The following is a 52112-nucleotide window of genomic DNA, read 5'->3' as shown; positions in this document are numbered from 1 at the left end:
AAACTTCGTCGCCAGCAGCGCCGCCGCCCTCGTTCAGTGACGCGGCTTATAAGTCCTTCCCTCAGACATAGTCAACACCACCAATCCAACTTTTTTGACATTTTTATAACAGATTGATTCCTATGGGGAATTTTTGGCGATGGTGGAGACTGACCAAATTTCCGGGCAATTTGCGATTCCAGGAGACATCGTTTTGCCGAATGTTCCCTGCTCGCCAGCGTTCATGCCAATTCCCTTATATAGAAACACCGCCGTCACTTTCCAGACCCGCTTGGCTGCGCCGCGCTCAATCGCTAGTTTGGGTTCCCCGATGCTCGGCTATGGAGACTGAAATGCTCGTCCTCGATGAAACACGAACACGTGCAGCGCTGCCCTGGGCGGAACTGATCGAGGCGATCGCCGCGATGTTTAACGACGGGTGCGTCATGCCGGTGCGCCATCATCACGACATGGACGTGCCCGGCGAAGAAAATGCCACGCTGCTTCTGATGCCAGCCTGGGTGCCTGGGCGCTATGCCGGCGTGAAGATGGTTTCGGTCTTTCCAGGGAATGCGATGCGCGCCATGCCTGCGATATTCGGCACCTATCTTCTGTCTTCGGGTAGAACAGGCGAGATGCTTGCCGCGATCGACGGCGGCGAACTGACGGCACGGCGGACGGCCGCGACCTCGGCGCTGGCGGCGCGCTACCTCGCACGGCCCGAAGCGGCCGATCTGCTGGTCTGCGGCACCGGCCGCCTGTCGCTCAATCTGATGCAGGCGCATGCGGCAGTCCGGCCGATCAAGCGCATTCATGTCTGGGGACGCAGTCTCGCAAACGCTGAGAAGATTGCCGCGGAAGCACGCGACCTCGGCCTGCCCGCCGAAGCCGTGACCGGCATCGAAGCGGCCGCCCGCCAGGCGGACATCATCTCCTGCTGCACGCTATCGAGCGAAACGCTGATTTCCGGCGCATGGCTGAAGCCCGGCGCGCATCTCGATCTGGTCGGCGGCTTCAAGCCCGGCATGCGCGAGAGCGACGACGAGGCGATCCGCCGCGCCTCCGTATTTGTCGACACCCGGGCTGGTGCGATGAAGGAAGCGGGCGATATCGTTCAGCCGCTCGAAAGCGGTGTGCTCAAAGCCGACGCGATCAGGGCGGAGCTTGCGGAACTCGTTCGCGGCACGTCAGCCGGGCGCCGGGCGCCAGACGAGATTACGCTCTTCAAGTCCGTGGGCGCCGCACTCGAGGATCTCGCCGGAGCGATCCTCGCCTATGAAACCGTAATCGACGGGAAATAAGCGGAATGCCAGTTCTGCCGGAGCTTCCGGTCTCTCATGTTCTCGCCGATATCGGAACCGCGCTTGCCGAAAGCGGACGGGCGGTGCTTTCGGCACCGCCAGGGGCCGGCAAGACCACGCTTGTGCCGCTCTATCTGCTCGACCAGCCGTGGCGCAACGACGGCAGGATCATCGTTCTCGAGCCGCGCCGGCTGGCTGCCCGGGCGGCGGCAAGCCGCATGGCCTCGTTGCTCGGCGAGCAGGTGGGCGAGACGGTCGGCTACCGCATGCGCCTCGACAACCGGATTTCCGCGAGAACCCGTGTCGAGGTGGTGACCGAAGGCGTCTTTGCGCGCATGATCCTCGACGATCCGGAACTTTCCGGTGTTGCCGCCGTCATCTTCGATGAGTTTCACGAACGGTCGCTCGATGCGGATTTCGGGCTGGCGCTTGCCCTCGACGTGCAATCGGCGCTTCGGGAAGATCTGCGCATTCTGGTGATGTCGGCGACACTCGACGTGGAGCGGGTGGCAGCTCTCCTCAACAATCCGCCGGTGATCGAAAGCATGGGAAGAAGCTTTCCGATCGAGATCCGCTATCAGGATCGGCCGGGGGGCGAGCGCGTGGAGGATGCCGTCACGAGGGCGATCATCGATGCTCATACGCATGAGACGGGATCGATCCTCGCCTTCCTGCCCGGGCAGGCCGAAATCACCCGGACCGTGGAGCGGCTCGATGGCCGGTTCGGACCGGATACCTTGATTGCGCCGCTCTACGGCAATCTCAGCCAGAAGGAGCAGGATGCGGCAATCCGGCCGGCGCCGGTGGGCAAGCGCAAGATCGTGCTTGCCACCTCGATCGCGGAGACGTCGATCACCATCGACGGCGTGCGCATCGTCATCGACAGCGGGCTGCAGCGATTGCCCGTTTTCGAAGCCTCGACCGGCATCACGCGGCTCGAGACCGTGCGCGTGTCGCGCGCTTCCGCCGACCAGCGCGCCGGGCGCGCGGGCAGAACGGAGCCCGGCGTTGCGGTCCGCCTGTGGCATCAGGGGCAGACGGCTGCCCTTCCCGCTTTCACGCCGCCGCAGATTCTTTCGAGCGATCTTTCCGGCCTGGTGCTCGATCTCGCGCATTGGGGCGTCCAGGATCCGGCGTCGCTCGCCTTCGTCGACCAACCGCCCGAAACCGTGCTGAAGGAAGCGCGCACACTGCTTCGCGAGCTCGGCGCCCTGGAGAGCGACGGAGCCTTGACAGAGCGGGGACGAACGATGCGCGACCTTGCGCTGCCGCCGCGGCTCGCCGCCATGGTGGTCTCGGCCGGCGAAAGCGGGCATGCGAAAGAGGCCGCCATGCTTGCCGTTCTCCTGACGGAACAGGGGCTCGGCGGCGCGAGCATCGACATCGAGGAGCGCTTGCGCCGTTTCAAGACCGAGAAGGGCGAAAGAGCGGATGCTTCACGGCGGCTTGCCGCCCGCCTCGCGAACGGGTTGGACAAAATATCCTCCAGCGCGCCGCCGCTTGCCGGTCAGCTCCTGATCCATGCCTTCCCGGACCGGGTGGCCCTGCAGCGCGGCGCACGCGGGCGCTACGTGATGGTAAACGGCCGCGGCGCGGAGCTGCCGGAGACGGAACGGCTGGCGGGCAGCCAGATGCTGGTGATCGCCGACCTGACAGGACGCGCTGCGCAGGGGCGTATCCTGGCCGCGGCGGAGATCTCCCGGAGAGACGTCGAGGCCGAACTGCCGGATGCCATCAGCACCGGCGAGCAGGTCTATTTCGACCTGCCGAGCAGGCAGGTGCGCGCAAGGCGGGCGACGCGCCTCGGCGCGATCGTTTTCGATGAAACGCCGCTGGCCCGGCCGACGGGGGACGCAGTCGTCAAGGCGCTGGCGGATGGCGTGCGCCAATTGGGCCTCGATGTGCTGCCCTTTTCAAAGGAAGCGATCCAGCTGCGCGAGCGGATCGGATTTCTGCATCGGACACTCGGCGAGCCCTGGCCTGACGTCAGCGATTCCGCGCTGCTGGAACGGCTGGATGAATGGTTTACGCCCTACCAGACCGATGCACGCGGCATTGCGGATATTTCCCCCGGATCGCTCTCCAGCGGGTTGATGACGCTCGTTCCGCACGCGCTGCAGCGTGACCTCAGCCGGCTCGCGCCGACGCATTTTGAGGCGCCCACCGGACAGCGGCATCCGATCCAGTATGACGGCGAGGAGCCGCTGCTGACGATCAGGGTGCAGGAACTTTTCGGATTGAAGCAACATCCGGCGATCGGCGGAGGGCGGCTGCCGCTTCTTCTCGAATTGACCTCCCCGGCGCACAGGCCGATCCAGACGACGCGCGACTTGCCGGGGTTCTGGGCCGGTTCCTGGAGAGACGTGCGCGCGGAAATGCGCGGCCGCTATCCGCGCCACCCGTGGCCGGAACGGCCGGAAGAGGCATTGCCGACGACACGCGCAAAACCGCGTGGTACATAAGGCCTTTCCAGGGAGCGATGATGGTCAACGACGCCGACACCAAACCGCGGGACGACCGGCACAGCAGCCGCAGGCTGCGGCTTCAGACGCTGGTGCGCCTGCGGTGGCTTGCGGTCGCCGGTCAGGCGGCTACCGTTTTCATCGTCACCTTCCTGCTGAAATTTCCGCTGCCACTGGTAGCAAGCATCTCTCTGATCGCAGCACTTGCCTGGGTCAACTTCTACCTGATGATCCGCTATCCGCCGACGCATCGGCTGGAACCGCCGGCCGCCTTCGCGCTGCTTGCGCTGGATCTGTTGCAGCTCTCCGCGCTGCTGTTCATCACCGGGGGCCTGGCAAATCCGTTTGCGGTGCTTGTCTGCGTGCCGGTCATCATTTCGTTTGCTTCGCAGCCGATCCGCTACAGCACCGCACTCATCGTCTTTGCGATGGCCTGCATAACCGTCCTCGCGCTCTCTCCCTTTTCGCTTCCATGGTATAACGGCGCCACGATCAATGTGCACACCGTCATGCAGTTCGGCGTCTGGTGCGCGATTGCCTCGACGATGGCCTTTGCGGCGTTTTATGCCTACCGGGTTTCGATGGAGGCGAGCCAGCTGGCAGATGCGCTGGCGGCGACCGAACTGGTTCTACAGAGGGAAAAGCACCTTTCGCAGCTCGACGGCCTGGCGGCCGCGGCGGCGCACGAGCTTGGTACACCGCTTGCTACGATCAGCGTCGTCGCAAAGGAGATGGAGCGCGAACTGAAGAACGACGACAGGTTTCGCGAGGATGTGCAACTGTTGCGCAGCCAGAGCGAGCGCTGCCGCGATATCTTGAAACGGCTGACCAGCCTTTCGGCCGAGGGCGATGCGCATATGCAGCGGCTGCCGCTGTCGTCGATGATCGAGGAGATCATTGCGCCCTATCGCGAGCTTCCGATCGCCCTGGAGTTGATCGAGAAGAGCCCGCGCAAGGGCGAGCCGGTGACCGAACGCAACGCGGGGATCATGTATGGCCTCGGCAATCTGATCGAGAATGCCGTCGACTATGCCCGCAAAAAAGTGACGGTCACGATCGAACATGACCATGACAGGGTGTTGATCCTCATCGAGGATGACGGCAGCGGTTATACGCCTGATATCCTGGCCCAGATCGGCGAGCCCTACGTCACCAAAAGACAGAATCAGGATACGGCTGGCGGGCTCGGGCTAGGGCTTTTCATTGCCAAGACTCTGCTCGAGCGTTCCGGCGCGACCCTCGCTTTCGGGAACCGCGATCCGGAAAGCCGGGGAGCGCGCATTCGTGTCGAATGGCCGCGCATGCTGCTCGATGCGCATTCGACAAAATGACTGTATCGGCATAATGAAGACACGAGCAGTTGACAAAACGACAGCGGCAACGGCCGGGATTGGAAGCATGACTGAACAAACTCACGAAACTCTTGCCGCCAGCGAACACGACATCGGCCCGGATGCGAGCCTGTTGATCGTCGATGACGACGGGCCATTTCTGCGACGCCTGGCACGCGCGATGGAGACCCGCGGTTTCCAGGTGGAAATGGCTGAGTCGGTTGCGGAAGGGATTGCCAAGTCGAAGAGCCACCCGCCGAAATACGCCGTTGTCGACCTGCGGCTCGGCGACGGTAATGGTCTCGACGTCATCGAAGCGATCCGGCAGCGCCGGGACGACACGCGGATCATCGTCCTGACGGGCTATGGCAATATCGCCACCGCGGTAACAGCCGTAAAGCTCGGTGCTGTCGATTATCTCTCCAAGCCTGCTGATGCGGACGACATCTTCGCCGCCTTGACGCAGCGGCCGGGCGAGAAGGCCGACCTGCCGGAAAACCCGATGTCGGCAGACCGTGTCCGCTGGGAACATATCCAGCGCGTCTATGAAATGTGCGAGCGCAATGTCTCGGAGACGGCGCGGCGGCTCAACATGCACCGGCGTACACTGCAGCGTATACTCGCCAAGCGCGCCCCGAAGTAAGCCTAGAGATCATCGAGGGTGAGCTGTTTGCCGTTCGCCCATTCGGCCAGCATCAATCTCTGTGCTGCGGCACGCGAGAAATTCAGCGTCACCGACTTGCGGGTTGCCGGCGGCAGGCGGTGTTCCGGCGCTTCGCGGACAATATGCGCACCGTAGCCATCCGAAAGGAACAGACCGCATTCCTCCGGGAAGATATCAAGCGGCACGTCCTTGTGCGTCGCAAAGAAAAGCCGGTCGCAATGCAGCCTGTATTCCGGCCATTTGCGATCGACACGGAAATCCTCGACAGAAGTCTTGATCTCGACGATCCAGATTTCACCCTTCTCCGAAATCGTGATCAGATCGGCGCGCCGGCCGCTGGCCAGCGACAGCTCGGGCAGGACCGCGTGGCGCATCTCATGAAGTAATATCTGAGTCCCGCGGCGCACGAGCATAGCCCTGTCCGACTGCCGGCCATCTATTAACGGATTGTTATTGTAAACGCTCAAAATCGTCATGGATTACCGTGTAGCAGGACCGCGTTTTGTTGCAAAAAAACCATCCGGTTTTAATTTGCGCAGCAGGTAACTCTTGTCGCGCTGCAGCATCTTGCAAAGACGAAGTTAATCGAAAATAACCCATCGTCAAAGACCGTTCCTCATTGCCCCTTTTCCTAAGAGATATTCATGTCCATCCGCAATGCATTCCCTGTGTTCGGCCTGATGGCGACCCTGGCCCTGGCCGGCTGCTCCACCACCTCCGATAGCGCTTCCCTGGAAAACAAGCCCTCTGGCCCCACGGTCCAGACCGCGCAGATCTTCGATGACGCCTATGGCGTGACGAAGGATGCCGGATATGCCCTGCCGGCGATCCCCATTCAGAGGGTCAAGCCCGAGTTCCGCCGCCAGATCGTGTCATACGAGACCACGGAACGCCCGGGCACGATCATCGTCAACACGCGTGAGCGCCACCTTTACTACATTCTGCCGGACGGCAAGGCGATGCGCTACGGCATCGGCGTTGGCAAGCAGGGCTTCGCATGGGCGGGCACGGCATACGTCGCCTGGAAGCAGGAATGGCCGACCTGGCATCCGCCGAAGGAAATGGCGGTCCGCAAGCCCGATGTAGCGAAATACGTCGAGGATGGCATGGGACCAGGCCTCGATAACCCGCTCGGTGCACGCGCCATGTATCTCTTCAACGAGCAGGGTCAGGACACCCTTTTCCGTCTGCACGGCACGCCCGAATGGGCGTCCATCGGCACTGCCGCTTCGTCGGGCTGTATCCGCCTGATGAACCAGGACGTGATCGACCTCTATAGCCGCGTCCGTCCTGGAAAGACGACCTCCAAGGTCATCGTTATCCAGTAAGCCAGAAGCCTACCGCATAATAAAGGCTGCCGGAGACCTCTCCGGCAGCCTTTTTGCTTGGTGCTAGACCGCCCGGCTTCGTTTCAGTTCAAGCCGGCGGCGGTGAAGAACGGGCTCGGTGTAGCCGTTTGGCTGCTCCCTACCCTTCAGGACGAGCTCGACGGCAGCCCGGAAGGCAATCGAATCGTCGAAATTGCCAGCCATCGGGATATAGGCCGGATCGTCGGCATTCTGCTGATCGACGACAGCGGCCATGCGCTTCATCGTTTCAATGATCTGCGCCTCGCTGACCACCTTGTGGTGCAGCCAATTGGCCATGTGCTGGGCGGAAATGCGAAGCGTCGCACGGTCTTCCATCAGCCCGACGTTGTTGATATCGGGCACCTTTGAGCAGCCGACCCCCTGATCGACCCAGCGGACGACGTAGCCGAGGATGCCCTGGGCATTGTTGTCGAGCTCCCGCTGGATTTCCTCCGGCGTCCAATTCGGCCGCACGGCCACCGGAACGGAGAGGATGTCGGAGAGCTTGGCGCGGGCGCGATCCTTCAACCCGCGCTGAACGTCAGCCACGTTGATCCGGTGATAGTGTGTGGCATGCAGTATCGCTGCCGTTGGCGAGGGAACCCAGGCGGTATTGGCGCCCGCCTTCGGATGCGCGATCTTCTGCTCGAGCATCGCCGCCATCAAGTCGGGCATCGCCCACATGCCCTTGCCGATCTGCGCATGGCCGGACAGCCCGCATTCCAGCCCGATATCGACGTTCCAGTTCTCATAGGCCGAAATCCACGCCGCCTGCTTCATGTCGCCCTTGCGGATCATCGGGCCGGCTTCCATCGAGGTATGGATCTCGTCGCCGGTGCGGTCGAGGAACCCTGTGTTGATGAAGACCACGCGCTCGCGAGCCGCGCGGATGCATTCCTTGAGGTTCACCGTCGTGCGGCGCTCCTCATCCATGATCCCCATCTTCATCGTGTTCTTCGGCATGCCTAGAAGCTCTTCGACGCGTGAGAAAATCTCAACCGCAAAGGCCACTTCTTCGGGCCCATGCATCTTCGGCTTGACGATGTACATCGATCCCGTGCGCGAATTCTTGCGACGGCCGCCGGCGCCGATATCGTAAAGCGCAATCAGCCCCGTGATCGCGGCGTCCATAATCCCTTCCGGAACCTCATTGCCGTCGCGGTCGAGAATTGCCGGATTGGTCATCAGGTGGCCGACATTGCGCACGAGCATGAGTGAACGGCGGTGCAATTCAAGAGCCGAACCATCCGGTGCCTGATAGGTGATGTCGGGATTGAGCTTGCGGGTGAAGCTCGAGCCGCCCTTGCTCACTTCCTCCTCGAGGTCTCCCTTCATGAGGCCGAGCCAATTGCGATAGACGACAACCTTGTCTTCGGCGTCCACGGCGGCGATCGAATCCTCGCAGTCCATGATGGTCGTGAGCGCCGATTCCAGCCAGATATCGGAAATCTGCGCCAGATCGCTTTTGCCGATCGCGGTGGAGGCATCGATGACGATCTCGATGTGAATGCCGTTGTTCTTCAGAAGGACATGCGTCGGCGCCGCCGCATCGCCGCGATAGCCCGCGAAATGCGTCTGATCCGCCAGCGATGCATGTTCGCCATCCGTCGCGGTGATGGCAAGAGCCCCGTCCTTCACCGCGAAGCGCGCCACATCTTTCCAGCTCCAGCCGTCCAGCGGAACCGCGATGTCCAGAAAATCGCGAACCCAGGCGATAACCTTTTCGCCGCGTTTCGGATTGTAGCCCCTGCCCCTTTCCGCGCCGTCGCTTTCGGGGATGGCATCGGTCCCATAGAGGGCGTCGTACAGCGAGCCCCAGCGCGCATTTGCAGCGTTGAGCGCATAGCGCGCGTTCATGACGGGTACGACGAGCTGCGGTCCGGCGATCGAGGCAATCTCGGGATCGACATTGCTGGTCGAGATCTGGAAGTCCGAGCCTTCCGGCAACAGGTAGCCGATCTCGCGGAGGAAGGCCTCATAAGCGTCCATATGTGCCGGGGCGCCGTTCCGGCGGTACCATTCGTCGATGCGCGCCTGCAGTTGATCGCGTTTCAGAAGCAGCTCACGGTTCTTCGGTGCCAAGTCGTGAACGATCGCCGACAAGCCTGCAAAAAACGCGTCCGCATCGATCGGAAGGCCAGCAAGCGCCTCGCTGACGATGAAGTCGTGAAGGACGGTTTCGATGGAAAGACCGTGCTTTTCAATGCGGCTCATGCAATTTTCCTCCTGCGGACGGCAGCATTTCTGATGCTGCTACTTTGCGCGGCTTTTATTCACAGTCAATTCTGCAATAATCCGAAAGATTTATGCCCCGGCGGAAACAGTGCGCGACGTGACCCGCATCGGCAGACCATTCTGCGGCTGGGTTGTCAGCTTTTGTACCGGCCAGGGTTTCGTCTCGGCCGTCACGTCGAAGCGGAATCGGCTCATCAGGACGGCAAGCGCGATGACCGCTTCCTGCAGAGCAAAAGTGGCACCGATGCAGACACGCGGGCCGGCACCAAAGGGCAGAAACTGGAAGCGCCCGATCTTGCCTCGATTCTCTGGCAGGAACCGTCCCGGCATATAGGCCCTGGGTTTCTCCCAGTAGAGTTCGTGGCGATGCAGCGTCCAGGGCATGATCAGAACGGTGACGCCGGGATCGATTTCGACCGTCTCGCCCGTTGCAGTTGTCCACCGGTCCGCCGCTATCGCGGCGCGGTTGATCGAAGGTGCGGGGGGATAGAGCCTGAGCGCCTCCTCCAAGGCGGCACGCGTGTACGGCATTACGTCAAGCCACCGGACGGGCTCCGCATCGCTGGCGAGAACGCGATCGATCTCTTCCTCCATGGCAGCACGAATATGCGGGCTGTTTGCGACGCAATAGAGCGTCCAGGCGAGCGCCCTCGCCGTCGTTTCGTGGCCGGCGCCGATGAAGGTCAGGATATTGTCTTCGATTTCTTCGTCGCTAAGGCTCCCGCTTGCCGCCTGGTCGAGAAGCAGGGTGAGGAAATCCTCCGGCGTTGTCGCTCGATCGGCCTTCATGCGCCGCAGGCGGGCATCCATCGTGTCGCGCACGATGTTGCGGAACTTGTCGAGGACTTTCCGGCCGCCGATGCGCGTCACGCGCGGAACCCAGGAAGGCGCCCGCAGCAAATCCATCGGATCGACGCGACCCATGCGGTGCAGAAGCGCGTTCACATCGTCGGCGAAGCTGTCGGAGGTGACGATCTCACCCGAAAAGAGCGTGTCGGCGAGAATGGCGAACGTCAGCTCGGTCATGTCGCTGGCGATCTCGAAGACCTTCTCCCCGCTGACTGCCGTGGCGTATTTCCGAGCATAGTCCTCCGCCTGCCGGAGCATCTGGCCGGCAAATCCGTTGGCATGGCGTGGCGTGAAGACCGGCGCGACAGCCTTGCGCGATCGCCTCCACACCTCCCCTTCAGCGGTCAGCAGGCCATCGCGCAGGATCGGGCGCAGGATGAGCTGGCGGACGTCCGACATGCGATAGTTTGCGGCGTTGTCGACCAGCACGTGCTTGATCAGCCCGGGTTCATTGACGATCAACGTGCGTTCCCCGAAGAACCGCGTCTCGACCCACGGCAGCGTGTAGGAGGGCTCGCCCCAGAGCTCCAGGGGATTGCGAAAGATCGTGCGGATGAGCTCAAGCCGGCCCGGCGGCGCGGTGCGCGGCAGCGGTGCGGGTGGAACGAAAGGCTCCGGTCGCATATCCATGGAAATGGCCCTTCGCGGGAAGATCGTCTCCCGCGTAGGCGAAAGTTAGAGCAGGCCCCTGAGCTCGTCCAGCTTGTCGTTGATCAGCCAGCCGTAATAGTTCTCCTCCGGCCAGACCGGGACGCTCGCATCGCGGTTCTTGGCCGCGAGGGCTGCCGCGCGCTGCCTGGAATTGCCGACATTGTAGAGCGTGGCGGTCAGGCCGGGATTTCCCGAAATATCCATGCCGGCGATCTGCTTGTAGTCGTCGATCGATTTCCGAATGGAGGCTGCAACGAAGGCGAGCGAAACATCCGGCTCCATGATGGCGCGGTAGACGGCGCCTGCATCCTTTTCGTTCAGCTTCGGATAGCCGGACACGCGGCTGACCAGATCCGAAAGCATCAACGCTGTCAGCGGGTTCACCTGGCCGAGACCAAAGGTCTGGCCGGCATAGAACGGCTGGAAGAACACGGCGCTGAAGCGGTTGTTCGGAAAACTCTTGCCGCCCACGGACTTGCCGCGGAAATCGCTTTCCCAGACATCTTCGCGGCAGGACCAGAGCGTATAGGAATCGCTTTTGCCGTTGCACGCGGCAAATTGCGGGCGCCCGACAAAGGTATCGACATCCTCGCCATCATAGGCAAAGCGGAAGCTCTCGCCGGCATAGGAGGCAGCCTTCACGTAGTAAGCCTGAAGGCGGTCGTAGGCATCGACATTATAGGTATGTTCGCCGACGATGGCGCCGATGACGTGGATCGGTTCGATGCCGTATGCCGCCGCAGTCTTCCTGATCTTGCCCATCAGCTCGTGATCGGTGGAGAGAAGTTCGTAAACCTTCTCGTATTTACGATCGAATGTCGTCTTGGTCCCTTTGGTACGCCGGACGGATGCGCCGGGGACCGCCGGCTGCTCGACATTGCGGTTACCGGGCGGCACGACCTGCATGGCGTAGGCGGGCACGGATATCAGCGCCGCAACGGCGATCAGGAGGCATGTCAAAAGGCGTCGCACGATCAGCTATTCCGTCTGGTTACATCGTCTTTAGGCGAAGCGCGCTGACTGGACCACAATCTTGGCCGAAAAAAGCCGCAGCCATAAACAAAGCGGGCCTTTCACTAAGAAGTAAAAGGCCCGCTGTCGAGAGTTTAGAATGTCACATCCGCTGCGAGATCCGCAAAGGCTCCAGCCGGTGCGGCTATGTCACAGGATAAAGCGCGAGAGGTCCGTGTTCTGCGCCAGATCGCCGACGTGCTCACGCACGTAGGCCGCGTCGATTGTTACCGCCGAACCGCCGCGATCCGGCGCATTGAAGGAGATCTCGTCCAAGACCCGTTCCATGACGGTCTGCAGGCGGCGTGCACCGATGTTTTCTACCGACGAGTTCAAATGGACAGCGACGTCGGCCAAGGCGTCAATCGCATCGTCGGTGAATTCGAGATGCAGTTCTTCCGTTTCCATGAGCGCGCGATATTGGCGGATCAGGCTCGCCTCCGTTTCGGTCAGGATGCGGCGGAAGTCTTCCTTGTTGAGTGGCCGAAGCTCGACGCGAATCGGCAGGCGGCCCTGCAGCTCCGGCAGCAGATCGGACGGCTTCGAAACGTGGAAGGCACCGGATGCGATAAAGAGAATATGGTCAGTTTTTACCGGCCCGTACTTCGTCGAAACCGTCGTGCCTTCGACGAGCGGCAGCAGATCGCGCTGCACGCCCTCGCGGGAGACGCCCGCTCCCATGCCACCGTCTCGCGCCGCGATCTTGTCGATCTCGTCGAGGAAGACGATGCCGTCGTTCTCGACCGCCCGCACGGCCTCACGCTGAATGATCTCATTGTCGATCAGCTTGTCGGATTCGTCGCGGATCAGATCGGTATAGGAGGCCTTGACCGTCGTGCGGACCTTCTTGGTCCGTCCGCCCAGCGCCTTGCCGAACATCTCGGAGATATTGAGCACCCCGATGTTGGCACCCGGCATACCCGGAATTTCAAACCCGCCCATGCCCGCGCCCGTGTCAGCGACTTCGATATCGATTTCCTTGTCGTCCAGCTCGCCGTTGCGCAGCTTCCGGCGGAAGCTGTCGCGCGTTGCCGGAGAGGCGGTCGCGCCGACGAGTGCGTCAAGGACGCGTTCCTCGGCGCTCATATGGGCCTTCGCCTCGACCTCGGCGCGCTTCTTGTCGCGCGCGAGACCGATGCCGATTTCGACGAGGTCGCGGACGATCTGTTCGACGTCGCGGCCGACATAGCCGACCTCAGTGAACTTGGTGGCCTCGACCTTGATGAAGGGCGCACCTGCAAGCTTGGCGAGACGGCGGGAAATCTCCGTTTTGCCGACGCCGGTCGGGCCGATCATCAAGATGTTCTTGGGCATGACTTCGTCACGCAGATCCGGATCGAGCTGCTGGCGCCGCCAGCGGTTGCGCAAGGCGATCGCCACCGCCCGCTTGGCTTCGTGCTGGCCGATGATGTAACGGTCGAGTTCGGAGACGATCTCCCGGGGAGAAAAAGTGGTCATATCAAGTCCGTTTCTTCGGGTGCGTCCAACGCCATGAAATGGGCCGGACCATAAATGGAAGTTCTTGTGTCGATGTAGCGGAAGCCCGCCTTTTCATAAGCCCTGATCGCTTGCACATTTTCGGGATCAGGGTCGATGACGATGCGCGTGGCCCCGCTGGCGAAAAGTTCGCCGGAAAGCTGCCGGATGATGGCGCTGCCGTGCCCCTTGCCTATCAACTCCGGGATGCCGATCGAAATATCGATGCCCAACGTACCCTTCGGCTGATCCTGATAGGGATGTCCCCCTTCAAGATGCGGATCGTAGCTCTGCAGATAGCCGATCGGCTCTCCGTCCAACTCCACGATCATTGGCCGCGTTTGCGCGCAGGTCATCGCCTCTTCTATCGATGCAAGCTCCGTCGACGGATCGCCCCACCATTTCGCGACGTGCGGCTCCGCGAGCCAGGTTGCCAGCCGGGGAAAATCCTCGCGCTGGACATCGCGAAAGCGGTATCGGGGCGTGGGCTCAGCTCTCGGCATCCAGCGTTTCCACTACCACGTTGTGGTTCGTATAGACGCAGATGTCGGCCGCGATATCGAGCGCACGGCGCGCGACCTCTTCAGCGGATTTGTCGGAATCGACCATGGCACGGGCCGCCGCCAGCGCAAAATTGCCACCGGAACCGATCGCCATGACTCCATGCTCAGGCTCCAGAACATCGCCATTGCCTGTGACCGCCAAGGTGACCGTCTTGTCTGCGACGAGCATCATAGCCTCGAGATTGCGGAGATATTTATCGGTGCGCCAGTCCTTGGCGAGTTCGACGGCAGCGCGCATCAGCTGACCGGGATATTGTTCGAGCTTCTTCTCGAGACGCTCAAGCAGCGTGAAGGCGTCTGCGGTCGCGCCTGCGAAGCCGGCAATGACCTCGCCCTTGCCGATGCGGCGCACCTTGCGCGCATTGCCCTTCATGACGGTCTGGCCGAGGCTCACCTGGCCATCGCCCGCGATTACGACCTTGCCGCCTTTTCGTACCGTAATAATCGTAGTCATCAAAACACCCTTGCCCGCATCACCGGGCGTTACGCCGAGCCGCTCACAGGCTCTGTTTGGACCCTATGTAAGTTGGCGGGCGCCGATTGCAAATGGCGGTCTTTTTCTGCCCAAGCGGTTCTGGATATTTTAGGGAACGCCTGATAAGGAACGGCCGTCATTCCTATGGAGCAGCCATATGGCCGAGACTGCAGCAAGCCGCACGGGTACCGTTTCCCGTAAGACCAACGAGACTTCGGTTTCCGTTTCCGTCAATCTCGACGGTACGGGCAAAGCCAAGATTTCGACGGGCGTCGGCTTCTTCGACCATATGCTCGACCAGCTTTCGCGACATTCCCTGATCGACATGGAGATCGAAACGAAGGGCGACCTGCATGTCGACGATCACCACACGGTCGAAGACACCGGAATTGCCATAGGGCAAGCGATTGCAAAAGCACTCGGTGACCGCCGCGGCATCACCCGCTACGCTTCGATCGACCTTGCCATGGACGAGACGATGACGAAGGCCGCCGTCGATCTTTCCGGCCGTCCATTCCTGGTCTGGAACGTTGCCTTCAGTGCGCCGAAGATCGGTACCTTTGACACCGAGCTTGTGCGCGAATTCTTCCAGGCGCTCGCGCAGAACGCCGGCATCACATTGCATATCTTGAATCACTATGGTGCCAACAATCACCATATTGCAGAGACCTGCTTCAAGGCCGTTGCCCGTGCGCTGCGCACGGCGACGGAAATCGATCCGAGACAGGCGGGCCGTGTTCCCTCGACGAAGGGCACGCTCGTCTAAGCCCCTTGAGGGAGCTTGAACGATATGACTTCCAGCTATGTAGTTCTGACGGCTCCGGGCGGAGCGGATGTGACCCATGAAAAGACGCGGATCATCCGCGACGGATTTACGCTGCTCGGTTTTCTCTTTCCGTGGCTGTGGTTTCTTGTACACCGGCTTTGGCTCTTTGCGATCGCAGCGTTCCTGCTTCAGGCAATCGGCGGCTATCTGATGGATCGACCCGGTTTTTGGCCCGCAGGCTTTGCGATCACAGCAGGCACCTGCATTCTCACCGGCATAGAGGGCATGAACATTTGGATCCGAAATCTGGCCTCCAAGGGCTGGAAAGAAGAGGCCTTGATTGCAGCGGATTCGCTTGAGACCGCAGAAGACATCTACTTTTCGAATATAGAAACCCCTACAAGTGGCGACGCCCTGCCGGCCCCTGATTGGAAGAGAAACCCCTCTTCCAACAAGCCTGGCGATACGACGTCGCTCGGCCTCTTTGGTTTTGACGGAGGACGCTGATGCGCGTCGCAATTATAGACTACGGTTCGGGCAACCTGCGTTCGGCAACGAAGGCATTTGAACGCGCCGCGCGCGAGGCAGGTATCGATGCGCATATCGATCTGACGGACAGGGCCGAGAATGTCGCGGCGGCCGATCGCATCGTCCTTCCGGGGGTCGGCGCCTATGCCGATTGTCGCCGTGGGCTCGATGCCGTTCCGGGGATGACGGAGGCCTTGATTGAAGCCGTCGAGAAAAAGGCTCGCCCCTTCCTCGGCATTTGCGTCGGCATGCAGCTGATGTCGTCCCGCGGCCTTGAAAAAACAGTGACAGAAGGCTTCGGCTGGATCCCCGGCGATGTCGTTGAAATGACGCCGGACGATCCGGAGCTGAAGATCCCGCAGATCGGTTGGAACACGCTCGACCTTAAGCATCCGCACCCGCTTTTCGATGGCATTCCGACCGGGCCGGATGGTCTGCATGCCTATTTCGTGCATTCCTACCATCTAGCTACCAGAGACAACACTGACGTCATTGCGACCACCAGCTATGGCGGGCCGATGACGGCATTCGTCGGACGCGACAACATGGCAGGATCACAATTCCATCCGGAAAAGAGCCAGAAGCTCGGTCTCGCCCTGATCACCAATTTCCTGCGCTGGAAGCCGTAAGCTCGCGCGGATAGCAAGGACTGAATGAACATGATCCTATTTCCCGCCATCGACCTCAAGGACGGTCAATGCGTTCGCCTTAAACTCGGCGATATGGAGCAGGCAACCGTCTATAACCCCGATCCCGCCGCGCAGGCGAAAGCCTTTGAGGACCAGGGCTTCGAATGGCTGCACGTTGTTGATCTCAACGGCGCTTTCGCCGGCGAGAGCGTCAATGGCGCCGCGGTCGACGCGATCCTCAAGGCAACGAAAAACCCCGTGCAGCTCGGCGGCGGCATCCGCACATTGTCACACATCGAAAACTGGCTCTCGCGAGGCCTCGCCCGCGTGATCCTCGGCACGGTCGCCGTTCGGGATCCTGCGCTGGTCATCGAAGCCTGCAAGCAGTTTCCCGGCCGGGTTGCCGTCGGCATTGACGCCAAGGGTGGCAAGGTCGCGGTCGAGGGTTGGGCGGAAGCGTCCGAGCTCGGCGTCATCGAACTTGCCAGAAAATTCGAAGGCGCCGGCGTTGCGGCGATCATCTACACGGACATCGACCGGGACGGGATCTTGGCCGGCATCAACTGGGCCTCGACGCTGGAGCTTGCCGAGGCAGTTTCGATCCCGGTGATCGCCTCGGGCGGGCTGGCCTCGATCGAGGATGTGAAGCGCATGTTGCAGCCCGACGCCCGCAAGCTAGAAGGTGCCATCTCCGGCCGTGCGCTGTATGATGGGCGTATCGATCCCAAGGAAGCCTTGGCGCTGATCAACGCGGCACCGACGAAAGAGAGCGTGTGATGACCCTGAAAGCCCGCGTTATTCCCTGCCTCGACGTAAAAGACGGCCGTGTGGTCAAGGGTGTCAACTTCGTCAATCTGATCGATGCCGGCGATCCGGTCGAGGCCGCGAAGGCCTATGACGCGGCTGGCGCCGACGAACTCTGCTTTCTCGATATCACCGCCTCATCCGACAATCGCGAAACGATCTTCGATGTCGTTTCCCGAACGGCCGACCAATGCTTCATGCCGCTGACGGTCGGTGGCGGCGTGCGCAGCATCGCCGACATCCGCAAGCTACTGCTTTGCGGCGCCGACAAGGTCTCGATCAATTCGGCGGCGGTGAACAATCCGGATTTCGTCGCCGAAGCGGCCGACAAGTTCGGTGACCAGTGCATCGTCGTTTCGATCGATGCCAAGCGCCGCCGTACACAGGCGGTCGGCCAGGACAATCTCAGTGCCTGGGAGATTTATACGCATGGCGGCCGCAACGCGACCGGCATCGACGCGGTCGAATTCGCGCAGAAGATGGTCGCCCGCGGCGCAGGCGAACTCCTCGTCACCTCCATGGATCGCGATGGGACGAAGATCGGCTACGATCTTGAGTTGACCCGGGCAATCGCCGACGCCGTTCGGGTGCCCGTCATCGCGTCGGGCGGCGTGGGCGATCTCAATGATCTGGTTGCCGGCGTGACGGAAGGCCACGCCAATGCCGTGCTTGCCGCTTCGATCTTCCACTTCGGCACATATTCCGTCGGCGAAGCGAAGCATTATATGTCGTCACACGGCATCGCGATGCGACTTGATTGATTGAAAGCGACAGATGAGCGGATTTTCCCTTTCCGATCTTGAGAGGATCGTCGACGAGCGATCGAAGGCCTCGCCAGACGAATCCTGGACGGCAAAGCTCGTCGCCGGCGGCCAGCCGAAGGCGGCAAAGAAACTTGGCGAGGAAGCCATCGAGGCCGTTATGGCCGCCGTAACGGCTGACCGCGATAATCTTACCTACGAGGCGGCCGATGTTCTCTATCACCTATTGGTCGTATTGAAGATAGCAGGCATTCCGTTGCAAGATGTGATGGCTGAGCTTGAGCGGCGTACCACTCAATCCGGTCTCAAAGAGAAGGCCAGCCGGCAGAGTTCATGAGTATCGCGACACAAATCCTTGGTGCGCCAGAAGCACTCGATCACTTCCAGGCGAATTCCTATTCGCCCTATAACTTCTTTTCTTCCGAGGAATGGGCGAAGTTCCGCGCCGATACGCCGCTGACGCTCACGGGCGAAGAGGTTGCGAGGCTGCGTTCGATGGGGGATCCGATCGATCTCGACGAAGTGCGGCGAATCTATCTGTCGCTGTCGCGCCTTCTCTCCTCGCATGTCGAATCATCGCAATTGCTCTTCGAGCAGCGCAACCGGTTCCTGAGCCTGTCCGACGTGACGAAAACGCCGTTCGTCATCGGCATTGCCGGTTCTGTCGCCGTCGGCAAATCGACGACCGCGCGTGTCCTAAAGGAGCTTCTGCGGCGCTGGCCATCGAGCCCGAAGGTCGATCTCATCACGACCGACGGCTTTCTGCATCCGAATGCGGTGCTCGAACGCGAAAACCTCATGCAGCGCAAGGGCTTTCCGGAAAGCTACGACACAGGCGCAATCCTGAAGTTCCTCTCCGCGATCAAGGCCGGGCAACCGAATGTGAAGGCGCCCGTCTATTCGCACCTCGTCTATGACGTCGTTCCGAACGAATATACGGTCATCGACCGGCCGGACATCCTGGTCTTCGAAGGCATCAACGTTCTGCAGTCGCGCGACCTTCCCGCCGACGGCAAGATCGTGCCGATGGTTTCCGACTTCTTCGATTTCTCGATCTACATCGATGCCGAAGAAAAGCTGATCAACAACTGGTACGTCGCCCGCTTCATGCGCCTGCGTGAAACCGCCTTCCGCGACCCGAACTCCTATTTCCATCGCTATGCTTCGATCAGCGACGAAGAAGCGCTTTCGACCGCCGAAGGGCTGTGGGCGAACATCAACCTGAAGAACCTCCGGCAGAACATCCTGCCGACGCGCCCGCGCGCGGACCTGATTCTGCGCAAGGGTCCGAACCACCTCATCGAGCAGGTGGCGCTGAGGAAGCTTTAGCCGAACTCACGGACTGACACGCCTTAACGTCAGATTGATCCGGCCTCCACTCTTCAGCAGCGTCGACGTGGCCGGGTAGATGCGGTCGACGCCGTGAAAAGATAGACGACCCTCTCCTCCAAGCACGACGATATCGCCGCTGCCGAGCTTGATCGATTGCGTCCGCTCGTTGCGAGAAAGCCCGCCGATACGGAAGAGGCATGTGTTACCGAGCGAAATCGAGACGACAGGTGCTTTCAGGTCCTGCTCGTCCTTGTCTTGATGCAGGCCCATCTTCGCGTCGTCGGAATAGAAGTTGATCAGGCAAGCCTGCGGCGCTTTTTCGTAGCCGGAAACCTCATTCCAGATATCGAGCAGCACTGCCGGTATCGCTGGCCAAGGCTTGCCAGTGAACGGATGGGTCGTCTGATAGCGGTAGCCGCGTTCCTTGTCCGTGACCCAGCCAAGCGGACCGCAGTTGCTCATCCGCACGGACATCGGTTTGCCCGTGCCTGGCATAACCGGCACGAAAAGCGGCGCTTCGGCGACAACGGCGCGGATCGTTTCGACAAGCGCTTCCTGACGGGCACGGTCGAGATATTCGGGGAAATGACGGACGCCGCTTGATAGCTCCAGCATATCACTCCCCACCGGGACGGCCACGCATCCTCTTCACCTCGGCGCGGCCGGATTTTTCCTTGAGTCGGCGTTCGATCGAGCCTTTGGTCGGCTTCGTCTTCTTGCGCGGCGGCGGTGGCGGCTTGGCGGCTTCGAGGATCAGTTCCTTCAGCCGTTCGCGCGCATCCTCCCGATTTCGGTCCTGGCTGCGAAAGCGGCTCGCCTCGATCATCAGCACACCCTCTTTCGACATGCGCCTACCGGCGAGCTTCACGGCATTCGTCTTGACGCGATCGGGAAGCGAAGGTGAATCGGGGATGTTGAAGAAGAGCTGGACGGCCGTCGATACCTTGTTGACGTTCTGGCCACCGGGACCGCCCGCCAGAACGAATTGTTCCGCCAGTTCCCATCCAGCGATGGTGATCCTGTCATTGATATAGAGCGCGTCGCTGGCCATGCCGCTTCTATCTCATATCGACGGCGATTTTGAAACACGCAAAGAAAAACCCGGCGGAGGTCGCCGGGTTTCACGTGAATCATCAGTCTCTTGCTGTTATTCGGCAGCGACCTTGATTCCAGGTGCCGCGTCCCGCACGCCGCCGTCCACATGTGCCTCGAACTTCGCGAAGTTCGAAATGAACATCGATACGAGCTTTTCTGCCTGGACGTCATATGCCGCACCGTCCGCCCAGGTCGAGCGCGGGTCGAGGATGCTGGTCTCGACGCCCGCGACAGCCACGGGAACCGCGAAGCCAAAGTTCGCATCAGTACGGAAATCTACCTTTGCCAGCTTTCCGGAGAGCGCTGCCGATAGCAGAGCGCGCGTTGCCTTGATCGGCATACGCTTGCCAGTACCATATGCGCCGCCGGTCCAGCCGGTATTGACAAGCCAGCATTCAACACCGTGCCGGCCGATCAGCTCCTTCAGCAGATTGCCATATTCCGCCGGATGACGCGGCATGAACGGCGCACCGAAGCAGGTCGAGAACGTCGCCTCCGGTTCGGTGACCCCCTTTTCCGTGCCGGCGACCTTTGCCGTGTAGCCCGAAAGGAAGTGGTACATTGCTTGATCCGGCGTCAGACGCGCGATCGGCGGCATCACACCGAATGCATCGGCAGTCAGCATGATGATCGCCTTCGGGTGGGCGGCGAGGCCCGTTTCCGAAGCATTCGGAATGAAGTCCAACGGATAAGCGCAACGCGTGTTTTCCGTCAGCGAATCGTCGTCGAAGTCCGGCTCGCGCTGTTCATCGAGCACGACATTTTCCAGTACGGTGCCAAAGCGTTGCGTCGTCGCATAGATTTCCGGCTCGGCTTCAGCCGAAAGACGGATCGTCTTCGCGTAGCAGCCGCCTTCGAAGTTGAAGATGCCGCTTTCGCCCCAGCCATGCTCGTCGTCCCCGATCAACGTGCGCGACGGATCAGCAGACAGCGTTGTCTTGCCGGTGCCGGACAGGCCGAAGAAAACTGCCGAGTCGCCATCCGGGCCGGCATTCGCCGAGCAATGCATCGGCATCACGCCCTTTGCCGGGAGCAGGTAATTGAGCACTGTGAAAACCGATTTCTTCATTTCGCCGGCATAGGATGTGCCGCCGATCAAGACGAGACCGTTAGTCAAATCACATGCGATCACCGTCTCGGAGCGGCAACCATAACGCTCCGGATCGGCCTTGAAGCTCGGCAGATCGATGATCGTCAGCTTCGGCACGAAGGCCGCCAGAGCAGAAAGCTCAGGGCGAATCAGCAAATTGCGGATGAAAAGCGAATGCCAGGCAAACTCTGTTACCACGCGCGTCGGCAGCGAGTAATTGACGTCAGCCCCGCCGATCAGATCCTGTACGAACAGTTCCTTGCCGGCGGCATGTTGCAGCATGTCCTGACGCAGAAGCGCGAACTGCTCGGGCGACATCGGCTTGTTGTTGTCCCACCAGATCTCGCCGTCCGTATTGGCATCGCGCACGACGAATTTGTCGCGCGGGGAGCGGCCAGTATGCTGTCCGGTCAGAGCGCGAAGAGCGCCTTGAGCGGTAAGTTCGGCTTCGCCGCGGCGAATCGCTTCCTCATAGAGAGAGGCGGCGGTCAGGTTATAGCGAACGCTTTTTGCGTCTCCCAAACCAATCGTCGCTAGCGCTATTGCCGGGTTGTGAATTCCGAACGTTTCCATGGCTCTTCCTTTCGCTCAAGGCTCCCGCCGTTAAATACTGAAGCGAAACTAAGATCGAGAATTTTAAAAAGCAAGACCGAGAAATGAAGAAAATATAACGATATCAAATAATTAATCGATTTAAATTTCTGAGGCATATTTTAAATCGTTTGAAGCGGGCGCGGGAGTACGGTTTTTATCGCGCCACCGGTGAGCACCGCTTCGACGCTGTGATGGCCCGTGCCCTTTATCTTTGCCACAATTTGTTCCACCTTTATCCTCCATAAGCGCTATCGGTCGAAAGGGCCGGCCTGGGGACATCGAACAATTCCGGGAGCTGCGCATAGATGGAGACGAACACCATGCCGACAATCGCGCTCGTTGACGACGACCGCAATATCCTAACTTCGGTGTCGATCGCACTTGAAGCGGAAGGATACAAGGTTGAGACCTATACAGATGGTGCCTCGGCCTTGGACGGTCTGATCGCCCGCCCGCCGCAACTCGCCATCTTCGATATCAAGATGCCGCGGATGGACGGAATGGAACTTTTGCGCCGCCTGCGCCAGAAGTCCGACATGCCAGTGATTTTTCTGACATCCAAGGACGAGGAGATCGATGAGCTCTTCGGCTTGAAGATGGGAGCCGATGACTTCATCACGAAGCCATTCTCCCAGCGGCTGCTCGTGGAACGCGTCCGCGCCGTGCTCCGCCGCGCTTCGACCCGGGAGATCGCAGCGGTTGCGGGTGCCGGGGCTGCACCGAAGCCTGGCGCCGCTCAACTCGCGCGTTCGCTTGAGCGCGGCCAGCTTGTCATGGACCAGGAACGCCACACCTGCACATGGAAGAGCGAACCGGTGACACTGACAGTGACCGAATTCCTGATCCTTCATTCGCTCGCACAGCGTCCAGGCGTGGTGAAAAGCCGCGACGCGCTCATGGATGCGGCTTATGACGAGCAGGTCTATGTTGACGACCGCACGATCGATAGCCACATCAAGCGCCTGCGCAAGAAATTCAAGATGGTCGATACTGACTTTGATATGATTGAAACACTTTACGGAGTGGGGTACCGCTTCCGCGAAGCAGCCTAACGCCTGAGGGCGCGGGCCGCATGATTGTTGTCGAGGGACGCCTGCCGAAGAGCCAGCAGCGCCCTCCGAAAGGGCCTGTCATTGGCACAGTTGGTGCAGGAAAGGGATCTGGATGACGCGGAAGGCTTGAGCGCCCGCCGCGTCAGGGGAAGGCGCTGGTCGCACCCCTTTACCATCATCCGCCGCATTTTTGGTAATGCGGTCTTTTCCAGCCTGACGCGCCGCATCCTCTTCTTCAATCTTGCGGCACTGCTGGTGCTCGTCGGCGGCATCCTCTATCTCAACCAGTTTCGCGAAGGCCTGATCGACGCGCGTGTCGAAAGCCTGCTGACGCAGGGCGAAATCATCGCCGGCGCCATCTCCGCATCGGCCTCGGTCGACACCAACTCGATCACCATCGATCCGCAGAAGTTGCTGGAGCTGCAGGCCGGGCAAAGCATTACACCCGTCCCGAACGATGAGGACCTGGATTTCCCCATCGATCCGGAAAAGGTGGCACCGGTTCTGCGGCGGTTGATTTCGCCGACGCGAACACGCGCCCGCATCTTCGATGCCGACGCCAACCTGCTTCTCGATTCACGCCACCTCTATTCGCGCGGCCAGGTTCTGCGCTTCGATCTGCCGCCGGTGGAAGAGGAGAAGCAGACGTGGGGCGAATGGTTCACGACACTGTTTAACAAGGCGCTGCAGCCTGGAAACCTGCCCGTTTATAAGGAAGCGCCGGGCGGCGACGGGTCGATCTATCCGGAAGTGATGAATGCGCTGACCGGTGTCCGCGGCGCCGTTGTGCGGACCACCGAAAAGGGCGAGCTGATCGTTTCGGTCGCCGTCCCGATCCAGCGTTTTCGCGCCGTTCTCGGGGTTCTGCTCCTTTCGACGCAAGCCGGCGACATCGACAATATCGTTCATGCCGAGCGGCTGGCGATCATGCGGGTTTTCGGCGTTGCGACGCTCGTCAACGTTTTGTTGTCGCTGGTTCTTTCCTCGACGATCGCCAATCCGCTCCGTCGTCTCTCGGCCGCGGCGATCCGTGTCCGGCGCGGCGCAAAGGAACGCGAGGAGATCCCTGACTTCTCGGCGCGCCAGGATGAGATCGGCAATCTTTCCATTGCGCTCCGCGAGATGACCACCGCACTTTACGATCGCATCGACGCAATCGAGAGCTTTGCCGCCGACGTCAGCCATGAGCTCAAAAACCCGCTGACCTCGCTTCGCAGCGCTGTCGAGACCTTGCCGCTCGCCAGATCGGACGATTCCAAGAAGCGGCTGATGGATGTCATCCAGCACGACGTCCGCCGGCTCGATCGCCTCATCAGCGATATTTCCGACGCTTCGCGGCTCGATGCCGAGCTCGCCCGCGTCGATGCCGGATCTGTTGATCTCGAGCATTTCCTCAGCGACCTGATCGACGTCTCAAGACAGATTCGCCACAAGAACAAAGAGGTTCAGATCGAGCTTTCGATCGAGCGCAAGCCCGGCGTCAAGACGCGCTTCGTCGTCAACGGCCATGATCTGCGTATAGGCCAGATCATCACTAACCTGATCGAAAACGCCCGCTCCTTTGTCCCGGATGAGGGGGGCAGGATCACCGTCCGGCTGTTTCGAACGCGCTCACGCTGCATTGTCTATATCGATGACAATGGCCCCGGTATTCAGGCCGAGAATATCGACCGCATCTTTGAGCGCTTCTACACCGACCGGCCCGAGTCGGAGGGCTTCGGGCAGAATTCCGGCCTCGGGCTTTCCATCAGCCGCCAGATCGCCGAAGCTCACGGCGGATCGCTGCGGGCCGAAAACATCATCGATGCCGAAACGGCGGAAGTGATCGGCGCTCGCTTCATTCTCGCCCTGCCCGCCGATTCAGTCGCATGATCATGGGCGCCGCTCTCAATATTCACGCCACGGCGATCGTCATTAACAAAACCGGTCTCATCTTTGCTGGCCCCTCGGGCTGGGGCAAATCCATGCTGGCTTTCGCCTGCATCACGGAAGCCAAGCGGATCGGGCTCCCGGCCTCGCTGGTCGCCGATGATCAGGTGTTTCTGTCGAAACGCGATGGAGCAATCATCGCCGAGTGCCCTCCGTCAATCCGCGGTCTGATCGAACTGCGGGGTACCGGTATCGTGCAGTGCGATAGTGTTTCCGCCGCCCCGATGCATTACGCGGTACTGCCTGGCAGCGCATCAGGCGAAACCAGGTTACCGCCGGACAACGAGGTGGCGCAGCTCGCCGAGGACTTTTCGCTACCGGCGGTGCGATTGTTGGCAAGCACGCCGGTTCCTCTCGCGGTCTTGATGGCAAGGGCGCCGGATATTGGCCGGTGATGCCTGCTCCATAGGCGACTCGGGCATATGTCTGCATTTTTATCTTGCACTTCAGCTTTTGATGGCCAAGATGTGCCCCCACCGGTGGACGCGATTGCTGCATTGCGATATTTGGGCCACCGTTTGTTGCCATTGGGAGCATTTTAATCATGATCGGACTTGTGCTTGTCACTCATGGCAAGCTGGCTGAAGAGTTTCGTCATGCGGTTGAGCATGTCGTCGGTCCTCAGAAATTTATCGAGACGGTCTGCATTGGCCCCGAAGATGACATGGATCAGAGACGCCAGGATATCCTGCAGGCGGTATCCGGCGCAGACGACGGTCACGGCGTCGTCATTCTCACCGACATGTTCGGCGGCACCCCTTCCAATCTTGCTATCTCGGTCATGAACAGCGGCCATACCGAAGTGATTGCCGGAATGAACCTGCCGATGCTGATCAAGCTTGCGGGCGTGCGCGGCGAAAACAACATGGAAAAGGCGCTGATCGAAGCGTCGGAGGCCGGGCGCAAATACATCAACGTCGCCAGCCGCGTTCTGAGCGGCAAGTAGTGAGCACCGCTCCTGTCATGACCTCGCTTTCCCGGGAACTGCTCATCATCAACAAGCGCGGCCTTCACGCACGCGCCTCCGCCAAGTTCGTTCAGATGGTCGAAACCTTCGATGCCGCCGTCACGGTTTCCAAGGACGGCATGACCGTCGGCGGGACCTCAATCATGGGGCTGATGATGCTGGCTGCAAGTCCAGGCACGACCGTTCTGGTCTCCGCGAGCGGCAATCAGGCGTCCGAAGCACTCGACGCGCTTGATCAACTGATCCAGAACAAGTTCGGCGAAGAGATCTAGCCCTCTCTACCCTCATATAAACATATAAAGACTTCTTTATATCCCTGTTGCCATCAGTCTGGAAGCCTGCTAAACGGGCGGTTATGGACGTGCTTGAAGCACGCATTCGCTATTGCGTCCGTCAATAGCGCGCCTTGATTTTGAGACGCTTTTCAGCTGGAGACCTCGATGAGCACTGAAAAAGATTATGTCGTCGCCGATATCGGTCTGGCGGATTTTGGCCGCAAGGAAATCACGATCGCCGAAACCGAAATGCCCGGCCTCATGTCCTGCCGCGCCGAATTCGGCCAGTCGCAGCCGCTGAAGGGCGCGCGCATCACCGGCTCGCTGCACATGACGATCCAGACCGCCGTCCTGATCGAAACGCTCGTCGCCCTCGGCGCCGAAGTCCGCTGGGCCTCCTGCAACATCTTTTCGACCCAGGACCATGCCGCCGCCGCAATCGCCGCTTCCGGTGTTCCGGTCTTTGCCGTCAAGGGCGAGTCGCTCGAAGATTACTGGGTCTACACCGACAAGATCTTCCAGTGGGCCGATGGCGGCGTCTCCAACATGATCCTCGACGATGGCGGCGACGCGACCATGTACATTCTGCTTGGCGCGCGAGCCGAGGCCGGCGAGGATGTGCTCTCGAACCCGCATTCGGAAGAGGAAGAGATCCTCTTTGCACAGATCAAGAAGCGCCTCGCCGCTTCGCCGGGCTGGTTCACCAAGCAGCGCGACGCGATCAAGGGCGTGACCGAGGAAACCACCACGGGCGTCAACCGCCTCTACCAGCTGAGCCAGAAAGGCCTGCTGCCCTTCCCGGCGATCAACGTCAACGACTCGGTCACCAAGTCGAAATTCGACAACAAGTACGGCTGCAAGGAATCACTGGTGGACGGCATTCGCCGCGGCACCGACGTCATGATGGCCGGCAAGGTTGCCGTCGTCTGCGGCTACGGCGACGTCGGCAAGGGTTCCGCCGCTTCGCTTTCGGGCGCCGGCGCACGCGTCAAGGTCACGGAAGCCGATCCGATCTGCGCGCTGCAGGCTGCCATGGACGGCTATGAAGTCGTTCTGCTCGAGGACGTCGTTTCCTCCGCCGATATCTTCATCACCACGACCGGCAACAAGGACGTCATCCGCATCGACCATATGCGTCAAATGAAGGACATGGCGATCGTCGGCAACATCGGTCACTTCGACAACGAAATCGAAGTTGCCGCACTCCGGAACCTGAAGTGGACGAATGTGAAGCCGCAGGTCGACCTCATCGAGTTCCCGAAGGGCAACCGCATCATCCTTCTCTCGGAAGGCCGCCTGCTCAATCTCGGCAACGCGACCGGCCACCCGTCCTTCGTCATGTCGGCGTCGTTCACCAACCAGACCCTGGCGCAGATCGAGCTCTTCACCAAGCCCGGTCAGTACGAAAACAAGGTCTACGTCCTGCCGAAGCACCTGGACGAGAAGGTTGCGCGTCTGCATCTCGGCAAGCTCGGCGTGAAACTGACACAGCTTTCCGAAGAACAGGCTGCCTATATCGGCGTTTCGCCGAGTGGTCCGTTTAAGTCAGACCACTACAGATATTAATCTGCAGGACAATATCCACAATATCTTGATGGTGCCGCATTGACAAATGCGGCACCTTATTTTTTGGGCGCCACCTTCCCGCAGATTCTCTTCCGAAGTATTGTTTTAGAACTCGATTCGTGGCGCGGCCAGCCGTGCCCGAAAATGGGATGTCTTGTCGTGATGCGGCACATTGAAGGACGGAGACATACCGCGGATGTCGGAAATGACTCACAGCCTGCTTGGACGGGCGGAAGACGGCGATCGGCCTGACATCCGCTCACTCCGGGCAAGCCGAAAAAATACTTTTGCCACGGCCGTCAATGCCGCGAAGCAAAGCTCCGGGTCGCTGGCGCGGCTCTCGAAGATTTGCGCCGCCGGAACGGCGATCGCGGCATTGGCGCGGCCCGCTCTTGCCCAAGTCGAAGCAAAAGCAGCGGCCTCCACACTTCTTTTCACGTCGTCCCAGATCGTCGGTTTTTCCGTCGTGATCGGCGTCATTTCCGCCGCCCTCTTCTCGATGCTGTGGGTCGTGCGTCAGCGCGGCAACCTTGAGAGCGAGAGCCGGGAGATCCGATCTGCCCTCTCCGATGCGCATCAGCGTATTTCTCAGTATCAGGCGCTGATCGCCGACAAGAATCGCCGTATCGTCGTCTGGAACGGCAACGAGCGGCCCGAACTGCTCGGCCAGCTTCCGGTCGAAACGGGCGCCCCCCAGGACGGGGACTTCCTGGCCTTCGGCCGCTGGCTGAAGCCTCGCTCCGCATCCGAGCTCGAAAGAGCAATCGATCGCCTGCGCAGCGGCGCTCAGAGCTTCGATATGGTGGTCGAGACCAATCGTGAGGAAATCCTCGAAGCGCAGGGCCGGGTATCCGGCGGCCGCGCCTTCGTCCGATTTGTGGCGCTCAACAATCTGCGCGCCGAACTTGCCGAATTGAAGATCGAGCGCGACCGGCTGATTTCGTCCATCTCGGCGTTCCAGAGCCTTCTTGACGCGATCGACCTGCCGGCGTGGCAACGGGACACCGAAGGCCGCCTCACCTGGGTCAACCAGGCCTATGGAGACGCCGTCGAGTCGAAGTCCCCGCAACATGCGGTCCACGAAGGGCGGGAGTTCCTGACGACAATCGCCCGCGAACGCATCCGCGCGGGAGTCACGCCCGAATCACCCTTCCACGACAAGATTTCGACCGTTGTTCATGGCAACCGCACGTTCTTCGACGTCGTCGACGTGAAGCTGCCGAGCGGTTCGGCAGGCATTGCAATCGACGTCTCGGAAGCCGAATCCGTTCGCGCCGAGCTCGAGCGTACCCTCAAGAGCCATGCCGAGACGCTGGATCAGCTTGCAACGCCGGTCGCGATCTTCGACGGCAATCGCCGTCTGCAATTCTACAATCAGGCCTTCGTCGCGCTGTGGGAACTTGATATCGCCTTTCTGGAGAGCAAGCCCGACAACGCCGAGCTGCTCGAGCGTTTGCGCGCCGCAAAGAAGCTTCCCGACCAGCTCAACTGGAAGAGCTGGAAGGAAACGGCGCTTTCCGTCTACCGGGCGCTCGATACGCAAACCGACCTCTGGCACCTGCCGAACGGACAGACGCTGCGCGTCTTTGCGACCGCGCATCCGCAGGGCGGGGCGACCTGGGTCTTCGAAAATCTGACCGAACAGGTCGATCTTGAAACGCGCTACAATACGCTGGTCAAGGTTCAGGGCGAAACGATCGACCATCTCTCCGAGGGCGTTGCCGTTTTCGGACCGGACGGCCGTATCCGCCTTTCGAACCCTGCCTTCCGCGTACTGTGGGGTATCACCGAGGCCGAAGCCAAGCCGGGGACGCATATTCGCGCGATCGGCGAGACCTGCCTGCCGTCCTATGACCGTCCGGACGGCTGGAAGGCCTTTGCAGAGCTGATCACCAGCTTCGACGACGAGCGCCGCTCCGGCCAGGGAACGCTCGAACTCTTCTCGGGACTTGTGCTGGACTACGCCGTCATTCCGTTGCCGAATGCGCAAACCATGCTGACCTTCGTCAACATGACCGACAGCGTCCGTGCGGAACGCGCCTTGACTGAAAAGAACGAGGCGCTGCGCAAGGCCGATGAGCTGAAGAACGATTTCGTCCAGCACGTCTCCTATGAGTTGCGCTCGCCACTGACCAATATCATCGGGTTTGCCGATCTGCTGCGGACGCCGGGCGTAGGGCCATTGAACGACCGTCAGGCCGAATATATCGATCATATTGCCACATCGTCTTCAGTGCTTCTGACGCTGGTCAACGATATCCTCGACCTTGCCACCGTCGATGCCGGCATCATGAGGCTGAATTATACGGAGATCGACCTCAACGATCTTCTCGACGATGTCTCGATGCAGATTGCCGACCGGCTGCAGGAAAGCGGCGTGGCGCTGGAGATTACAGCGCCGGCTTATCTCGGCTCTATCGTTGCCGATCCTCAGCGGTTGAAGCAGATCCTGCTGAAGCTGCTCTCCAACGCGGCGAACTTTTCGCCTGAAGGCGCAGCCATCTCCCTCGAATGTCATCGCGAGGCCATGGATTTCGTCTTCTCCATCACCGATCGCGGTCCCGGCATTTCAAAGGATATGATCGCGACCGTCTTTGACCGCTTTGCCACCGGCGCCAAAAGCGGCAAGCGTGGCGGAGCAGGTCTCGGTCTTTCGATCGTCGACAGCTTTGTCAGCCTGCACAACGGCAAGGTGACAATCGACAGCCAGCCCGGCAGAGGCACGACGGTCGTTTGCCGGATTCCGTCCATCAATCTGCCACAGTCCATCGCAGCAGCAGAATGAACCCGGCAGACGGCACGATCTCGCTTTTCCTCGAAGACGAGGCGGCAACGATCCGCTTCGGAGAAGACCTAGTCCTAGCGCTGAAAGCCGGTGAATGCCTGGCGCTTTCAGGCGACCTCGGCGCAGGAAAATCCTCGCTCGCCCGCGCGTTCCTGCGTGCAATGGCCGATGATGAGCAGCTTGAAGTGCCGAGCCCGACATTCACGCTGGTTCAATCCTACGATCTTCGCATTCCGGTTTCGCATTTCGATCTTTACCGGCTTGGTGACGGCGCGGAACTGGAGGAACTCGGCTTCGACGAAGCTCTTCAAAACGGGATATGCCTCGTCGAATGGCCGGAGATGGCGGAAGAAGAACTGCCCGCCGATCGCATCACGATAAAGCTTGAGCATGAACACAAGGGGCGGCGGGCAACGATCTCGGCACCGCCCAAGCAGCTGCAAAGAATCCGGCGTGTTCTGGCGATCCGCGATTTCCTTGGAAAAGCAGGGTATCCGACGGCCAAGCGCCGTTTTCTGACGGGTGACGCGTCGTCACGCGCCTATGAAGCCGTTTATCCGAATGGGGAACCCCGGAAGATCCTGATGGACTGGCCTCCCCTTCCCGAGGGGCCAGCGGTACTTGATGGAAAGCCGTATCCGAAGGTCGCCCATATAGCCGAAAACGCCTATCCCTACGTGGCGATCTCCAATGTGCTGCGCGAAAGAGACTTCGCGACGCCGGAGATTTACGAGGCCGACTACGACCAAGGCATTCTGCTGATCGAAGATCTCGGCACCGAGGGCCCGCTCGATAAAGACGGCAACCCGATCGCCGAGCGATATCGCGAAAGCGTTGCCTGTCTGGCGCATCTGCATGGGATGAAAATTCCGCGGGACATCCCCGTCACCGAGACGCACATCCATCACATCCCGGATTTCGACCGGACGGCCATGAAGATGGAAGTGCGCCTTGTTCTTGACTGGCACCTGCCCTGGCGGCGCAGCACGCCCCCCAGCAAGGCGGAGCGCGAGGAATATCTGGCGATCTGGGATGCGCTCATCGATGAGCTGGCATCGGCCGAGAAGAATTTGCTGCTCCGGGACTTTCATTCCCCAAACATCATTTGGCGCGACGAAAAGGAGGGCATTCAGAAGATCGGCATCATCGATTTTCAAGACGCGATGATCGGGCCGACTGCCTATGATCTTGCGTCCATCACACAGGATGCACGTGTCACGATCGAACCGGTCCTGTTCAAGCAGCTCATGAATGACTATCTCGCGCTCCGCCGCGCTCAAGGTGGCTTTGACGAGCCCGGTTTCATGAAAAGCTGGGCGATCATGTCGGCCCAGCGCAATTGCAAGCTCGCGGGTCTCTGGGTGCGGCTGATGCAGCGCGATGGAAAACCCGGATATATGAAATACATGCCGCGCACGCTCTCTTATCTCAAGCTGGCGCTTGAACATGATGCGCTCGCCCCCTTGCGCGATTGGTGCGCAAGGGCTGGAATAGGTCAGAGCGAATCATAAGTTCCGGATCAGATGACCATCAAACAAGCCATGGTGCTGGCGGCCGGCCTCGGCACTCGCATGCGCCCGATCACCAATACGATGCCCAAGCCGCTGGTGAGGGTCGCCGGCAAGCCGATGATCGACTACGTACTCGACTCGCTTGCGGAAGCGGGCGTCGAGAAAGCAGTCGTCAACGTCCACCATTTCGCCGACCAGATGGTCGCGCATCTGAAGGCTTATAACGCGCTCGAGATCATCATTTCCGACGAACGCGACCGGTTGATGAACAGCGGCGGCGGCCTAGCAAAAGGCTTGAAGCTGCTCGATCGCGGCCCGGTTTTCGTTACCAATGCCGATCTCTTCTGGATCGGGGAGCGTTCCGACCGGCCGAGCAATCTTCGACGCTTAGCCGGATTCTACGACGCGGATCGCATGGATATGGCAATGCTCTGCGTCAAGCTCGCGGATACCACTGGCCACAACGGCAAGAACGACTTCAGCCTTTCCCCGGAAGGCAAGCTCGCGCGCTACCGCGAAGGCGATTCCAACCCGGTCGTCTATGCCGGGTCGATCGCCATGGACACATCGTTTCTGGGCGATGCGCCCACCGATGATGCATTCAACCTCAACATCTACTTCGATAAGGCAATTGAGCGCGGGCGCCTGTCGGGTACGATGCTTGAAGGCCATTGGCTGACAGTCGGAACACCTGAGGCGATCGACGAAGCGGAGGAGACGATCCGGCGATTCCGGACGTTTGCGTGAGGCATGAGCGAGCGCCATCAGCCACGCATATTCACGATACCGGCCGGGGTGCCCTTCCTGAAAACGCTGGCTGCGACACTCTGCGACGGACGGCTCACGCCGCTTTTCCGGCACGACCCGAATGATCCGCTTTCGCTTTCGCGGGTGACGATCTACCTGCCGACGCGACGCGCCGCCCGCGTGCTGCGTTCGGAGTTCGTCGATCTTCTCGGCGGCCGTTCGGCGATCCTGCCGGTCATCCGCCCGCTCGGCGAGACGGATGACGACAGCGGCTACTTTGACGAGGCATTGCCTGCAACCCTTGACCTCGCTCAGCCGCTTTCGAACACGGCGCGCCTGCTGGAGCTTGCCCGCCTCATCCTCGCCTGGCGCAACAAGCTGCCGGAGATCGTGCGGCATATCCACTCCGACTCGCCGTTGGTGGCGCCGGCAAGCCCGGCGGATGCGATCTGGCTTGCCCGCAACGTTGCCGAACTGATCGACTCCATTGAGACCGAGGATCGCGAATGGTCCGAGCTCTCGAAGCTCGATGTCGAGGATCATGCTCTCTGGTGGCAGCTGACTGCGGAATTCCTGCAGATTGCCGGCACGTTCTGGCCCGATCGGCTTGCCGAACTCGGTAAATCGTCACTGGCGCGGCATCGCAATGCGATCCTGCGCGCGGAGGCGAACCGGCTTGCAATGGCCACACCTGCTGGGCCGATCATCATTGCCGGATCCACAGGCTCGATGCCCGCGACCGCAGACCTCATTGCTGCTGTCGCCAATCTGCCCGAAGGTGTGATCGTGCTGCCGGGTCTCGACCTTTCCATGCCGGAGGCGCATTGGCGACTGGTGGCGCCGGAGACGGCCTCCGGCCAGCGCGAAAACCCGGCAAGCCGCAGCCATCCGCAATACGGCCTCTCCTCTCTCCTCAAGCGCCTGACGCTCACGCGCAGCGACGTCGCGGCGATTGAAGAGGCGCCGGCGGATCTCAGACGCCGCGCAGAAATTCTATCGCATGCCCTTGCGCCGGCAGAAGCCACAAGCGGCTGGGGCGACTGGGCGAGCAACCTACCGGATGAAGCATTGGCATCGGCCTTCTCCAACGTTGCGCTGATCGAAGCCGCAAACGAGCGGGAGGAGGCAACCGCGATCGCCATTGCGCTCCGGCTGGCGCTCGAGCAACCGGGGCGGAACGGTGAAAGCCAGGCAGCGCTTATCACGCCCGACCGCAACCTCGCCCGGCGCGTGATGTCCGAGCTCTCGCGCTTCGACATTCTGGCTGACGACTCGGCTGGCACGCCGCTTGCTGCCATGCAGCAGGGAACGCTTCTGCAATTGCTTCTCGAGGCAACGCTCCGGCCTGGCGATCCGGTCACTATCGTTGCATTGCTCAAACACCCCCTCGCTCGCTTTGGCCTTGAGCGGAGCGCGCTCCTGCAAGCCGTTGAGGCGCTGGAACTGCTGGCTTTGCGCGGCGGCGTTGCCGAGGTTGACATCAGCGCTCTGGAGCCCCTGCTCGAACACCAGCTTTCCGAGCAGACCCGAGACAGGCATGCGCCAAACTGGCGGAAATCGCTTCCGCCGGAGGCGGCGGAGCAAGCACGCGATCTTGCCCGGCGCGTGGCGACGGCCACCGAACCCTTGGCATCGGCGCTTGTCCGGCATGGGCCGGGTGGCCGAGGATTGACCGCCAGTTTCACGCTTTCAGACTGGGCTGAGCGGACCGGGCGCGCCCTTGAAGCCGTCGCGGTCGATCAGCGGGGCAATCTTGCCAGCCTGTGGAGCGGCGAAGCGGGCGCTTCGCTCGCAAGCCTGCTTGGCGAAGTGATCGAGACGGATGGCCAGATCGAAGCAGATGGGCCGCAATGGATCGATATCGTCGCGGCGCTTTCGGCCGGGCAGGCAGTCAAACCACGCGCCCTCAGTCACCCGCGCGTCTTCATCTTCGGCACACTCGAAGCGCGTCTGCAAAGCGTCGATACGCTGATCCTGGGTGGCCTCAATGAAGGCTCCTGGCCGGGTCAGACCGCCAACAATCCTTTCGTCTCACGAATGATGAAGATGGAAATCGGCCTTGAGCCGCCGGAGCGGCGCATCGGTCAGCTCGCGCACGACTTCGAGATGGCGAACGGCACGCAGCACCTGATCTATTCGCGCGCGTTGCGGCAAGGCTCGACGCCGACCGTCGCTTCGCGCTGGCTGCAGCGGCTGCTGGCGCTCGGCGGCGAGGTTTTCGAGCGGGAATTGAAGGCGCGTGGCGACCGTTTCGTCCATTGGGTGAACCTGCTCGACGAAAGCAGGAGCCAGGCACCGGCGCAACGGCCCTCGCCCACCCCGCCTCTGGAATTGCAGCCGAAATCCTACTCCTTCAGCGAAGTCGGCCGCCTGCGGCGCGATCCCTATTCAATTTACGCTCGGCGCATCCTGCGGCTCGACGCAGTCGATCCCTTCAATCGCGATCCGGGTGCTGCGGAACGCGGGACGCTCTATCACACGATCATCGACCGCTTTGTCCGCGAGGGCCATATTGCCGGTACATCGGAAGCCGCAGAGGCGATGGAGAGGATTCTGACGGAACTCTTCGACATGGGGCATCTGCCGCCGCACATTGATGCGGTGTGGCGTCCGCGTTTCCGCGAGGTCGGCCGGGCGTTCCTCGAATGGGAAGCCGAGCGCGGGCCGGCAATCCGCAAGACCTATACGGAGGTCCGCGGCGGCGTGGAGCTCGAGCGCATCAATATCCGGCTGACCGGTGTTGCCGACCGCATCGATGTTACCGGGCCTAACGCTGCCGACATCATCGACTACAAGACCGGCTCCAATCCATCACCCGCGCAGGCGCGGGCGCTTCTTGATCCGCAGCTGGCGCTCGAAGCGGCAGCTCTGAGCGCCGGTGCGTTTCGTGACGCCGGAAGCCTGGTGCCGCAGGATCTCATCTATGTGCGCCTTCGGCCCGGCAGCCGATTCCGTGCCGATGTGGTCAACAACGAGACCTCTGCGCGCAGCGACAAGGCAAAGTCGGCCCTCGACCTTGCGAATGAATCGATCGATCAGCTCGTCAAATTCGTCTCCCTGCTGCAATCGGGCGAGCGCGGCTTCACGTCGCGGCTGATCCCGGCGCAGCAGTTCGATTTCGGCGGCGACTACGATCACCTCGCGCGCGTGTCCGAATGGTCGACGGCCGAGAGTGACGAAGGAGGCGGCGATGAATGATCCGACCGCACTTCCTGAAGATGACGATCCGCGCGCCTGGATCAGTTGGACGACGATCCAGCAGTCGATTGCTTCCGATCCTTCGCGGTCGGCCTGGGTTTCGGCCAATGCCGGTTCCGGCAAGACGCATGTGCTGACGCAGCGCGTTATCCGGCTTCTGCTTTCCGGCGCGCGGCCCTCTGCCATCCTCTGCCTGACTTATACGAAGGCGGCGGCCTCCGAAATGTCGAACCGCGTCTTCCAGCGCTTGGCCGAATGGGCGGTGCTGCCGGACGAGGAACTGAGAAGCCGGATAGCGCAGATCGAAGGCGCAACGCCGGGCGAGCTCAAGCTTGCCGAAGCGCGACGACTTTTCGCCAAGGCGCTGGAGACGCCGGGCGGGCTGAAAATCCAGACGATCCACGCCTTCTGCGAAGCCTTGCTGCACCAGTTTCCGCTGGAGGCAAATGTCGCCGGACATTTTTCGGTTCTCGACGATCGCGCCGCGGCGACATTGCTTGCCGATGCCCGGCGCTCGCTGCTGACCGCCACCACGCCGGAGCAGGATCCCAATCTGGCCGACGCCTTTTCCTATGTGCTCAATCTCGGGGATGAGACCGGGCTGGAGACGCTGCTCGGCGAGATCGTCGCGAACCGCAACGCAATCCGCCGGTTCATGGCGGAAGCTGAACAACAGGGGGGTGTCGCAGCTGCCTTGCGCAGAGCGCTCGGGCTGTCCGCCGGTGACACCGAAGCCGGGATTGCATCGCAGTATTGGCCCCTGCCCGGCCTGTTCGGTCTGACGCTTGATCTCTACATCACGTTAGCCGCCCAGAAAGGCGGTTCGAAAGCTCAGGAAGTGGCCTATGGGCTGCGCCAGGCCTCCAGTGAGCGGACCCCGGCAAGGCGGGCCGAGCTGCTTGAGAAGATATTCCTGAAGGCCAATGGCGAACCCAAGTCCGATTCGCAATTCACCGTCAAAGCCATGCTTTCCGATGCACCGGAATTGACCGATGCCATCGCGGCCGCGCGGGCGCACGTCGTTGCCTGCCGCGATCGCGTCAAAATCATGCGCATGTTCGATGCGACCCACGCGGCGCTTATCCTCGCCGACCGCCTGAACCGGGACTACGAGGATCTGAAGAAACAGCGCAGCCAACTGGACTTCGAAGATCTCATCACCCGAACCGCGGATCTCTTGACGAAAAGCGGCGTCGGGCCCTGGATCCACTATAAGCTTGATCAGGGCATCGATCATATTCTGGTTGACGAGGCGCAGGATACGAGCCCCATCCAGTGGAGCGTGATCCAGTCGCTGGCGGAAGATTTCTTTTCCGGCGAAAGCGCGCGGCCGGTGGTGCGCACGCTCTTTGCCGTCGGTGACGAGAAGCAGTCGATCTATTCCTTCCAGGGCGCCCGCCCGGAGCGCTTCTCCGAGGAGAGTGACCGTACCCGGAAACGCGTTTCGGCGAGCGGCCAGGCGTTTTCATCCGTGCGCCTGCCCCTTTCCTTCCGATCCACGTCCGATGTTCTCGCCGCCGTCGACCATGTCTTTACGCCGCCGGAAAACGCTCGCGGCCTCAGCGCCGTTGACGAGCCGGTCGTCCACCGCTCCAGCCGGATCGGTCATCCGGGCGCCGTCGATCTCTGGGAGATGATCGCGCCTGAAGTTGCCGTAAAGGACGAGGACTGGACGGCGCCGTTCGATGCGACGCCGGAGAGCGCCCCGGCTGCGATCCTTGCCAGGCGTATGGCCTTTACCATCGAGCGGCTTGTCGGCCGCGAGACGATCGTCGAGAAGGGCAAGGAGCGCCTGATCGAAGCCGGCGACATCCTCGTCCTCGTTCGAAAGCGCGATAGTTTCGTCAATGCGCTCACCCGGGCCCTGAAACGGCGCAACAACATTCCGGTCGCCGGCGCCGACCGCCTCAGGCTTACCAGCCATATCGCCGTTCAGGACCTGCTGGCTCTCGGCCGCTTCCTGCTCTTGCCGCAGGATGATCTTTCGCTGGCAGCCGTGCTCAAAAGTCCGCTCTTCGACCTTTCGGAGGATGATGTCTTTACGCTCGCGGGGTTGCGAAACGACGATGAAAGCGTCTGGGCTCACCTCCAGAAGTTTGCGGCAGACGGTAACGAACGGTACGCGGCGGCGACGGACAGGCTCAAACTGTTCATCGGCCAATCGCGAGACCTGTCCGTTCATGACTTTTACTCGCGCGTTCTAGGCGTTCACGGCGGACGGCGGCAGTTCCTGGCGCGCCTCGGCACTGAGGTCAGCGATATTCTGGACGAGTTCCTGACGTTCACGCTCGATCAGGAAAGCGCCGGTCTGCCCGGCCTGCAATCCTTCATCTCGACGCTGGAGCTCGAAGCACCTGAGGTGAAGCGCGAACAGGACAAGGGCCGCAATGAAGTCCGGATCATGACCGTGCACGCCTCCAAGGGCTTGGAAGCGCCGATCGTCTTCCTTGTCGACGGCGGCTCGAAAGCCTTCACGCATACACATATGCCGAAGCTGCGCCTGATCGAAAGAGGCGCGGAAGCTCCTCCGATGCCGGTCTGGGTTCCGGTCGGTGATCTTGCCAATTCGATGACGCAGGCCGATGCGGCGCGACTTCAAAAGCTGGCGGAAGAGGAATACCGGCGGCTGCTCTATGTGGCGATGACGCGCGCCGCCGACCGGCTGATCGTCTGCGGGTATCGTGGTATCAGGCCGAACAACGACACTTGGCACATGATGATTTCATCGGCGATGGCAGACAGCCATCCGCATGTCACGCCCGCGACATTCGACGGTCCCGATGGCGAATGGACGGGCGTGAAATGGCGCGTGCCGCAGGTGAGCCGAAGCTTCGAGCAGTCAGTAAAGCTGGAGGACAAGAACCGGCAGGAGCATCTACCCGCCGGCATTCTCAAGCCGCTCCCACCGCAAAGGCAACTGCCGCGACCGCTCAGCCCATCCGGTGCCGGAACGATCATCGATGAGGAAGCGGATGATTTGCTGGTCACCTCGCCGCTTTTTTCAGAAAAGGCCCGCTCTGACCGGTCACTGGAAAAGGGGCGCCTGGTCCATCGCATGCTGCAGACGCTGCCCGACCTTGCTCCGCACGAGCGGCCGGCGGCCGCAGAGCGCTACGCGAACCGCGCTGCGCGTTTCTGGCCGGACAGCGAGCGGCAGCAGTTGGTCGATTCGGTTTTGAGACTATTGGCGGATGATGGTCTTCAGCCCGTCCTTTCAACGCACGCCCAGCCGGAAGTCTCGATCATGGGCACGCTGACCCTGGAAGGACGGCACTATGCCGTATCCGGCCGTGTTGACCGGCTGGCGGTGTTCGGCGACCGTGTCGTTATCCTCGACTACAAGACCAACCGCATGCCGCCCGCGACGGCCAAGGATATTCCTTTCGCGCATCAGGCGCAGCTTGCGATCTACCGCGAAATCCTGGCGCCGCTTTATCCCGGCAAGCGTATCGACTGCATGCTGGTCTATACGGAGAACGCTACCGTCCATACTTTGACCGAGAGCGCGCTCGAATTGGCGCTTGCAGGACTCAAAACAAAGTGAAATACCGGACATTGAAAGTTCGGCACCGCACCATCACATGTGGTTCAACAGCAATTCCGCTAAAGGAGCAGCCTATGGCTACCGTGAAAGTCGATATCAACAACTTCCAGTCGGAAGTCCTGGAATCCGCAGAACCCGTCGTCGTGGATTTCTGGGCCGAGTGGTGCGGCCCGTGCAAAATGATCGCTCCGAGCCTCGAGGAAATCGCAACCGAGCTCGCCGGTAAGGTGAAGGTCGCCAAGCTCAACATCGACGAAAACCCGGAACTGGCAGCTCAGTTCGGCGTTCGCTCGATCCCGACGCTTGCCATCTTCAAGGGTGGTGAAGTTGCCGATATCAAGGTTGGTGCTGCCCCGAAGACCGCTCTTTCGAGCTGGATTTCGAACGCCGCCTAATTGGATTTGCACATTGAAAGAAAAGCCCGGTTTCGACCGGGCTTTTTTCATTTCGGTGGTGTTCCATTGTCGGCAAGGACATCGCCGACAAGATAAAGGGAGCCGCCAATCAGGATTCTCGGCGGCGCAGCCTGCGGATCAACGATCGCCTTGATCGCGTCCAAAGCTTCGCCGACCGTCGATACCGGCTCTGCCACCAGCCCCGCATCATAGGCAGCGTTCGACAGGATCACCGGATCGATCATCGCGTCACTTCCGCGGATCGGTACGCAAAACACCTTCTCGGCCAGTCCTGTGAAGGCCTTGAAATAGCCAATCGGATCCTTTGTGTTGATCATGCCGGTAATGAGATAGAGCGGCCGCGGCCGCTTTTCCTCGAAATTCGCCATCGCCTCGGCGATCACTTCGCCGGCACCGGGATTGTGCCCGCCGTCAACCCATATCTCGGCACCGGCCGGGGCATGAGCCATCAGACGGCCTTCCATCAGCCGCTGGAGCCGCCCGGGCCATTCGACGGAACTCATCGCCTTTTCCATCATCGCCTCGGTGACGACGAACCCGGCTGCCTTGACGGCGCGGATTGCGGCCGCAGCGTTGGCATATTGATGGCGGCCGGGAAGGCGCGGCAGCGGCAGGTCAGCGAGCCCGAACTCATCCTGATAGATCAGGCGACCATATTCTTCGTGCGCCATGTAATCCTGGCCGAAAACGGCAGTCGGACATTGTAGCCTTTCTGCCGTCGACATCAGCACTTCAAGGGCGGCGTCGTAGGGCTGCTGGCCGATCACGACCGGACGGCCGCGTTTCATGATGCCGGCCTTTTCGGCGGCGATCAGTTCGACCCGGTCGCCAAGGTAGGGCTGATGGTCGAGCGAGATTGGCATGATGACGGACACGGCCGGATCGGAAATCACATTCGTCGCGTCGAAACGGCCGCCGAGACCGACTTCGATGACTGCCGCATCGGCCGGGTGCTCGGAAAAAAGCAGAAAAGTCACCGCTGTCAGGATTTCGAAGACGGTAATCTTCTGCCCTGCATTGGCCTCTGCAACGCGACGCAGCGCGTCTGCGAAGATGGCATCATCAACGAGCTGACCGGAGCCGCCCTCGACACCCATCCGATAGCGCTCGTGCCAATTGACCAGATGCGGCGAGGTATGAACGTGAACACTGTAACCGCCCGCTTCGAGCAGCGCCCGGCAAAAGGCGGTAACCGAGCCCTTACCATTCGTTCCGGCGACATGGATGATTGGCGGCATTTTGCTTTGGGGATTACCCAAAACTTCGAGAAGGCGCGTGATGCGCTCAAGCGAAAGGTCGAAGCCCTTGGGATGCAATCCCAAGAGCTTGTCGATCTCCTGTGCCGCTTCACTCACTGCAGTCTGGCCTCTGGGTATCATTCAGCACCCCGTCCAAGCCGGTTATTCGCTCAGGCGCTCGCCGCCAAAGCGATCGCGCCACCGTTCACCGCAACCGACGCGGCCGGCTTCTTTGTCAGGATACTCAGCACGCGCGCGAGCGTCTCGGGAATATCATGGCGCTTGACGACCATATCGACCATGCCATGCTCGAGCAGGTATTCCGACGTCTGAAAGCCTTCCGGCAGCTTCTCGCGGATCGTCTGCTCGATGACCCGCTTGCCGGCGAAGCAGATTTCGGCGCCCGGTTCCGCCAGATGCAGATCGCCCAGCATCGCATAGGACGCCGTGACGCCGCCCGTGGTCGGATTGGTGAGCACGACGATATAGGGCTGGCCTGCTTCCTTCAGCATATCGACGGCAACGGTCGTGCGCGGCAACTGCATCAGCGACAGGATACCTTCCTGCATGCGCGCGCCACCCGATGCCGGGAACATCACCAGCGGGCACTTCTCGGAAATTGCGCGCTCGAAGGCTCGCACGATCGCCTCCCCGGCTGCGATGCCGAGCGAGCCGCCCATGAAGTTGAACTCATGCACGACGGCAACGAGCTTCAAGCCACGAACCTTGCCGACGCCGGCGACGATCGTATCTTCCTGTTCGGTCTTGATGCGGCTGTCCTTCAGACGATCCGTATATTTCTTGGAATCGCGGAATTTCAACGGGTCCTGCGGAACCTTTGGCTGCGGCAGCGACTCGTATTCGCCATTGTCGAACAGGTCGGCAAGGCGCGCCTTCGCGGGCATCTTCATGTGATAACCCGAGGCCGGAATGACCCACTTGTTCTCTTCCAGATCCTTGTGGAAGACCATCTCGCCCGTTTCCGGGCACTTGATCCATAGGTTCTCCGGCACTTCGCGACGGCCCAGCATGGAATTGATGCGTGGGCGAACGTAGTTGGTGATCCAGTTCAAGTCGAAAACTCCTGATTGACTGCAGCCAATGTGGGAAATCTATTCGGCAGCAACAAGGCGTGCCGAACGTGTCCCGGACGAGAGACCGCGAACGAGCGTGGCCACGGCCTGAACAGTATCAGCCGTCGCCTTTCCGTCCGCCGTCAGGCTCGTCGCCACCTGGTTGACGATTGCGGTACCAACGACAACGCCGTCGGCCGAGCTGCCGATGACCTTGGCATGGTCGGCCGTCTTCACGCCGAAACCGACGCACACGGGCAGATCAGTGTGCTGCTTGATGCGCTTCACCGCGCCGGAGACCAGCGATGGATCGGGCAGAGCCGAACCGGTAATGCCGGTCATCGAAACGTAATAGACGAAGCCCGACGTGTTCTTCAGCACGGTCGGCAGGCGCTTGTCGTCGGTCGTTGGCGTCGCCAGGCGGATGAAGTTGATGCCCTTCCGGATTGCCGGGATGCAGAGTTCATCGTCCATTTCTGGCGGCAGGTCGACAACGATCAGACCGTCGATGCCGGCGGCAAGCGCATCGTCCAGGAACCTTTCGACACCGTAGACATAGATCGGATTGTAGTAGCCCATCATGACGATCGGCGTAGCATCATCCGTCTTGCGGAAATCGGCTGCCAGCCGCAGCGTCTTCGCGAGCGTCTGCCCGCCCTTCAGCGCGCGCTGGCCGGCCATCTGGATTGCCGGACCGTCGGCCATCGGATCGGAAAAGGGCATGCCGAGCTCGATGATATCCGAGCCCGCTTCCGGCAGCGCCTTCATGATGCCGAGCGAGGTCTCATAGTCGGGGTCGCCGCCCATGAAATAGGTGACCAGCGCCGGGCGGCCCTCGGCCTTCAGATCGGCAAAGCGTTTATCCATACGTGCGGTCATGACTTATGCACCCATTCCCAGAATCTTGCCGACGGTGAAGATGTCCTTGTCGCCGCGGCCCGAGAGGTTCATCAGGATGATCTCGTCCTTGCCCATCTTCGGCGCGCGCTTGATCACTTCGGCAAGTGCATGCGACGGCTCCAGCGCAGGAATGATGCCTTCGAGACGCGTCAGCGTCTGGAAAGCTTCGAGCGCTTCATGGTCCATGATCGGCACATATTCGGCGCGGCCGATATCGTTCAGCCAGGAATGCTCGGGGCCGATACCAGGATAGTCGAGGCCAGCGGAAATCGAATGGCCTTCCTTGATCTGGCCGTCTCCGTCCTGCAGCAGATAGGTGCGGTTGCCATGGAGAACGCCCGGCGAGCCGGCGGTGATCGACGCACAGTGCTCGTCGCCCTGCAAACCCTTGCCGCCCGCTTCGACGCCGACGATCTTGACGCTCTCGTCATCCAGGAAAGGATGGAAGATGCCGATGGCATTCGAGCCGCCGCCGACGGCAGCAATGACGAGATCCGGCAGACGGCCTTCGGCCTCCAGCATCTGCTGTTTGGCTTCGGTGCCGATCACGGCCTGGAAATCCCGGACCATTTCCGGATAGGGATGCGGGCCGGCAGCCGTGCCGATCAGGTAATAGGTGTTGTCGACGTTGGTGACCCAGTCGCGCAACGCCTCGTTCATGGCGTCCTTCAGCGTGCCGTGGCCTGCCGAGACGGGTTTAACCTCAGCGCCAAGCAGCTTCATGCGGAAAACGTTGGGCGCCTGACGCTCGACGTCGGTCGCGCCCATGTAGACGACGCAGGGAAGCCCGAAGCGGGCGGCAACGGTCGCAGACGCGACGCCGTGCTGACCGGCACCGGTTTCGGCGATGATGCGCGTCTTGCCCATGCGCTTGGCAAGCAGGATCTGGCCGATGCAGTTGTTGATCTTGTGCGAGCCTGTGTGGTTGAGCTCTTCGCGCTTGAAATAGATCTTCGCGCCGCCAAGCTCAGCCGTGAGGCGCTCGGCGAAATAAAGCGGACTCGGCCGGCCGATATAATGAGCGCCGAGATGTTTCAATTCGGCCTGGAATTCCGGATCATCCTTGGCCTTGTTCCATTCCTCCTGCAGATCGAGGATCAGCGGCATCAGCGTTTCGGCAACGAAACGTCCGCCGTAGATGCCGAAACGGCCGTCTTCATCGGGGCCGGAACGGAAGGAATTTGGTTTTGGCGTCTGGTTCACACTCAACTCCCTGAGGCGGCTTGGGGCTCGCAGGCCGTTTCAACCGCATCGAAAAACTCATCGATCATGGCAACGCTCTTAACGCCGGGCGCACTTTCCACACCAGACGACACGTCGATGCCGGGCGCCTTGGTAATTGCCAAAGCTTCTGCAATGTTGTCCTTGTTCAATCCACCGGAAAGCATGTAATCCACGCTGTCGTCAAGCCAGCCAAGCAGGCTCCAGTCGAAGGAAACGCCATTGCCGCCGGGAAGTTCAGACCCTTTCGGCGGCTTGGCATCGAACAGAAACCGGTCGGCGATCCCAATATAGGCCTCGACCCGCTTCAGGTCGTCGGCGCTGCGAACGGAGAATGCCTTCATGACCGGAAGGCCGTAAACAGCCTTTATCGTCAACACACGTTCGGGGCTCTCGTCGCCATGAAGCTGGATCATGTCCGGCTTCAGAAGCGCGACAATCTCATCGAGCTCGTCGCTTGTCGGATTGACCGCGACGGCCACTATCTTCGCCTTGCCGCGTATGGGTTCGGCAAGCTTTCCGGCAATGTCCGGCTCGATATAGCGAGGGCTTTTCTCGAAGAAGATAAAACCGATATGGCTCGCGCCGCGCTTCAACGCACAGTCGATCGCTTCAGCGCTTTTCAGGCCGCAGATTTTGATATCGGGTTTCATGGCAGCGGAGTGACACGAAAAGGCAAAAGAGTCGAGCCAATTTGCGACTGGCGCTTAATTTAGAACGGCCCGCACTCAATCGAAATCGATCGCGTGAAGCTGACTGCCGTGGCGTTTCAGCCAGGATTTCGCCTCTTCCATATGCGGGCAGAGCTTGCCGCAGAGCGCCCAGAAACGCGGGCCGTGATTCATCTCCTTGAGATGCGCCACCTCATGCGCGGCCAGATAATCGATCACCGAGGCAGGCGCCATGACGATGCGCCAGGAAAAACTCAGATTTCCCTCCGACGAACATGAACCCCAGCGGCTGCGCGTATCCTTCATGGAAATCGACTTGATCGGTGCCTCTATCGAACGCGCGTGGACGTTAGCGAGCCGCTCGAGGTCGGCGCGCGCCTCCTTCTTCAGAAACGTCGCAATTCGGCGGCCGAGATGTTCCGGCAGGCCGCTGACCTTGAGCACATGCCGGCCATCGATCACGACGGCTTCGGTTAGACCACGCAGGCTGCCGGTGTGCTCGATCCGCTGCTTGATGCCGCGGAAGAGGATCTCGCCGCCATCGTGTAACGCGCTGTCGACCGAAAATTTTGCGAGCTTCGTCAGCAGCCATCCCTGATGACGATCGAGGAACGCATTGACCTCGCGTGACGCAAGCCCTTTCGGAACTGTCATTTTCAGCGCCCTGCCGCCGGGCTCGATCCGCAACGTGATCCGCGTTGCGCGATCATGCTGCTTGATCGTCAGCGGCATCAGCCGCCCCGCCACATCAAGCGTCCGCGTTTCAGGCGGCGCAGGCTTTCTGGCGGCAGACCGCCGCGGCTTTGAAAGAAGCGGAAACATAGGGCATTTCTATACGATTCGTGGGAAATTCAGGCAAAGAAAAACCGGCATCGTCGGATGCCGGTTAGGTGAGGTCCATTAAGTCCGTCAAGGTGTTTGGAACTCGGCGACCGGGCCGTTGTCATCGCGCTTTGCATTCTTGCGGTCGCGCATGAAACGGTCGAATTCTTCCTGGTCCTTGGCGCGGCGAAGCTCGCGCATGTAGGTATCGAATTCCTCACGCATTTCGTCGAGCTTCCGGCGCTCTTCTTCGAGGCGGTCGAGTTCAGCCTTCCGCCAGTCGTCAAAGGCGACGTTGCCGGTCGAAAAATGCGGGCGGTAGCGGCCGTGCGAACGGCGGCAGCCTGAAAAGAAGCTGTCAGTCGCGTTATTCGTATCGCGCTTGAAGCCACGAAGGCGTTCGCCGAAGATGATATAGGCAAGCATGGCCAGGCCCAGAGGCCAAAAGACCACGAAGCCGAGCACCATCAACGCAATGGTAGCCGGAGTCCAATCCGGGCGGAGCAATGCTGACTGGTTCATCGTGCGGTATCCTCCCTTTCGGCGTCCGGCAGAATACCGAACGCTGAAAATCGATGTGGTTACCGCTACGCAGCCCTTCAAGACGAACGATTATGAAATCGGACAAGCCCTTGAATGGCCAAGTTTAAATCAGCAGACGCTAACTCAGGCCGATCTGCCGCCCTTAATGACGCGCTTCACGGCAGGTTTCGCGGCCCGAGCGTGTTCGCGGACAAAGTTGACGATGCGGGGCGCAATCTCGCGGCGGAAGCGCGATCCGTTGAAGACGCCATAGTGGCCGACATCCGGCTGCAGGTAGTGCATCCGCATATCCTCGGGGATATTGATGCAGATCGTCTGGGCTGCCTGTGTCTGGCCGACACCGGAGATGTCGTCGTTCTCGCCCTCGACGGTCAGAAGCGCCACATTGCGGATTGCGGCCGGATCGACGCGTTTGCCGCGATGAACCAGTTCGCCCTTTGGCAGCGAGTGCTTCTTGAAAACCTGATCGACGGTCTGCAGGTAAAACTCCGCAGTCAGGTCCATGACGGCAAGATACTCGTCGTAGAAATCGCGGTGCTTCTCAGGCTCACCGTCATTCTTCACGAGATGCATGAAGAACTCCTTGTGGGCGATCACGTGGCGGTCGAGGTTCATCGACATGAAACCCGATAGCTGGAGGAAGCCCGGATAGACCGGGCGCATAAAGCCCGGCTGCGGCCACGGCACATTCATCACGACGTTTTCGGCAAACCACTCGAGCGGCCTGTCTTCCGCGAGCTTGTTGACCGCGGTCGGATTGATCCGGGTGTCGATCGGTCCGCCCATCAGCGTCATCGACGACGGCGACAATGGATCATTGGCCTCTTCCATGACAGAGGCAGCCGCCAAAACCGGGACCGAGGGCTGGCATACGGCGACCACGTGCGTATCGGGACCGAGGAAATGCAGCATCTCGATGACGTAATCGATATAGTCGTTGAGATCGAAAGTGCCTTCCGTCATCGGCACCATGCGGGCATCGACCCAGTCGGTGATGTAGATATCGGCGCTTGGGAGCAACGCCTCGACCGTACCGCGAAGCAGCGTGGCATAGTGACCGGACATGGGTGCAACAATCAGTATTCGCGGATCGTTGTGGCCCGATGGCGTGTCGCGTTCGAAATGGAGAAGGTTGCAGAAGGGTCGAGACCAGACGATCTTTTCACGAACTGCGACCTTGCTGTCGCCGATCACCGTTTCCTTCAGCCCGAACTCCGGCTTGCCGTAACGGCGCGTCGTGCGTTCGAACATTTCGAAACTGGCAGCAAATGTGCGGCCGAGAGGCGTCTGCGAAAACGGATTGAGCGGGTTGGTATAGGCGAGCCGCATCACATCGGCGGCAGCGCGGAACGGCGCTACCATGGCATGATTCAATTCATAGAGTTGATAAAACATAGGATGCGCCACCTTTCTTTATCGGAAAAGACGGCGCCTTTGGGGGCAGGCACACACTTCTTTCCATCATCTCTGCTGGCACTTAAACGCAGATTAACAGGCTTTTGTTGCATAGCAACATAGGGGTCCGCACCGCAAAAAGAAATGCCGGGGCTATCAAATCCCCGGCATCATGATGCGCTTCAATCGTTAAAAGATCGGCGAAGTCAGCGGTCTGCGACGAAAGTCTGCTTCTGGGTACCGAGACCTTCGATCCCAAGCTCGACGACATCGCCGGCTTTGAGAAACTGTGGCGGCTTCATGCCCATGCCAACGCCCGGAGGTGTGCCAGTCGAGATCACATCACCCGGATGCAGCGACATGAACTGGCTGAGATAGGAGACCAGATAGGCAACACCGTAAACCATCGTCTTCGAAGAACCGTTCTGCATCGTCTGGCCATTGACCTTCAACCACATGCCAAGGTTCTGCGGATCGGCGATCTCATCCTTCGTGACGAGCCACGGACCGATCGGGCCGAAGGTGTCACAGGACTTGCCCTTCGTCCACTGGCCGGAGCGCTCGGTCTGGAAGGCACGCTCCGAAACGTCATTGGAGACGCAATAGCCGGCGACGTAGTCCAGCGCTTCAGCCTCGGTAACGTATTTTGCGGTCTTGCCGATGACGACGCCGAGTTCGACTTCCCAGTCGGTCTTTTCCGAACCGCGCGGGATGATGACATTGTCGTTCGGGCCGACGATCGCGGAGGTCGCCTTCATGAAAATGATCGGCTCCGGCGGAACGGTCGCGCCGGTTTCGGCGGCATGATCCGAGAAGTTGAGGCCGATGCAGATGAACTTCCCCGTGCCTGCAACGCAGGCGCCGATGCGGCTCGGCGCCAGCTCCGGGAGGCTCTGCGGGTCGAGCGCTGCGATCCGCGCAAGACCGGCCGGCGAAATCGCTTCGCCACCAATGTCAGCGACATGGGCCGAAAGAGCGCGGATCTTGCCAGTGGAATCGAGCAGAGCCGGCTTTTCCCGGCCAGATTCGCCAACACGCATCAGCTTCATGAGATATCCTCCTTACCGAAAATAGACGTGCCACCTATGGACCAGTTAGCCGTACTTGTCAGTACAGCTTTTCGCCTGAGCGGTACGCACTCTCGAAAATTTTCCCTGCACAAAGCCAGGCATCGATGGCGAGCCGTGAGCATAACCCGTTCCTGGCGTCCGTTCACGGAACGCCCCCTTTGGAATGGGTTGGCTTGCAAAGTTCCTTCGGCGGGCAATATGATCCGGCACATCCCGCCCCCAACACCCGGAAACAAGATGACTGAAGCCAATAGCCGCAAATCCGAATATCCGATTGACGCCATGTTTCTCAATCGTTGGTCGCCGCGCGCCTTTACCGGCGAAATCATAAGCGAAGAGCAATTGCTGACGATCCTGGATGCCGCGCATTGGGCGCCGTCCGCCAGCAATCTGCAGCCCTGGCGCTTCATATACGCGCTCAAAGGTACCGAACACTTCGAAAGGCATCTCGGTTTGCTCGTCGAATCAAATCAGGAGTGGGCAAAGCATGCGTCCGCGCTGATCTTCGTCGTCTCGCGCGGCTTTCGCGGCGATTTTTCGGAAAACAAGCGGAGCTACACGCATTCGTTCGATGCCGGTGCTGCTTGGGGGCATCTTGCCTTGCAGGCACGTTTCTCAGGCTTCTATGCTCACGGCATGGCCGGAATCAAACTCGATGAGATCAAAGAGGCCTTTGCGATCCCGGAGGGTTATCGCGTCGAGGCGGGCATTGCCCTCGGTCGTCTCGCCGACAAAAGCGTTCTCTCGGAGCAAAATCAGGAACGCGAAGTACCGAGCCACCGAAAGCCGCTCTCGGACGTCGCCTTCAACGGCAAATTCATCGCGAATTGAGACCGCAAAACAAAAGGCGCGTCCGTAGAGCGCGCCTTTTGGTCAAAGCACTTCCATTAAATATCGAGGTTCGCCACGCTCAGCGCGTTGTCCTGGATGAATTCGCGCCGAGGCTCGACTTCGTCGCCCATCAGGCGGGCGAAAAGACCATCGGCATCCGTCGCATCGCTGACTTTTACCTGCAATAGCGAACGAACGTTCGGATCGAGCGTCGTCTCCCAGAGCTGCTCAGCGTTCATCTCACCGAGGCCCTTGTAGCGCTGCATGGTCAGCCCTTTGCGGCCGCTAGCGAAGATGGCATCAAGCAAAGCACGCGCGCCGGAGATTTCCACATCGCCGTCGCGGCGGGAAAGCGCCGGCGGTATATGATAGATCTCCTTCAGACGCGACGACAACTGATCGATTTGGCGGGCGTCCTGCGAACCGATCAGAGCCATGTCGAGCGTCACGATTTCCTTGACACCGCGCACCATGCGCTCCAACCGCAATCCGCCTTCGCTGGTGAGGGCGCCTTCCCAGCCGCGCTCGGTTTCCTCGGCGATCATGTCCAGACGTTTGGCGACTTCGCCGGCAAGCTGTTCGGCCCGAGCGCGATCGCTCACCGCTTCGGCGTTCAAAGCCCCGGCGATTGCCGCCTGCTCAACGACAGCGCGGTTGTAGCGCGAGTGCAAGTTGTCGAGCAACGCACGCAAGCGCAACGCATCGACAATGACTTCCCGGAGGTCCTGCCCCGCACGGACCTCGCCGCTTCCGAGCTTCAGCGCCGCATCCTCTAGTCCCTGGCTAATCAGATAGTCTTCCAGCGCTTTTTCGTCCTTCACATATTGAACGGACTTTCCACGCGAGACCTTATAAAGCGGAGGCTGGGCGATATAGAGATGGCCGCGCTCGATCAGCTCCGGCATCTGACGGAAGAAGAAGGTCAGCAGCAGCGTGCGGATGTGGGCGCCGTCGACGTCGGCATCCGTCATGATGATGATCTTGTGATACCGAAGCTTTTCAGCGTTGAATTCGTCCTTGCCGATGCCCGTGCCGAGCGCGGTGATCAGCGTGCCGATTTCCTGGCTCGAAAGCATCTTGTCGAAGCGGGCGCGCTCGACGTTCAGGATCTTGCCGCGAAGCGGCAGGATCGCCTGGTTTTCTCGCGAACGGCCCTGCTTGGCGGAACCGCCTGCAGAGTCGCCCTCGACCAGGAAGACTTCCGATTTGGCCGGATCACGTTCGGAGCAATCGGCAAGCTTGCCGGGCAAGGAGGCAATATCGAGGGCGCCCTTGCGGCGCGTGAGTTCGCGGGCCTTGCGGGCAGCTTCGCGCGCGGCAGCGGCTTCGACAACCTTACCGACAAGCACTTTTGCTTCCGTCGGATGCTCTTCGAACCACGTGCTGAGCGCCTCGTTGACAAGGCTTTCGACAACCGGCCGGACTTCAGAGGAAACCAGCTTATCCTTGGTCTGCGAAGAAAACTTCGGATCAGGCACTTTGACGGACAGCACTGCCGTCAGGCCTTCGCGGCAGTCTTCGCCCTGCAACGTGACTTTCTCTTTCTTGGTGATGCCCGAGCTGTCGGCATAGGACACGACCTGGCGCGTCAGCGCGGCGCGGAAGCCGGCCATATGCGTTCCGCCGTCGCGCTGCGGAATGTTATTGGTGAAGCACAGTACATTTTCGTGGTAGCTGTCGTTCCACCACATGGCCACTTCGACGGTGATGCCATCCTTTTCGCCGCGGATTGCAACGGGCTTGTCGACCAGCGGCTTCTTGGCGCGATCGAGATAGGCAACGAAGGCCTCGAGGCCGCCGTCATAGCGCATCTCTTCCTGCTTGATATCCGAATGGCGCTTGTCGGTGAGCAAAATGCGGACACCGGAATTCAGGAACGCAAGCTCGCGCAGGCGGTGCTCCAGCGTAGCGTAATCGAAGTCCGTCATCGTGAATGTTTCGGTGCTCGGCATGAAACTCACTTCCGTGCCGGTCTCGTTGCCAGCGTCACCCGTCACCTTCAGCGGCGCGTCGGCCACGCCATGCGTGAAGCTCATCTCATGAATCTTGCCCTGGCGGCGGATTTTCAGCTTGAGCCAGACGGAAAGCGCGTTAACGACGGAAACGCCGACGCCGTGCAAACCGCCGGAAACCTTGTAGGAATTCTGGTCGAACTTACCGCCGGCATGGAGCTGCGTCATTATGACTTCGGCTGCAGACACGCCTTCGCCGCTATGGATATCCGTCGGAATGCCGCGGCCGTTGTCGGTCACGGTGACAGACCCATCGGGATTGAGCGCGACAGTGACAATATCGGCATGGCCCGCGAGCGCCTCGTCGATCGCATTGTCGACCACCTCGTAGACCATGTGATGCAGGCCGGAACCATCGTCGGTGTCGCCGATATACATGCCCGGACGTTTGCGCACGGCAT

At 60.6% G+C, this 52112-nt stretch carries 45 protein-coding genes; 25 read left to right on the top strand and 20 right to left on the bottom strand.

Features of this window, described 5'->3' with window-relative positions; all coding sequences use genetic code 11:
- Positions 1 to 332: 332 nt before the first annotated feature.
- The 4 genes from lhpI to ACPYOJ_RS19365 all read left to right on the top strand — a co-directional run bounded on the left by lhpI (position 333) and on the right by ACPYOJ_RS19365 (position 5716).
- A complete protein-coding gene (gene lhpI, locus ACPYOJ_RS19380; protein WP_481417698.1) occupies positions 333 to 1280 on the top strand; it encodes a bifunctional Delta(1)-pyrroline-2-carboxylate/Delta(1)-piperideine-2-carboxylate reductase in 948 nt (315 codons plus the stop codon).
- A 5-nt stretch (positions 1281 to 1285) separates the two neighbouring features.
- Positions 1286 to 3742: an ATP-dependent helicase HrpB gene (hrpB, locus tag ACPYOJ_RS19375; protein ID WP_481417697.1), complete on the top strand. Its 2457-nt coding sequence runs from the start codon at positions 1286 to 1288 to the stop codon at positions 3740 to 3742.
- Between the two features lie 20 nt (positions 3743 to 3762).
- Complete coding sequence (locus ACPYOJ_RS19370; protein ID WP_481417696.1) at positions 3763 to 5073, top strand: ActS/PrrB/RegB family redox-sensitive histidine kinase; 1311 nt, start codon at positions 3763 to 3765, stop codon at positions 5071 to 5073.
- A 67-nt stretch (positions 5074 to 5140) separates the two neighbouring features.
- Entirely contained in the window at positions 5141 to 5716 is a 576-nt protein-coding gene (locus ACPYOJ_RS19365) for an ActR/PrrA/RegA family redox response regulator transcription factor (RefSeq protein ID WP_168831913.1), read from the top strand.
- 2 nt (positions 5717 to 5718) lie between these two features.
- Here the strand turns inward: ACPYOJ_RS19365 and ACPYOJ_RS19360 are convergent, their stop codons facing one another.
- On the bottom strand, positions 5719 to 6213 hold the full coding sequence (locus ACPYOJ_RS19360; protein WP_481417695.1) for an MmcB family DNA repair protein: 495 nt from the start codon (positions 6211 to 6213) through the stop codon (positions 5719 to 5721).
- Between the two features lie 168 nt (positions 6214 to 6381).
- Here ACPYOJ_RS19360 and ACPYOJ_RS19355 point away from each other — a divergent pair, with 168 nt between their 5' ends.
- Positions 6382 to 7065 (top strand): L,D-transpeptidase, encoded by a 684-nt coding sequence (locus ACPYOJ_RS19355; protein ID WP_481417694.1) that lies wholly within the window; start codon positions 6382 to 6384, stop codon positions 7063 to 7065.
- Positions 7066 to 7128: 63 nt separating this feature from the next.
- Here the strand turns inward: ACPYOJ_RS19355 and ACPYOJ_RS19350 are convergent, their stop codons facing one another.
- The 6 genes from ACPYOJ_RS19350 to hslV form a co-directional block, all read right to left on the bottom strand.
- Positions 7129 to 9300, bottom strand: a complete 2172-nt coding sequence (locus ACPYOJ_RS19350; protein ID WP_481417693.1) for a malate synthase G — start codon at positions 9298 to 9300, stop codon at positions 7129 to 7131.
- 90 nt (positions 9301 to 9390) lie between these two features.
- Positions 9391 to 10800, bottom strand: a complete 1410-nt coding sequence (locus ACPYOJ_RS19345) for a cytochrome P450 (protein ID WP_481417692.1) — start codon at positions 10798 to 10800, stop codon at positions 9391 to 9393.
- Positions 10801 to 10845: 45 nt separating this feature from the next.
- Positions 10846 to 11793, bottom strand: coding sequence for a DUF1402 family protein (locus tag ACPYOJ_RS19340; protein WP_481417691.1), 948 nt, complete (start codon positions 11791 to 11793; stop codon positions 10846 to 10848).
- 189 nt (positions 11794 to 11982) lie between these two features.
- Positions 11983 to 13290: an ATP-dependent protease ATPase subunit HslU gene (gene hslU / locus ACPYOJ_RS19335; protein ID WP_168831907.1), complete on the bottom strand. Its 1308-nt coding sequence runs from the start codon at positions 13288 to 13290 to the stop codon at positions 11983 to 11985.
- A complete protein-coding gene (locus ACPYOJ_RS19330) occupies positions 13287 to 13811 on the bottom strand; it encodes a GNAT family N-acetyltransferase (RefSeq protein WP_481417690.1) in 525 nt (174 codons plus the stop codon). Before ACPYOJ_RS19330 ends, hslU begins: the two co-directional genes overlap by 4 nt.
- Positions 13798 to 14325: an ATP-dependent protease subunit HslV gene (hslV, locus tag ACPYOJ_RS19325; protein ID WP_481417689.1), complete on the bottom strand. Its 528-nt coding sequence runs from the start codon at positions 14323 to 14325 to the stop codon at positions 13798 to 13800. Before hslV ends, ACPYOJ_RS19330 begins: the two co-directional genes overlap by 14 nt.
- A 178-nt stretch (positions 14326 to 14503) precedes the next feature.
- Here hslV and hisB point away from each other — a divergent pair, with 178 nt between their 5' ends.
- From hisB to coaA, 7 genes are read left to right on the top strand one after another with little or no spacing between them, the layout of a single operon-like run.
- Positions 14504 to 15112, top strand: a complete 609-nt coding sequence (gene hisB / locus ACPYOJ_RS19320; protein ID WP_168831904.1) for an imidazoleglycerol-phosphate dehydratase HisB — start codon at positions 14504 to 14506, stop codon at positions 15110 to 15112.
- A 24-nt stretch (positions 15113 to 15136) separates the two neighbouring features.
- Complete coding sequence (locus ACPYOJ_RS19315; protein WP_481417688.1) at positions 15137 to 15619, top strand: DUF2628 domain-containing protein; 483 nt, start codon at positions 15137 to 15139, stop codon at positions 15617 to 15619.
- Entirely contained in the window at positions 15619 to 16269 is a 651-nt protein-coding gene (hisH, locus tag ACPYOJ_RS19310; protein WP_481417687.1) for an imidazole glycerol phosphate synthase subunit HisH, read from the top strand. Before ACPYOJ_RS19315 ends, hisH begins: the two co-directional genes overlap by 1 nt.
- A 30-nt stretch (positions 16270 to 16299) precedes the next feature.
- Positions 16300 to 17046, top strand: a complete 747-nt coding sequence (gene hisA / locus ACPYOJ_RS19305) for a 1-(5-phosphoribosyl)-5-[(5-phosphoribosylamino)methylideneamino]imidazole-4-carboxamide isomerase (RefSeq protein ID WP_481417701.1) — start codon at positions 16300 to 16302, stop codon at positions 17044 to 17046.
- Entirely contained in the window at positions 17046 to 17834 is a 789-nt protein-coding gene (gene hisF / locus ACPYOJ_RS19300) for an imidazole glycerol phosphate synthase subunit HisF (protein ID WP_481417686.1), read from the top strand. The genes hisA and hisF overlap by 1 nt, the downstream gene beginning before the upstream one ends.
- A gap of 13 nt (positions 17835 to 17847) precedes the next feature.
- Positions 17848 to 18171 (top strand): phosphoribosyl-ATP diphosphatase, encoded by a 324-nt coding sequence (locus ACPYOJ_RS19295; RefSeq protein WP_481417685.1) that lies wholly within the window; start codon positions 17848 to 17850, stop codon positions 18169 to 18171.
- Entirely contained in the window at positions 18168 to 19163 is a 996-nt protein-coding gene (gene coaA / locus ACPYOJ_RS19290) for a type I pantothenate kinase (protein ID WP_168831899.1), read from the top strand. Before ACPYOJ_RS19295 ends, coaA begins: the two co-directional genes overlap by 4 nt.
- A 6-nt stretch (positions 19164 to 19169) precedes the next feature.
- Here coaA and ACPYOJ_RS19285 read toward each other — a convergent pair whose 3' ends face one another.
- The 3 genes from ACPYOJ_RS19285 to ACPYOJ_RS19275 form a co-directional block, all read right to left on the bottom strand.
- Complete coding sequence (locus ACPYOJ_RS19285; RefSeq protein WP_481417684.1) at positions 19170 to 19781, bottom strand: alpha-ketoglutarate-dependent dioxygenase AlkB family protein; 612 nt, start codon at positions 19779 to 19781, stop codon at positions 19170 to 19172.
- 1 nt (position 19782) lies between these two features.
- Complete coding sequence (arfB, locus tag ACPYOJ_RS19280) at positions 19783 to 20217, bottom strand: alternative ribosome rescue aminoacyl-tRNA hydrolase ArfB (RefSeq protein WP_481417683.1); 435 nt, start codon at positions 20215 to 20217, stop codon at positions 19783 to 19785.
- A gap of 96 nt (positions 20218 to 20313) precedes the next feature.
- Positions 20314 to 21924: a phosphoenolpyruvate carboxykinase gene (locus ACPYOJ_RS19275; RefSeq protein ID WP_481417682.1), complete on the bottom strand. Its 1611-nt coding sequence runs from the start codon at positions 21922 to 21924 to the stop codon at positions 20314 to 20316.
- A 341-nt stretch (positions 21925 to 22265) separates the two neighbouring features.
- Between ACPYOJ_RS19275 and ACPYOJ_RS19270 the strand changes: the two genes are divergently transcribed.
- The 12 genes from ACPYOJ_RS19270 to trxA all read left to right on the top strand — a co-directional run bounded on the left by ACPYOJ_RS19270 (position 22266) and on the right by trxA (position 39914).
- Entirely contained in the window at positions 22266 to 22997 is a 732-nt protein-coding gene (locus tag ACPYOJ_RS19270) for a response regulator transcription factor (protein ID WP_481417700.1), read from the top strand.
- A gap of 81 nt (positions 22998 to 23078) precedes the next feature.
- Positions 23079 to 24869, top strand: coding sequence for a sensor histidine kinase (locus ACPYOJ_RS19265; protein WP_168831895.1), 1791 nt, complete (start codon positions 23079 to 23081; stop codon positions 24867 to 24869).
- Between the two features lie 2 nt (positions 24870 to 24871).
- Complete coding sequence (locus ACPYOJ_RS19260) at positions 24872 to 25321, top strand: HPr kinase/phosphorylase (RefSeq protein ID WP_481417699.1); 450 nt, start codon at positions 24872 to 24874, stop codon at positions 25319 to 25321.
- Positions 25322 to 25470: 149 nt separating this feature from the next.
- On the top strand, positions 25471 to 25872 hold the full coding sequence (locus tag ACPYOJ_RS19255; protein ID WP_168831893.1) for a PTS sugar transporter subunit IIA: 402 nt from the start codon (positions 25471 to 25473) through the stop codon (positions 25870 to 25872).
- A 17-nt stretch (positions 25873 to 25889) separates the two neighbouring features.
- Positions 25890 to 26165: an HPr family phosphocarrier protein gene (locus ACPYOJ_RS19250; RefSeq protein WP_168831932.1), complete on the top strand. Its 276-nt coding sequence runs from the start codon at positions 25890 to 25892 to the stop codon at positions 26163 to 26165.
- Between the two features lie 168 nt (positions 26166 to 26333).
- On the top strand, positions 26334 to 27734 hold the full coding sequence (ahcY, locus tag ACPYOJ_RS19245; RefSeq protein WP_481417681.1) for an adenosylhomocysteinase: 1401 nt from the start codon (positions 26334 to 26336) through the stop codon (positions 27732 to 27734).
- 196 nt (positions 27735 to 27930) lie between these two features.
- Entirely contained in the window at positions 27931 to 30519 is a 2589-nt protein-coding gene (locus ACPYOJ_RS19240) for a PAS domain-containing sensor histidine kinase (protein WP_481417680.1), read from the top strand.
- A complete protein-coding gene (tsaE, locus tag ACPYOJ_RS19235; protein WP_481417679.1) occupies positions 30516 to 32030 on the top strand; it encodes a tRNA (adenosine(37)-N6)-threonylcarbamoyltransferase complex ATPase subunit type 1 TsaE in 1515 nt (504 codons plus the stop codon). Before ACPYOJ_RS19240 ends, tsaE begins: the two co-directional genes overlap by 4 nt.
- Positions 32031 to 32042: 12 nt before the next feature.
- Entirely contained in the window at positions 32043 to 32777 is a 735-nt protein-coding gene (locus ACPYOJ_RS19230) for a nucleotidyltransferase family protein (RefSeq protein ID WP_481417678.1), read from the top strand.
- A gap of 3 nt (positions 32778 to 32780) precedes the next feature.
- The gene (gene addB, locus ACPYOJ_RS19225) at positions 32781 to 35975 is read left to right on the top strand and encodes a double-strand break repair protein AddB (protein WP_481417677.1); all 3195 of its coding nucleotides are present in this window, start codon (positions 32781 to 32783) and stop codon (positions 35973 to 35975) included.
- Positions 35968 to 39519, top strand: a complete 3552-nt coding sequence (gene addA / locus ACPYOJ_RS19220; protein ID WP_481417676.1) for a double-strand break repair helicase AddA — start codon at positions 35968 to 35970, stop codon at positions 39517 to 39519. Before addB ends, addA begins: the two co-directional genes overlap by 8 nt.
- 74 nt (positions 39520 to 39593) lie before the next feature.
- Positions 39594 to 39914 carry a thioredoxin gene (gene trxA / locus ACPYOJ_RS19215; protein ID WP_168831886.1) on the top strand — a complete coding sequence of 107 codons (321 nt, stop codon included), beginning with the start codon at positions 39594 to 39596 and terminating at the stop codon, positions 39912 to 39914.
- 47 nt (positions 39915 to 39961) lie between these two features.
- On the opposite strand, the gene ACPYOJ_RS19210 is transcribed toward trxA, so the two are convergent.
- From ACPYOJ_RS19210 to ACPYOJ_RS19170, 9 genes are all read right to left on the bottom strand, one after another.
- The gene (locus ACPYOJ_RS19210; protein ID WP_481417675.1) at positions 39962 to 41314 is read right to left on the bottom strand and encodes a bifunctional folylpolyglutamate synthase/dihydrofolate synthase; all 1353 of its coding nucleotides are present in this window, start codon (positions 41312 to 41314) and stop codon (positions 39962 to 39964) included.
- Positions 41315 to 41343: 29 nt separating this feature from the next.
- Complete coding sequence (gene accD, locus ACPYOJ_RS19205; protein ID WP_168831884.1) at positions 41344 to 42246, bottom strand: acetyl-CoA carboxylase, carboxyltransferase subunit beta; 903 nt, start codon at positions 42244 to 42246, stop codon at positions 41344 to 41346.
- Positions 42247 to 42285: 39 nt separating this feature from the next.
- The gene (gene trpA, locus ACPYOJ_RS19200; RefSeq protein ID WP_168831883.1) at positions 42286 to 43125 is read right to left on the bottom strand and encodes a tryptophan synthase subunit alpha; all 840 of its coding nucleotides are present in this window, start codon (positions 43123 to 43125) and stop codon (positions 42286 to 42288) included.
- Between the two features lie 3 nt (positions 43126 to 43128).
- Positions 43129 to 44349, bottom strand: coding sequence for a tryptophan synthase subunit beta (gene trpB, locus ACPYOJ_RS19195; protein WP_481417674.1), 1221 nt, complete (start codon positions 44347 to 44349; stop codon positions 43129 to 43131).
- Positions 44350 to 44351: 2 nt separating this feature from the next.
- Entirely contained in the window at positions 44352 to 45020 is a 669-nt protein-coding gene (locus ACPYOJ_RS19190) for a phosphoribosylanthranilate isomerase (protein WP_481417673.1), read from the bottom strand.
- Between the two features lie 75 nt (positions 45021 to 45095).
- Entirely contained in the window at positions 45096 to 45860 is a 765-nt protein-coding gene (locus ACPYOJ_RS19185) for a M48 family metallopeptidase (protein ID WP_481417672.1), read from the bottom strand.
- A gap of 87 nt (positions 45861 to 45947) precedes the next feature.
- Positions 45948 to 46382, bottom strand: a complete 435-nt coding sequence (locus ACPYOJ_RS19180) for a DUF2852 domain-containing protein (protein WP_481417671.1) — start codon at positions 46380 to 46382, stop codon at positions 45948 to 45950.
- Positions 46383 to 46526: 144 nt separating this feature from the next.
- Entirely contained in the window at positions 46527 to 47798 is a 1272-nt protein-coding gene (locus ACPYOJ_RS19175) for a polyhydroxyalkanoate depolymerase (RefSeq protein WP_481417670.1), read from the bottom strand.
- Positions 47799 to 48004: 206 nt separating this feature from the next.
- A complete protein-coding gene (locus ACPYOJ_RS19170; protein WP_481417669.1) occupies positions 48005 to 48847 on the bottom strand; it encodes a fumarylacetoacetate hydrolase family protein in 843 nt (280 codons plus the stop codon).
- 258 nt (positions 48848 to 49105) lie between these two features.
- Here ACPYOJ_RS19170 and ACPYOJ_RS19165 point away from each other — a divergent pair, with 258 nt between their 5' ends.
- Entirely contained in the window at positions 49106 to 49699 is a 594-nt protein-coding gene (locus ACPYOJ_RS19165) for a nitroreductase family protein (protein WP_168831876.1), read from the top strand.
- A 56-nt stretch (positions 49700 to 49755) separates the two neighbouring features.
- Here ACPYOJ_RS19165 and gyrB read toward each other — a convergent pair.
- A partial coding sequence (gene gyrB, locus ACPYOJ_RS19160; protein ID WP_481417668.1) for a DNA topoisomerase (ATP-hydrolyzing) subunit B occupies positions 49756 to 52112 on the bottom strand: 2357 nt, incomplete at its 5' end.

This window comes from Rhizobium sp. SVR5-9E (assembly GCF_056755095.1).
Note: the sequence above shows the minus strand (reverse complement) of the source record. Positions and strands in the feature narration are given on the sequence as shown.

What these genes read in the sequence shown, in the direction of transcription:
- hisA (WP_481417701.1), top strand. Translation starts at nt 16,300, where the DNA reads ATGATCCTATTTCCCGCCATCGACCTCAAGGACGGTCAATGCGTTCGC.
- addA (WP_481417676.1), top strand. Translation starts at nt 35,968, where the DNA reads ATGAATGATCCGACCGCACTTCCTGAAGATGACGATCCGCGCGCCTGG.
- ACPYOJ_RS19285 (WP_481417684.1), bottom strand. Translation starts at nt 19,781, where the DNA reads ATGCTGGAGCTATCAAGCGGCGTCCGTCATTTCCCCGAATATCTCGAC.
- ACPYOJ_RS19170 (WP_481417669.1), bottom strand. Translation starts at nt 48,847, where the DNA reads ATGAAGCTGATGCGTGTTGGCGAATCTGGCCGGGAAAAGCCGGCTCTG.
- ACPYOJ_RS19360 (WP_481417695.1), bottom strand. Translation starts at nt 6,213, where the DNA reads ATGACGATTTTGAGCGTTTACAATAACAATCCGTTAATAGATGGCCGG.
- ACPYOJ_RS19315 (WP_481417688.1), top strand. Translation starts at nt 15,137, where the DNA reads ATGACTTCCAGCTATGTAGTTCTGACGGCTCCGGGCGGAGCGGATGTG.
- ACPYOJ_RS19185 (WP_481417672.1), bottom strand. Translation starts at nt 45,860, where the DNA reads ATGTTTCCGCTTCTTTCAAAGCCGCGGCGGTCTGCCGCCAGAAAGCCT.
- hslV (WP_481417689.1), bottom strand. Translation starts at nt 14,325, where the DNA reads ATGACTACGATTATTACGGTACGAAAAGGCGGCAAGGTCGTAATCGCG.
- ACPYOJ_RS19230 (WP_481417678.1), top strand. Translation starts at nt 32,043, where the DNA reads ATGACCATCAAACAAGCCATGGTGCTGGCGGCCGGCCTCGGCACTCGC.
- ACPYOJ_RS19345 (WP_481417692.1), bottom strand. Translation starts at nt 10,800, where the DNA reads ATGGATATGCGACCGGAGCCTTTCGTTCCACCCGCACCGCTGCCGCGC.
- ACPYOJ_RS19270 (WP_481417700.1), top strand. Translation starts at nt 22,266, where the DNA reads ATGCCGACAATCGCGCTCGTTGACGACGACCGCAATATCCTAACTTCG.
- ACPYOJ_RS19255 (WP_168831893.1), top strand. Translation starts at nt 25,471, where the DNA reads ATGATCGGACTTGTGCTTGTCACTCATGGCAAGCTGGCTGAAGAGTTT.
- trxA (WP_168831886.1), top strand. Translation starts at nt 39,594, where the DNA reads ATGGCTACCGTGAAAGTCGATATCAACAACTTCCAGTCGGAAGTCCTG.
- ACPYOJ_RS19330 (WP_481417690.1), bottom strand. Translation starts at nt 13,811, where the DNA reads ATGCCGAGAGCTGAGCCCACGCCCCGATACCGCTTTCGCGATGTCCAG.
- lhpI (WP_481417698.1), top strand. Translation starts at nt 333, where the DNA reads ATGCTCGTCCTCGATGAAACACGAACACGTGCAGCGCTGCCCTGGGCG.
- addB (WP_481417677.1), top strand. Translation starts at nt 32,781, where the DNA reads ATGAGCGAGCGCCATCAGCCACGCATATTCACGATACCGGCCGGGGTG.
- ahcY (WP_481417681.1), top strand. Translation starts at nt 26,334, where the DNA reads ATGAGCACTGAAAAAGATTATGTCGTCGCCGATATCGGTCTGGCGGAT.
- tsaE (WP_481417679.1), top strand. Translation starts at nt 30,516, where the DNA reads ATGAACCCGGCAGACGGCACGATCTCGCTTTTCCTCGAAGACGAGGCG.
- hisH (WP_481417687.1), top strand. Translation starts at nt 15,619, where the DNA reads ATGCGCGTCGCAATTATAGACTACGGTTCGGGCAACCTGCGTTCGGCA.
- hisF (WP_481417686.1), top strand. Translation starts at nt 17,046, where the DNA reads ATGACCCTGAAAGCCCGCGTTATTCCCTGCCTCGACGTAAAAGACGGC.
- hslU (WP_168831907.1), bottom strand. Translation starts at nt 13,290, where the DNA reads ATGACCACTTTTTCTCCCCGGGAGATCGTCTCCGAACTCGACCGTTAC.
- ACPYOJ_RS19370 (WP_481417696.1), top strand. Translation starts at nt 3,763, where the DNA reads ATGGTCAACGACGCCGACACCAAACCGCGGGACGACCGGCACAGCAGC.
- ACPYOJ_RS19240 (WP_481417680.1), top strand. Translation starts at nt 27,931, where the DNA reads ATGTCGGAAATGACTCACAGCCTGCTTGGACGGGCGGAAGACGGCGAT.
- ACPYOJ_RS19260 (WP_481417699.1), top strand. Translation starts at nt 24,872, where the DNA reads ATGGGCGCCGCTCTCAATATTCACGCCACGGCGATCGTCATTAACAAA.
- ACPYOJ_RS19175 (WP_481417670.1), bottom strand. Translation starts at nt 47,798, where the DNA reads ATGTTTTATCAACTCTATGAATTGAATCATGCCATGGTAGCGCCGTTC.
- coaA (WP_168831899.1), top strand. Translation starts at nt 18,168, where the DNA reads ATGAGTATCGCGACACAAATCCTTGGTGCGCCAGAAGCACTCGATCAC.
- ACPYOJ_RS19365 (WP_168831913.1), top strand. Translation starts at nt 5,141, where the DNA reads ATGACTGAACAAACTCACGAAACTCTTGCCGCCAGCGAACACGACATC.
- ACPYOJ_RS19350 (WP_481417693.1), bottom strand. Translation starts at nt 9,300, where the DNA reads ATGAGCCGCATTGAAAAGCACGGTCTTTCCATCGAAACCGTCCTTCAC.
- ACPYOJ_RS19250 (WP_168831932.1), top strand. Translation starts at nt 25,890, where the DNA reads ATGACCTCGCTTTCCCGGGAACTGCTCATCATCAACAAGCGCGGCCTT.
- ACPYOJ_RS19295 (WP_481417685.1), top strand. Translation starts at nt 17,848, where the DNA reads ATGAGCGGATTTTCCCTTTCCGATCTTGAGAGGATCGTCGACGAGCGA.
- ACPYOJ_RS19180 (WP_481417671.1), bottom strand. Translation starts at nt 46,382, where the DNA reads ATGAACCAGTCAGCATTGCTCCGCCCGGATTGGACTCCGGCTACCATT.
- hisB (WP_168831904.1), top strand. Translation starts at nt 14,504, where the DNA reads ATGGCCGAGACTGCAGCAAGCCGCACGGGTACCGTTTCCCGTAAGACC.
- arfB (WP_481417683.1), bottom strand. Translation starts at nt 20,217, where the DNA reads ATGGCCAGCGACGCGCTCTATATCAATGACAGGATCACCATCGCTGGA.
- trpA (WP_168831883.1), bottom strand. Translation starts at nt 43,125, where the DNA reads ATGACCGCACGTATGGATAAACGCTTTGCCGATCTGAAGGCCGAGGGC.
- hrpB (WP_481417697.1), top strand. Translation starts at nt 1,286, where the DNA reads ATGCCAGTTCTGCCGGAGCTTCCGGTCTCTCATGTTCTCGCCGATATC.
- ACPYOJ_RS19165 (WP_168831876.1), top strand. Translation starts at nt 49,106, where the DNA reads ATGACTGAAGCCAATAGCCGCAAATCCGAATATCCGATTGACGCCATG.
- ACPYOJ_RS19355 (WP_481417694.1), top strand. Translation starts at nt 6,382, where the DNA reads ATGTCCATCCGCAATGCATTCCCTGTGTTCGGCCTGATGGCGACCCTG.
- ACPYOJ_RS19190 (WP_481417673.1), bottom strand. Translation starts at nt 45,020, where the DNA reads ATGAAACCCGATATCAAAATCTGCGGCCTGAAAAGCGCTGAAGCGATC.
- ACPYOJ_RS19210 (WP_481417675.1), bottom strand. Translation starts at nt 41,314, where the DNA reads ATGATACCCAGAGGCCAGACTGCAGTGAGTGAAGCGGCACAGGAGATC.
- ACPYOJ_RS19275 (WP_481417682.1), bottom strand. Translation starts at nt 21,924, where the DNA reads ATGGAAACGTTCGGAATTCACAACCCGGCAATAGCGCTAGCGACGATT.